This is a genomic window from Achromobacter sp., from assembly GCF_032102605.1.
GTDB lineage: Bacteria > Pseudomonadota > Gammaproteobacteria > Burkholderiales > Burkholderiaceae_B > Achromobacter.
In genome coordinates this window covers 56994-113404 of record NZ_DAMDGT010000009.1, presented here as the reverse complement: position 1 = coordinate 113404, position 56411 = coordinate 56994, and the positions used below count along the sequence as shown (strand labels likewise).

Annotated in this window: 50 protein-coding genes (2 of these 50 cut by a window edge); 32 read left to right on the top strand and 18 right to left on the bottom strand. The window is 67.1% G+C overall.

Annotation, left to right across the window (positions count from 1 at the left end):
* The 4 genes from RT614_RS20130 to RT614_RS20115 all read left to right on the top strand — a co-directional run.
* Nucleotides 1–642, top strand: partial view of an MBL fold metallo-hydrolase gene (locus tag RT614_RS20130; RefSeq protein ID WP_313623892.1) — the 3' portion only. Its footprint begins 369 nt before the window's first position; 642 of the gene's 1011 nt are visible here — the last part of the coding sequence; its start codon lies beyond the left edge, outside the window; its stop codon occupies nt 640–642.
* 249 nt (nt 643–891) lie between these two features.
* Nucleotides 892–2247 (top strand): acyclic terpene utilization AtuA family protein, encoded by a 1356-nt coding sequence (locus tag RT614_RS20125; RefSeq protein ID WP_313623891.1) that lies wholly within the window; start codon nt 892–894, stop codon nt 2245–2247.
* A gap of 4 nt (nt 2248–2251) precedes the next feature.
* Nucleotides 2252–2572 (top strand): DUF4387 domain-containing protein, encoded by a 321-nt coding sequence (locus RT614_RS20120; RefSeq protein ID WP_313623890.1) that lies wholly within the window; start codon nt 2252–2254, stop codon nt 2570–2572.
* A 58-nt stretch (nt 2573–2630) separates the two neighbouring features.
* A complete protein-coding gene (locus tag RT614_RS20115; RefSeq protein WP_313623889.1) occupies nt 2631–3590 on the top strand; it encodes a tripartite tricarboxylate transporter substrate-binding protein in 960 nt (319 codons plus the stop codon).
* Between the two features lie 40 nt (nt 3591–3630).
* On the opposite strand, the gene RT614_RS20110 is transcribed toward RT614_RS20115, so the two are convergent.
* Both RT614_RS20110 and RT614_RS20105 read right to left on the bottom strand, forming a co-directional pair.
* The gene (locus RT614_RS20110; RefSeq protein ID WP_313623888.1) at nt 3631–4593 is read right to left on the bottom strand and encodes a sigma-54 dependent transcriptional regulator; all 963 of its coding nucleotides are present in this window, start codon (nt 4591–4593) and stop codon (nt 3631–3633) included.
* A 14-nt stretch (nt 4594–4607) separates the two neighbouring features.
* Complete coding sequence (locus RT614_RS20105) at nt 4608–5336, bottom strand: GntR family transcriptional regulator (RefSeq protein WP_313623887.1); 729 nt, start codon at nt 5334–5336, stop codon at nt 4608–4610.
* A gap of 183 nt (nt 5337–5519) precedes the next feature.
* On the opposite strand from RT614_RS20105, the gene RT614_RS20100 reads away from it, so the two are divergent.
* From RT614_RS20100 to RT614_RS20080, 5 genes are read left to right on the top strand one after another with little or no spacing between them, the layout of a single operon-like run.
* On the top strand, nt 5520–6491 hold the full coding sequence (locus RT614_RS20100; RefSeq protein WP_313623886.1) for a tripartite tricarboxylate transporter substrate binding protein: 972 nt from the start codon (nt 5520–5522) through the stop codon (nt 6489–6491).
* 22 nt (nt 6492–6513) lie between these two features.
* Complete coding sequence (locus RT614_RS20095; RefSeq protein WP_313623885.1) at nt 6514–7656, top strand: mandelate racemase/muconate lactonizing enzyme family protein; 1143 nt, start codon at nt 6514–6516, stop codon at nt 7654–7656.
* 3 nt (nt 7657–7659) lie between these two features.
* On the top strand, nt 7660–8544 hold the full coding sequence (locus RT614_RS20090; RefSeq protein WP_313623884.1) for a fumarylacetoacetate hydrolase family protein: 885 nt from the start codon (nt 7660–7662) through the stop codon (nt 8542–8544).
* A gap of 3 nt (nt 8545–8547) precedes the next feature.
* Entirely contained in the window at nt 8548–9495 is a 948-nt protein-coding gene (locus RT614_RS20085; protein ID WP_313623883.1) for an NAD(P)-dependent oxidoreductase, read from the top strand.
* A 20-nt stretch (nt 9496–9515) separates the two neighbouring features.
* Nucleotides 9516–10658 carry a mandelate racemase/muconate lactonizing enzyme family protein gene (locus tag RT614_RS20080; RefSeq protein WP_313623882.1) on the top strand — a complete coding sequence of 381 codons (1143 nt, stop codon included), beginning with the start codon at nt 9516–9518 and terminating at the stop codon, nt 10656–10658.
* A gap of 57 nt (nt 10659–10715) precedes the next feature.
* Here RT614_RS20080 and RT614_RS20075 read toward each other — a convergent pair whose 3' ends face one another.
* Nucleotides 10716–11504 (bottom strand): hypothetical protein, encoded by a 789-nt coding sequence (locus tag RT614_RS20075; RefSeq protein WP_313623881.1) that lies wholly within the window; start codon nt 11502–11504, stop codon nt 10716–10718.
* A 219-nt stretch (nt 11505–11723) separates the two neighbouring features.
* Here RT614_RS20075 and RT614_RS20070 point away from each other — a divergent pair, with 219 nt between their 5' ends.
* On the top strand, nt 11724–12761 hold the full coding sequence (locus RT614_RS20070) for an alpha/beta hydrolase (protein ID WP_313623880.1): 1038 nt from the start codon (nt 11724–11726) through the stop codon (nt 12759–12761).
* A gap of 18 nt (nt 12762–12779) precedes the next feature.
* Here the strand turns inward: RT614_RS20070 and RT614_RS20065 are convergent, their stop codons facing one another.
* A complete protein-coding gene (locus RT614_RS20065; RefSeq protein WP_313623879.1) occupies nt 12780–13568 on the bottom strand; it encodes an alpha/beta fold hydrolase in 789 nt (262 codons plus the stop codon).
* A gap of 291 nt (nt 13569–13859) precedes the next feature.
* Here RT614_RS20065 and RT614_RS20060 point away from each other — a divergent pair, with 291 nt between their 5' ends.
* The 8 genes from RT614_RS20060 to RT614_RS20025 all read left to right on the top strand — a co-directional run bounded on the left by RT614_RS20060 (nt 13860) and on the right by RT614_RS20025 (nt 20422).
* The gene (locus RT614_RS20060) at nt 13860–14321 is read left to right on the top strand and encodes a DUF2501 domain-containing protein (protein ID WP_313623878.1); all 462 of its coding nucleotides are present in this window, start codon (nt 13860–13862) and stop codon (nt 14319–14321) included.
* Nucleotides 14322–14583: 262 nt separating this feature from the next.
* On the top strand, nt 14584–15525 hold the full coding sequence (locus tag RT614_RS20055) for a TauD/TfdA family dioxygenase (protein ID WP_313623877.1): 942 nt from the start codon (nt 14584–14586) through the stop codon (nt 15523–15525).
* A gap of 18 nt (nt 15526–15543) precedes the next feature.
* Nucleotides 15544–16251 (top strand): 4-carboxy-4-hydroxy-2-oxoadipate aldolase/oxaloacetate decarboxylase, encoded by a 708-nt coding sequence (locus tag RT614_RS20050; protein WP_313623876.1) that lies wholly within the window; start codon nt 15544–15546, stop codon nt 16249–16251.
* 26 nt (nt 16252–16277) lie between these two features.
* Entirely contained in the window at nt 16278–17279 is a 1002-nt protein-coding gene (locus tag RT614_RS20045; RefSeq protein ID WP_313623875.1) for a tripartite tricarboxylate transporter substrate binding protein, read from the top strand.
* A gap of 116 nt (nt 17280–17395) precedes the next feature.
* Entirely contained in the window at nt 17396–17785 is a 390-nt protein-coding gene (locus RT614_RS20040; RefSeq protein WP_313623874.1) for a carboxymuconolactone decarboxylase family protein, read from the top strand.
* Between the two features lie 16 nt (nt 17786–17801).
* Nucleotides 17802–18572, top strand: a complete 771-nt coding sequence (locus RT614_RS20035) for a class II aldolase/adducin family protein (protein ID WP_313623873.1) — start codon at nt 17802–17804, stop codon at nt 18570–18572.
* Nucleotides 18573–18605: 33 nt separating this feature from the next.
* A complete protein-coding gene (locus tag RT614_RS20030; protein WP_313623872.1) occupies nt 18606–19526 on the top strand; it encodes an NAD(P)-dependent oxidoreductase in 921 nt (306 codons plus the stop codon).
* 20 nt (nt 19527–19546) lie between these two features.
* Complete coding sequence (locus RT614_RS20025) at nt 19547–20422, top strand: alpha/beta hydrolase (protein ID WP_313623871.1); 876 nt, start codon at nt 19547–19549, stop codon at nt 20420–20422.
* Here RT614_RS20025 and RT614_RS20020 read toward each other — a convergent pair.
* Nucleotides 20400–21626 carry an alpha-hydroxy acid oxidase gene (locus tag RT614_RS20020; RefSeq protein ID WP_313623870.1) on the bottom strand — a complete coding sequence of 409 codons (1227 nt, stop codon included), beginning with the start codon at nt 21624–21626 and terminating at the stop codon, nt 20400–20402. The genes RT614_RS20025 and RT614_RS20020 overlap by 23 nt on opposite strands.
* Nucleotides 21627–21891: 265 nt before the next feature.
* Between RT614_RS20020 and RT614_RS20015 the strand changes: the two genes are divergently transcribed.
* The 3 genes from RT614_RS20015 to RT614_RS20005 all read left to right on the top strand — a co-directional run bounded on the left by RT614_RS20015 (nt 21892) and on the right by RT614_RS20005 (nt 25192).
* Entirely contained in the window at nt 21892–22809 is a 918-nt protein-coding gene (locus RT614_RS20015; protein ID WP_313623869.1) for an SMP-30/gluconolactonase/LRE family protein, read from the top strand.
* 99 nt (nt 22810–22908) lie between these two features.
* Nucleotides 22909–24246: an MFS transporter gene (locus RT614_RS20010; protein ID WP_313623868.1), complete on the top strand. Its 1338-nt coding sequence runs from the start codon at nt 22909–22911 to the stop codon at nt 24244–24246.
* 124 nt (nt 24247–24370) lie between these two features.
* The gene (locus RT614_RS20005) at nt 24371–25192 is read left to right on the top strand and encodes an IclR family transcriptional regulator (RefSeq protein WP_313623867.1); all 822 of its coding nucleotides are present in this window, start codon (nt 24371–24373) and stop codon (nt 25190–25192) included.
* Between the two features lie 94 nt (nt 25193–25286).
* On the opposite strand, the gene nhaR is transcribed toward RT614_RS20005, so the two are convergent.
* On the bottom strand, nt 25287–26198 hold the full coding sequence (gene nhaR / locus RT614_RS20000; RefSeq protein ID WP_313623866.1) for a transcriptional activator NhaR: 912 nt from the start codon (nt 26196–26198) through the stop codon (nt 25287–25289).
* Between the two features lie 145 nt (nt 26199–26343).
* On the opposite strand from nhaR, the gene RT614_RS19995 reads away from it, so the two are divergent.
* From RT614_RS19995 to RT614_RS19985, 3 genes are all read left to right on the top strand, one after another.
* Nucleotides 26344–27354, top strand: a complete 1011-nt coding sequence (locus RT614_RS19995) for a TerC family protein (RefSeq protein WP_313623865.1) — start codon at nt 26344–26346, stop codon at nt 27352–27354.
* Entirely contained in the window at nt 27351–27770 is a 420-nt protein-coding gene (locus RT614_RS19990) for a universal stress protein (protein WP_313623864.1), read from the top strand. Before RT614_RS19995 ends, RT614_RS19990 begins: the two co-directional genes overlap by 4 nt.
* 81 nt (nt 27771–27851) lie before the next feature.
* Nucleotides 27852–28628 carry a fused MFS/spermidine synthase gene (locus RT614_RS19985; RefSeq protein ID WP_313623863.1) on the top strand — a complete coding sequence of 259 codons (777 nt, stop codon included), beginning with the start codon at nt 27852–27854 and terminating at the stop codon, nt 28626–28628.
* A gap of 12 nt (nt 28629–28640) precedes the next feature.
* Here the strand turns inward: RT614_RS19985 and RT614_RS19980 are convergent, their stop codons facing one another.
* The 7 genes from RT614_RS19980 to RT614_RS19950 form a co-directional block, all read right to left on the bottom strand.
* Complete coding sequence (locus tag RT614_RS19980; RefSeq protein ID WP_313623862.1) at nt 28641–30056, bottom strand: hypothetical protein; 1416 nt, start codon at nt 30054–30056, stop codon at nt 28641–28643.
* Nucleotides 30057–30114: 58 nt separating this feature from the next.
* On the bottom strand, nt 30115–31779 hold the full coding sequence (locus RT614_RS19975; protein ID WP_313623861.1) for a CHAT domain-containing protein: 1665 nt from the start codon (nt 31777–31779) through the stop codon (nt 30115–30117).
* 35 nt (nt 31780–31814) lie between these two features.
* The gene (locus tag RT614_RS19970; protein WP_313623860.1) at nt 31815–34757 is read right to left on the bottom strand and encodes a PAS domain-containing protein; all 2943 of its coding nucleotides are present in this window, start codon (nt 34755–34757) and stop codon (nt 31815–31817) included.
* Between the two features lie 21 nt (nt 34758–34778).
* The gene (locus RT614_RS19965; RefSeq protein WP_313623859.1) at nt 34779–36815 is read right to left on the bottom strand and encodes a C1 family peptidase; all 2037 of its coding nucleotides are present in this window, start codon (nt 36813–36815) and stop codon (nt 34779–34781) included.
* A gap of 26 nt (nt 36816–36841) precedes the next feature.
* Nucleotides 36842–38302 (bottom strand): N-acetylmuramoyl-L-alanine amidase, encoded by a 1461-nt coding sequence (locus RT614_RS19960; RefSeq protein ID WP_313623858.1) that lies wholly within the window; start codon nt 38300–38302, stop codon nt 36842–36844.
* 201 nt (nt 38303–38503) lie between these two features.
* The gene (locus tag RT614_RS19955) at nt 38504–40771 is read right to left on the bottom strand and encodes an FdhF/YdeP family oxidoreductase (protein WP_313623857.1); all 2268 of its coding nucleotides are present in this window, start codon (nt 40769–40771) and stop codon (nt 38504–38506) included.
* 15 nt (nt 40772–40786) lie between these two features.
* On the bottom strand, nt 40787–42091 hold the full coding sequence (locus RT614_RS19950) for a chloride channel protein (RefSeq protein WP_313623856.1): 1305 nt from the start codon (nt 42089–42091) through the stop codon (nt 40787–40789).
* 279 nt (nt 42092–42370) lie between these two features.
* On the opposite strand from RT614_RS19950, the gene RT614_RS19945 reads away from it, so the two are divergent.
* Genes RT614_RS19945 through RT614_RS19935 form a run of 3 tightly spaced genes read left to right on the top strand, consistent with a single transcriptional unit; the run spans nt 42371 to nt 44315 of the window.
* On the top strand, nt 42371–43048 hold the full coding sequence (locus RT614_RS19945) for a CsgG/HfaB family protein (protein ID WP_313624060.1): 678 nt from the start codon (nt 42371–42373) through the stop codon (nt 43046–43048).
* A gap of 11 nt (nt 43049–43059) precedes the next feature.
* Nucleotides 43060–43659 carry a DUF4810 domain-containing protein gene (locus tag RT614_RS19940; protein WP_313623855.1) on the top strand — a complete coding sequence of 200 codons (600 nt, stop codon included), beginning with the start codon at nt 43060–43062 and terminating at the stop codon, nt 43657–43659.
* Nucleotides 43659–44315, top strand: a complete 657-nt coding sequence (locus RT614_RS19935) for a DUF799 domain-containing protein (RefSeq protein ID WP_313623854.1) — start codon at nt 43659–43661, stop codon at nt 44313–44315. Before RT614_RS19940 ends, RT614_RS19935 begins: the two co-directional genes overlap by 1 nt.
* Before the next feature lie 111 nt (nt 44316–44426).
* Here RT614_RS19935 and RT614_RS19930 read toward each other — a convergent pair whose 3' ends face one another.
* Together RT614_RS19930 and RT614_RS19925 are read right to left on the bottom strand one after the other, a co-directional pair.
* Nucleotides 44427–45644, bottom strand: a complete 1218-nt coding sequence (locus RT614_RS19930) for an amidase (protein WP_313623853.1) — start codon at nt 45642–45644, stop codon at nt 44427–44429.
* On the bottom strand, nt 45641–46633 hold the full coding sequence (locus tag RT614_RS19925; protein WP_313623852.1) for a tripartite tricarboxylate transporter substrate binding protein: 993 nt from the start codon (nt 46631–46633) through the stop codon (nt 45641–45643). The genes RT614_RS19930 and RT614_RS19925 overlap by 4 nt, the downstream gene beginning before the upstream one ends.
* Before the next feature lie 120 nt (nt 46634–46753).
* On the opposite strand from RT614_RS19925, the gene RT614_RS19920 reads away from it, so the two are divergent.
* The gene (locus tag RT614_RS19920) at nt 46754–47650 is read left to right on the top strand and encodes a LysR family transcriptional regulator (protein WP_313623851.1); all 897 of its coding nucleotides are present in this window, start codon (nt 46754–46756) and stop codon (nt 47648–47650) included.
* 12 nt (nt 47651–47662) lie between these two features.
* Here RT614_RS19920 and RT614_RS19915 read toward each other — a convergent pair whose 3' ends face one another.
* Nucleotides 47663–48784 carry an alkene reductase gene (locus RT614_RS19915; RefSeq protein ID WP_313623850.1) on the bottom strand — a complete coding sequence of 374 codons (1122 nt, stop codon included), beginning with the start codon at nt 48782–48784 and terminating at the stop codon, nt 47663–47665.
* A gap of 4 nt (nt 48785–48788) precedes the next feature.
* Nucleotides 48789–49592, bottom strand: coding sequence for a 2,5-didehydrogluconate reductase DkgB (gene dkgB, locus RT614_RS19910; protein WP_313623849.1), 804 nt, complete (start codon nt 49590–49592; stop codon nt 48789–48791).
* Nucleotides 49593–49715: 123 nt separating this feature from the next.
* Here dkgB and RT614_RS19905 point away from each other — a divergent pair, with 123 nt between their 5' ends.
* Together RT614_RS19905 and RT614_RS19900 are read left to right on the top strand one after the other, a co-directional pair.
* Entirely contained in the window at nt 49716–50618 is a 903-nt protein-coding gene (locus RT614_RS19905; RefSeq protein ID WP_313623848.1) for a LysR substrate-binding domain-containing protein, read from the top strand.
* Nucleotides 50619–50711: 93 nt separating this feature from the next.
* Nucleotides 50712–51605 carry a DUF4261 domain-containing protein gene (locus tag RT614_RS19900; protein WP_313623847.1) on the top strand — a complete coding sequence of 298 codons (894 nt, stop codon included), beginning with the start codon at nt 50712–50714 and terminating at the stop codon, nt 51603–51605.
* Between the two features lie 16 nt (nt 51606–51621).
* Here the strand turns inward: RT614_RS19900 and RT614_RS19895 are convergent, their stop codons facing one another.
* The gene (locus RT614_RS19895) at nt 51622–54318 is read right to left on the bottom strand and encodes a LuxR C-terminal-related transcriptional regulator (protein WP_313623846.1); all 2697 of its coding nucleotides are present in this window, start codon (nt 54316–54318) and stop codon (nt 51622–51624) included.
* A gap of 175 nt (nt 54319–54493) precedes the next feature.
* Between RT614_RS19895 and RT614_RS19890 the strand changes: the two genes are divergently transcribed.
* Together RT614_RS19890 and RT614_RS19885 are read left to right on the top strand one after the other, a co-directional pair.
* A complete protein-coding gene (locus RT614_RS19890; protein WP_313623845.1) occupies nt 54494–55720 on the top strand; it encodes an ABC transporter substrate-binding protein in 1227 nt (408 codons plus the stop codon).
* On the top strand, nt 55717–56411 hold the 5' portion of the coding sequence (locus tag RT614_RS19885) for an alcohol dehydrogenase (RefSeq protein ID WP_313623844.1). Its footprint extends 394 nt past the window's final position; only the first 695 of its 1089 coding nucleotides appear in the window; the start codon lies at nt 55717–55719; the stop codon falls past the right edge of the window. The genes RT614_RS19890 and RT614_RS19885 overlap by 4 nt, the downstream gene beginning before the upstream one ends.

The window sequence follows — 56411 nt, the reverse complement described above, 5'->3', positions numbered from 1 at the left end:
CCGGAGCTGGGCAAGCTCGAGGCCAGCCTTCGCGCCGCGGGTTACCAGCCCGAGCAGGTGGACGAGATTCTGCTGACCCATGCGCATCCTGATCACGTCGGCGGGTTGACGGCGGGAGGCAAGAGGGTGTTTGCCAACGCCATTATTCGCATTGAGCAGGACGAGGCGAGCTACTGGATGTCGCCGGAGCGGATGGGCAAGGCGCAGGAAATGGCGCGCGGTTTCTTCGAGGGTGCCATCGCGTCGCTGACGCCGTATGCGGACGCGGGCAGGATCGCACCGTTTCGCGCGGGAGCCCAGCTATTGCCTGGAATCAGCGCGATCACGGCGCATGGCCATACCGTGGGCCATACCGTCTACGCGGTGGAAAGCCAGGGCCAACGCATGCTGGTGATCGGGGACCTTATCCACGTCGGCGCCGTTCAGCTCCAGAATCCGCAGGTAACGATCGCGTTCGACATGGACGAGAAGGCGGCGGCGGCAACCCGCCTGAAGTTCTTCAGCGATGCGGCTCGCAGCGGTGAGCTGATCGCGGCGTCGCACCTGTCGTTCCCCGGAATCGGCCGCTTGATCAAGACCGGGGAGTCGTTCCGTTGGGAGCCCGTCAGCTACACCACCCAGTTCACGTCCGCCACGCCGTGATCGGCATCCAAGCCGGAGGGGCGACTAATGCTTGATAGCGTCCGAACCTTGAGAGCGTCCGAATTGCGCGTGAAATACACGCATCTTGCGTGAAATGCACGCAAATTCGATCGGCCATGATCCGGAAAGAGGCTGCAACGTCTTGATTTGCATGCGTTTTCCGGCAGCGTGAAAACTGGCACGGTGTTTGCATTGATCTCAGGGCCACGGACCGCGTGGCCTTGTATCACCTTCACCAGAGTCAGACAGATGCGCTCCTTGAGAATTATTTGTCCGAATGGACACCTGGGCTTCGCGCCCCTGCGTACCGAAAGTTTCCAGATCGGCGTGCGTGCGCAGCCCGACTACATCGCCGCCGATTCTGGCAGCGACGACGTGGGGCCCGTGCCGCTGGGCTCCGACACTTCCACCAGCCCTGAAGCCTGGCAGCGTCACGACCTGGAGCAGATGCTGCTGGCCGCGCGCGCCCAGGGTGTGCCGATGATCATCGGGTCGGCGGGCGATACCGGATCGAACAGCCGGGTCGACCTGTATGTCCGCATCATCAAGGAGCTGGCCAGGCAGCATGGCCTTGCGCCTTTCAAGATCGGCTACTTCTATTCCGAAGTGGATCGCGAGGTCGTGCGCGGCCGTATTCGCGCGGGTTCGGCCATCGCAGGCCTGGATGGGTATGCCGACCTGGTGGAATCCGAGCTGGACGCCACGGACCGCATCGTGGCGGTGGCCGGGGTGCAGCCTTACCTGAAACTGCTGGAAGCGGGCGCGGACGTCATCATCGGCGGGCGCAGTTCCGACGCGGCGGTCTTCGCGGCGCCGGCATTGCACCATGGTTTCAAGGCGGACCAGGCGTATTACCTGGGCAAGGTGCTGGAGTGCGCGTCGTTCTGCGCCGAGCCTTACGGCGGCAAGGAGACCGTGCTGGGCGAGATCAGCCACGAGGATGTGCAGGTGACGGCCATGCATCCCGAGCAACGCTGCACGATCGCATCCGTGGCGGGGCATGCGATGTACGAGCGCTCCAACCCCTACGACGAGTTCTTCGCGGGCGGCCGGCTCGACATGCGCGAGTGCCACTACGAGCAGATCAGCGAGAAGACCACGCGCATCACGGGATCGCGCTTCGTGCCCGCCGACAAGATCACCGTGAAACTCGAGGGCTCGGGCAAGGTCGGCGAACGCTACATCGGCCTGTGCGGCATTCGCGATCCCTACACGATCGCGAACGTGGACCGGGTGATCGCCTGGGCGCGCGAGAAGGTGCGTGAGCGCTTCGGCGACGACGGCTACGAGCTGCACTACAAGGTCTATGGGCGCGATGGCGTGATGGGCGATCTTGAGCCCTTGCGCAACCAGCCGGGACACGAACTGTGCGTGATGGTGCAGGGCGTGGCCCCGACGGCCGAGATGGCCGAGGAACTGACGTTGATCGGCCTGCGCCAGATGTTCTATGCGCGCCTGCCCGACGTGAAGGGCACGGCGGGATCGGTGGCGTTTCCGTTGGACGAGGTGGTGCGCGCCAGCGCCGCCTATCGCTGGACGCTGAACCACACGATCGCCGTGGACGATGTGTTCGAGCTGTTCCAAACCCACATGACCGAGGCCTGAGATCATGAGCACCCGCAAACTGAGCGAACTCGCCAAGACCATCCGCAGCAAGAACGCCGGCGTGAACAAGATCACGTTCGACATCATTTTTCGCGACCGCGACACCTATGACGCGGTACGGCGGTCGCGCGCCCTGACTCGCCGCGCCATGGCCGATCTTTACGCCATCGGCGAGGAGCGCATTTCGGATTTTGTGGAATACGATCCGGGCCTGGCGATCAAGTTCACGATCTACCGCCTTCGGCCCAGCGGGTCGGCGGGCGACGGCGACATCTTCGGCGCGCAGCAGTATGCGCCGCTGCTGGATCTGCCCGTGACCGTGTGAACCGATCCACCGGCCGCTACCCGGTAAGCGGCCGGTCCATGAGACAAGGGGAATACACATGAAAACACTGATACGCGGGGCGGCGCTGCTGGCGTGCGTCCTGGCGGGCGCCGCGTCCGCGCAGACGGCGGTGCCCAAGCAGATCAAGATCGTGGTGCCGTTTTCCGCGGGCGCCAGCAACGACGCGATTGCGCGCGCCATTGCGCCGCAGCTGGCAGAGCGGTTGAAGACGATCGTCATCGTCGAAAACCGCGTGGGCGCGGCCGGCGTGATCGGGTCGGAATACGTGGCCAAATCCGCGAAGGATGGCGCAACGCTGCTTCTGACGTCGTCGACCTTCCTGACGTCCGCGGCCACGCAGCCGCGCATGCCCTACGATCCGGTGAAGAGCTTTGCGCCGGTTGCGATGGTGGGCCAGGGTCCGCTGGTGCTGGCGGTGTCGGGCGCCAAGCCCTATGCAGACTTGCCCGGGGTGCTGGAGGCCGCGCGCGCCAGGCCGGACGCGCTGAACTATGGCACGGCGGGCATCGGATCGCTGGCGCATCTGGCCACGGTGATGATGAACGAATCCGCGAAGGTGGCGATGACGCATGTGCCCTACAAGGGCGCGGCCAACGCGGCGTCCGACCTGGCTGGCGGCCAGATCGACGTGATGCTGGCCAACTACAGTTCGTTGGCGCCGCTGGTGCAGGGCGGCAAGGTGAAGCTGGTGGCCACGACGGCGCCGGGGGCGCACGCCGCTTTTCCGGCGCTGCCGCCGGCGGCGAGCGTGCTGCCGGGCTATGCCGTCGAAATCTGGGTAGGCGTGTTCGCGCCCGCCGGCACGCCGCAAGACCTGGTCGCGCTCTACAACGACGCCATCAACCGCATCGCCACATCCAAGGAAACCACGGCGCTGCTGGACATGGACGGCACGGTGCCTGAGGCGCTGAGCAGCGCGGATTTCGGGCGTCGGGTGGCGGACGACCTGGCGCAGTGGCGCAAGGTCGCGCAAAGCCATCACATCAGCGTGGAATAGGCGGGAGCGCTGCGGGGGCGCACTATGCCGCCCGGCGCTCTCAACCCTGATCGGCGCTTTCCAGCAGTCCCAGCTTGGCCATCTGGTGCCGCAGCGCATGGCGCGACAGGCCCAGCGATTCGGCGGCGCGGCCGGCATTTCCGCCGGCGGCCACCAACGCGGTCTCGATCATGCTGCGCTGGAAGCGGCTGGTGCGTTCCGCATATCCGCCCAGCTGCGCGTCGGGCGTGCCCCTCACGATGCGCGCCGGCAGGTGTTCCAGGCCGATCGTGTCTCCCGATTCCAGGATGCAGATGCGCTCGAGCAGATTGCCGAGTTCTCGCACGTTGCCCGGCCAGGCATAGCGCCTGAAGGCTTGTTCGACCGCGGGGTCGATGCGTGTGAAGCCGCTGGCGTGAGTGCGGTTGAAGCGCGCCAGGAAGCGTTTGGCCAGCACGAAGACGTCATCGCCGCGTTCGCGCAACGGCGGCAGGTTGATCGATACGACTTGCAGCCTGTAGTAGAGGTCGTCGCGGAAACGGCCGGCGTTGACTTCCCCCAGCAGGATCTTGTTGGTGGCGGCGATGAAGCGCACGTCGGTGGAGAGCTCGCGTACCGCCCCGATGCGGCGAAAGCGCCGGCTGTCCAGCAGCGTGAGGATCTTGGCCTGCATCATGGGTTCGAGTTCACGCACCTCGTCCAGGAACACGCTGCCGCCATGCGCGATTTCCAGCAAACCTTCCTTGCGTGAGACCGCGCCCGTAAAGGCGCCGCGCTCGTGGCCGAACAGTTCCGACTCCAGCAGGTTGCCGGGAATTGCCGCGCAGTTGATCTCGGTGAAGCCTTTGTCGGCGCGGCTGGAATGATCATGCAGCGCGCGCGCCACCAGGCCCTTGCCGGTGCCGGTTTCACCATAGATCAGCACGGAACTGGCGCGGCTGCGCGCGACGCGCAGCACGAGGTCGCGCAAGGCGACGATGGAGGCGTGGTCGCCTGCGATGGTCTCGGCAAGAGGGGATGTCATCGGTTTCGGGGGAATCAGTGCGTTCCCTTGTCTTGCAGCAGCAGGCCGTGGATGTACTTGCCCGCTTCGGAGATGTCGTCGCGGATCGCCCGCGCAACGCCCGGCGCATCGCGCGCGGCCAGCGCCTCGACCGCGGCGGCGTGATGGTCCGTCGCCTTCAGGTGCGGCACGTATTCGCGCAACACCATGTTCAGCACCGGGCCGCAGCGCAGCCACAGGGTCTCGATGCTGTCCTGGATGACGTCCAGCCCGCTCAGGGCGTACAGGTGGAAATGAAAGCGGCGATGCACGTCCAGGTAGCCCTGGCGCGGCTCGGCGTCGATCAGCTGCGCCATGCCCGCATGCAGCGCGCGCAGCGTCTGCACATCCGCGTCGGTGGCATGCGCCACTGCTTCAAATGCGGCGCGCGATTCGATCTCGGCGCGCATGATCACCAACTGCTGGAAGACGTTCGCGTCCAGATGCGGCACGGTGGCGCCGCCGCCCTGGCCGCCGGTGCCGCGTTCAAGCACGCGCTCCGCGATCAGGCGGTTCACGGCGTCGCGCACGGGCGTAAGGCTGATGCCCAATTCAGCGGCGACCTCGCGCAGCACGATGCGGTGTCCGGGCGCATAGCGGCCGTTCAGCAGCGCTTCCCGCAGCGCAGCATAGGCGCGGTCCCAGAGCGTTTCGCGCTCCAGCGGGCGCAGGACGGCCGGGCGGGCGTCGGCGGAAGCGCCGGGCGAACCGGAAAAATCAGGCACAAAAACATCCTTTAAAGGCAGGTCGGCTGACCCCGCATTCTCGCATTTGCGAGCGGCGGCGTAGGGCAAAATAGGCATTGTTATTCGTTATAACGAATGATAGAGTACCGCAAAATTACTCAAAACGGCCCTGAGAGGCGGTTTTCGAAGCGTCCTCAAGGCGACTTTCGGAGGAGACCGAAAATGTCCGTTCTGTCCAAGCTCATCCTGGGCGCCGCCGCCCTGGCCTGCAGCATCCCGCTGGCGCAAGCCGCGGACAAGACGTACCCCATTCGCGAGATCCGCTTCGTCGTGCCGTGGAACGCAGGGGGCTCCAACGACATCGCCGCGCGCATGCTGCAGCAGCTGATCAGCGAGCAGGGCGTGAACGTGGTGGTGGAAAACGCGCCGGGCGCCACGGGCGCCATCGGGATGACCAAGGTGGCCAACGCGGAGCGCGACGGCTACGTGGTCGGCATGGGGACGAGTTCCACGCTGGCGCAGATTGCGCAGAACCTCACGCCGCTGCGCAATGAGCAGTTCTCGCACATCGCGCGCGTTTCCACCGACCCGCTGATGCTGCTGGTGCCGGCGGATGGTCCGGACACGCTCGATGCGTTTCTGACGAACATGAAGAAGAACCCGGGCAAGGTGTCGATCGGCACGCCCGGCAACAACAACCTCAATCACATCTTCGCGGAGATGACCGCGCGCGCGGCCGGCGCCGAGTACGTGAACGTGCCCTACCCCGGCGGCTCGCGAGTCATTGCCGACCTGTCCGGCAAGCAGATCAGCGCCGGGGTGCTGAAGCCTTCGGAGAGCAAGGCGCAGATCGATGCGAAGTACGTCAAGCCCATCGCCGTCTTCGCCAACGAGCGCCTGCCGCTGTATCCCGACGTGCCGACGTTCAAGGAAAAGGGTTACGACGTCTTCCCGTACGGTCCCCTGGTGCAGATGGCCTACGTGGTGGCGCCGGCCGGCATTCCGGACGACGTGCGCAAGCGCCTGATCCAGATCTTCGAAAAGGCCATCGGCAGCGACAAGTTCAAGGCCTTTGCCGAGCAGAACGGCTTCCTGGTTGACGACCTGACCGGCCAGGCGCTGGACAAGGAAGTCGCGAACGTCCAGACCACGTTGAACGACGTCGCGAAGAAAGTCTTCGTGAGCGCCAAGTAATCCGACTTCAAGGAGCAATACGTTGAGCCAGATAAAGAAAATCACCTGCCACGTGGTCAGCGCGCCGGTCGAGCGGCCATTCACGTCATCGCGCGGCTGGCTGTACAAGCAGCGCGGCTCGTGCATCGTCGAGATCGAGACCGCCGATGGCATCGTCGGGTGGGGTGAATGCTACGGCCCGTCGCAGGTGGCGCGCGCCTACATCGAATCGCAATACGCCCCGCGCATCATCGGCCGCGACCCGTTCGACGTAGAGGTCATCTGGGAAGACCTCTACAACCGGATCAAGGACTACGGCAACAAGGGCATGGCGATCTCGGCCCTGAGCGGCATCGACATCGCGTTGTGGGACATCATCGGCAAGACCTGCGGCAAGCCGGTGCACAAGCTCATCGGCGGCGCGTATCGCACCGAGGTGCAGTCGTACGCCACGGGCCTGTACTTCATCGACATGGACCGGTTGATCGAAGAGGCGGTGGAAGAGGCCCAGGGTTATGTGGCCGAAGGCTTCACCGCCGTGAAGATGAAGATCGGCCTGGGCTCGCCGAAGCTGGACCTGGAGCGGGTGCGGGCGGTGCGCGAGGCCGTGGGCGGCGATGTCCGCCTGATGGTGGACGCGAACCACTGCTTCACCGTGCCGGCGGCCATCCGCCTGGGGCGCGAGCTGGAAAAGCTGGATGTGGAATGGTTTGAAGAGCCCATCTCGCCCGAAGACCTGGATGGCTATGTCGAAGTGACGCGCGCGCTGGACATGGCCGTGGCCGGCGGCGAGAACGAATTCACGCGGTGGGGCTTTCGCGACATCGTGGCGCGCAAGGCCATGGACATCGTCCAGCCGGACGTGTGCGCCGCGGGCGGCATCAGCGAATGCCGCAAGATCGCGGCGCTGGCCGCCGCCCATGGTGTGGAATGCGTGCCGCACGCCTGGGGCTCGGCCATCGGGCTGGCGGCCACCCTGCACTTCCTGGCCGCCCTGCCCGACCAGCCGCCCAGCTTCCGCCCGATGCCGCCCTTGCTGGAATTCGAGCAGTGCGAGAACCCGTTCCGTGATCTGCTGACGGTCGAACCCATCGTGCAGCGGCGCGGCGTGGTGCAGATTCCCACAGGCGCGGGGCTGGGCATCGAGGTCAAGCGCGACGTGCTTGACCGCTACCGGGTCGCCTGAGCCATGCGCTTCGTCACGTTCGAAACCGCTGACGGTCAATTGCGCCCGGGGTTCCTGTCGGCGGATGGCGGCGACGTTGTCGACGTTCGCCATGCCGATGCGCCGGAATGGGCGCGGGGCCTGCCGGCTACCTTGCTCGAATGGACCGGCATGGGCCTGTCCGATATCGCGGACCGGCTGGCGCGCAGCGACTATCCGCCGTCGACGCGCCGGCCGGTCGGGTCGGTGCGGCTGGCGGCGCCTTTGCCCCGGCCGGGCAAAGTGGTGGGGGCTGCGTTCAATTTCCACGATGCGCTGCGCGAGAGGAACATGGAGCCGCCCGCCGAGCCTGTCCTCTTCATCAAGTCGGGCCGTACCGTCATCGGGCCGGGCGAAGCCGTGCGACTGCATCCGGAGGTCGGCAACGTGACGTACGAGGCCGAGCTGGGCGTGGTCATCGGCCGGACGGCGCTGCGCGTGGCGCCCGAGGATGCAATGGACTACGTGGCCGGCTACGTCATCGTCAACGACGTGAGCGCGACGGACATGGTGCGGGCCGACAAGGGCTTTGTCCGGGGCAAGAACCAGCCTACGTTCTGCCCGGTGGGCCCGTGGCTGGCCACCCCCGACGAGCTGTCCGATCCGCATGCGCTGCCCATCACGCTGCATCTGGACGATGTGTTGCGCCAGCAGGGAACCACCGCCGACCTGGTGTTCGACATCCCCGCGCTGATCGCCCATGCCTCGCGCCAGATGCCGCTGGATCCGGGCGACATCATCGCCACCGGCACCCCGGCCGGCGTGGCCGTGTCGCATGATCCGCCCGCCTGGCTGCGGCCGGGCGCGGTCATGCGCGTCACGCTGCCCGGCCTGGGCACCTTGCACACCCCCGTCATCAAGGATTGCTGAACGATGTCCTCCCTGCCTGTCGTTGCATTGACCTCTTCCATTCATCCGGACGCCCACGCCAGGCTGGCGGCCGCCTGCGAAGTGCGCGTGGCGACGGACGGCAGCGCCGATGCGCTGCGCGCGGTCGTGCGCGACGCGCAGGGCCTGATCGTCCGGAATCATCTGCCCGAGGACATCTTCGAGCATGCGCCAAGCCTGCGCGCCGTGGTGCGCCACGGCGTGGGGCTGGACATGATTCCGGTGGACCGGGCCACGGAACGCGGCATCGCCGTGGCCAACCTGCCGGGCTCCAACACCACTGCCGTGGTCGAGTATTGCCTGGGCGCCATGCTGCACCTGCGCCGCGGGCTGGCCGATATGGACGCCGCCCTGCGCAGGCAAGGATGGGCGCCCGCGCGGGCGATGGCGGATGGCGGCACCGAACTGCGGGGCACGACCTGCGGCATCGTCGGTGTCGGGACGATCGGCGCGCGACTGGCAGGGCTGGCCCAGGCGTTGGGCATGCGCACCGTGGGACTGACGCGCCGTCCTGAAACGCTGCCCGCCGGCGTGCAGGCGGTGGACAAGGATGCGCTGATGCGCGAGTCCGATGTCATCGTCCTGTGCTGCCCGCTGACGCCCCAGACACGCGGCCTGATCGATGCGGACGCGCTTGCGCTGGCCAAGCCCACCGCGATCCTGATCAACGTGGCCCGCGGCCCGGTGGTGGATGCGGCGGCGCTGGCCGATGCGCTGGCGCGCGGTGCGCTAGGCGGCGCCGCGCTGGATGTGCACGACGTCCAGCCCCTGCCCGCCGACGCGGCGATCCGGAATGCGCCGCGCGTGCTGCTGACGCCTCATGTGGCGGGCAGCACCGCCACCAGCATGCGCCGCATGAGCGCGGGCGCGGTGGACGACATGCTGCGCATGCTGGGCGGCCAGCCTCCCTCTCATCCTGTCAACGCAATCTGAATCCTGGTCCTGGAGCTTCCATGAAGATCGTAGATATCAAGGCTGTGCCTATCTCGTTTCCCGTGCCGGAGAACCGGTCCGTGCGCCTGGGCATCGGCCGCAGCGTCAAGCGCGATGCGGTGCTGGTGCGCGTGACCACGGACGAGGGTGTGTCCGGCTGGGGCGAGGCCCATCACGGCCGCTGCCCGGGCGCCATCGCGCGCCTGATCGACACCACGCTGCGCGAACTGGTGGTGGGCATGGATGCGCTGGATAACGTGGGCGTGACGGCCCGCGTGCTGAAGATGCAATTCGCCAGCCACGGCATGGGCGCCGCGGCCGCCCTGGCGTTGAGCGGACTGGATCTGGCGCTGTGGGACATACGCTCGCAGGTGACGCAATGGCCGCTGTATCGCCTGCTGGGCGGCTCCAGCAAGCCCATCAAGGCGTACGCCGGCGGCATCGCGCTGGGCTGGCAGCCGCCGGACCAGCTGGTTGACGAGGCCCGCGGCCTGCTCGAACTGGGTTACCGCGCGCTGAAGCTGCGCGTGGGCGACACGCCGCGCCGGGACATCGAGCGCGTCGAGGCGGTGCGCAAGGCGGCGGGCGATGACATCGACATCCTGGTGGACGCCAATACGGGATACAGCCTGGACGACGTGCGCCGCGTGATGCCGGCCTTCGAGGCGCAGGGCGTGGGCTGGCTGGAAGAGCCGTTTCCCGCCCACGATCACGACGCCTACGCGCGGGCGGCGCGGCTGGGCCGCGTGCCGCTGGCAGCGGGCGAAAACCACTACACGCGCTATGAATTTGGCCCGCTGCTGCAGGCGGGGAATGTGACCTTCATCCAGCCTGATCTGTCCAAGACGGGCGGCGTCACCGAGGCGATGCGGATCGCGGGCATGGCGGCGGCGCTGAAGCTGAGCGTCAATCCGCACACGTCCGCCACCGCCATCAACATGGCGACCAGCATCCACTATCTGTGCGGCGTCGACAACCCGGGCTATTTTGAAGCCGACGTGACGGTGCTGAACCCGTTCCGGGATGAAATGGCCGACCGGCTGCCCTACACGCTGGACGCGGAGGGCTGCGTGCGGCCGCTGGATGGCCCGGGCATCGGCCTTGCGATCGACGAGAAGTTCATCGCGGCGCACCCGCTGATCGAAGGGCCCTGCTACGTGTGACGGGCGGCGCGCCGCGCGCCGGGCTTTTGCAGCCGGACGCGCGGCGCGCCCGCGGCATCAGCCGCCCGCCTCGCGCTTGCGATGCGCGAAGTTCAGCGTGACCATCAAGCCGGCCAACATGGAAAACAGGTGCTTGATCGTGTGGCCGCTGAGCCAGGCGATGTACTGGAACACCTGGTGGTCCAGCAGTTCGGCGGCCTTGGCCAGCACGTAGAACGCGATGGCGGCACCGAAATACAGCCGCTCGCGCACGGGCGTGCCGTTGCGCCATTGCAGCAGCGGAACCAGCAAGAGCGGCATGAACTGCACGAACAGGTAGGGGCGAAGGTCGCCGGTCGAATAATTGTCCGTGTACCACCACCAGCCCACGCTGGCCACCGCCAGCACGGTCCACAGAATGTCGACCCAGCGTCCGTCTCCCACGGTTTCGCGCCAGACGGCGGACAGGATGCCGGCGCACAGCAGGGCGATGGGCAGGCGGTCCCAGATCAATCGGGCGTTGTCGGGCACCAGGTGATACCAGCCCGAACCGAAGGCCGTCAGCACCAGGGCAAAGAAGAACACCGTATAGCCCGGGCGGATGGCGTCCAGCGCGGGGTTCTGGCGCGAGTGCAGCACGAGCGCCAGGCCATACCAGCCGACGACCGCGAAGCCAAGGTTGGACAGGACGTCGCCCGCGTTGGGAATGCCCAGCCACGAACGTTTGTCGGCGAAGTCGTGGTAGTGCTCGAGCTGGGGGATCGGCCCGTACAGCGCGAGGCCCAGCGCCACCACGATCACTATCGTCCACGGAAGCACGCGGCGCGCGTGTGGATTGGCGTTCGATGCTGCGGTCTGAGGGCTCATGCAGTTTCGTCCCCGGGCTGTGGAATAGCCGGCTAGCGTTGATAGTAAAGGCCTCGTCCGGCCACCTCCAGCCTCCCGAACCGGGTTCTTCCGGCTTTTTTATGTCCTTGTGTATCCGGCCGCCCTGCGCGTACACGCCGACACCCAAGGCCGCCCGGCTTGCGCCACAGTGACGTCCAGCAGTCCTGTCCCTTGAACATGACATCTTGGAGAATCACTATGTCCGAACCGGTAAACGTCCAGCGGCGCCGCCTGCTGGGCACGACGACTTCCCTGGCGGGCGCAAGCCTGCTGGGCCTGGCGATGGGCGGCGACGCGTTCGCCCGGTCCGTGGCTTCCGCTGCGAGCGGCTGGGCGCCCGCGTTCGGCAACATCCGGCAGATACGGGCCGGCACGCTCGACGTGGGCTATGTCGATGCCGGTCCAGCCGATGGGCCCGTCGCCCTCCTGCTTCACGGCTGGCCCTACGATATCCACAGCTTCATCGATGTCGTGCCCCGCCTGACCGCGGCCGGCTATCGCGTCATCGTGCCCTATCTGCGCGGCTATGGAACCACGCGGATCGTGTCGCCCGACACGCCGCGCAACGGCGAACAAGCCGTCGTGGCGGTGGACATGATTGCCCTGATGGACGCGTTGAAGATCGGCAAGGCGGTGGTCGCCGGATTCGACTGGGGCGCGCGCACGGCCTGCATCATGGCGGCGCTGTGGCCGCAGCGTTGCGAAGCACTGGTGTCCGTCAGCGGCTATCTGATCGGCAGCCAGGAAGGCAACCGCAAACCCCTGCCGCCGCAGGCCGAGCTGCAATGGTGGTATCAGTTCTACTTCGCCACGGAACGCGGCGCAGCCGGCTATGCGGCCAACGTCGACAGTTTCAACAAACTGATCTGGCAGCTGGCGTCGCCGCAATGGCGCTTTGACGACGCTACGTACCAGCGTTCGGCGCGCGCCTTCGACAATCCGGACCACGTCGACATCGTGGTGCACAACTACCGCTGGCGGTTGGGATTGGCGCGCGGCGAGGCGCAATACGACGAACTCGAGGCGCGGCTGGCGCAATTGCCGAAGATCGGCATTCCGTCCATCACGATGGAAGGCGACGCCAATGGCGCCCCGCATCCGCCTCCTGCCGCGTACGCCGGACAATTCACGAGCAAGTATCAGCACATCGACGTGGGCGTCGGTGTGGGTCACAACCTGCCGCAGGAAGCGCCCAAGGCGTTCGCCGACGCAGTGATCCGCGTCACCCGCCTGTAGGGCGGGAGACCCGGCGCGTCAGGCCAGGCCCGCGAGCCAGCCCGAGACGGTCTCAAGCACCTGCTCGGGCATTTCGCGATGCGGCACGTGGCCGCACTGCGCGTAGATGACCTTGCGCGCGCCGGCCAGGCGGGAAATGCGCTCGGCATGCTCGGTGGATCCGTACTCGTCGCTGTCGCCGTGCAGCGCCAGCGCCGGGCTGGCGACCCTGGCCAGCTCCGCGTCCAGCGTCCAGTCGGCGAATTCCGGCGACAGCCAGGTGTCTATCCAAGCGCTCAGCACCCACGCCGCCTTTTCGCCGTGGTATTTCTTCAGGCGGTCGAGCTGCCCCGGCTGCGCAAAAGAAACGCGCGCCTGCCGGATGCCTTCCAGCGTGCGCGCTTCGGCAAAGACCTGGGCCGATTCGGTGATCAGCGCCTGGCACGCGTTACCGTGAGCCGCCGCGCTGGCGATGGCCATGCCGCCGCCCACGCTGTGGCCGAAGACGGCGTAGCGGTCGATGCCCAGGGCTTCGCGGACGGCGCGAAAGCCCTCGTTCGGCTCGCGGACGACGAAATCCGGGGCGAGCGTGGCGGCGTTCGGATCCGAGCGGCCAAAGCCCAGCCGGTCATAAGCGATGACGGCGCGCCCCGTGGCGGCGGCAATCTGTTGGGGAAAGTCGCGCCACAGTTCCACGCATCCCAGCGAATCATGCATCAGCACGATGGGCGCTTCATTCGCGCCGGGGGCGTCCGGCGTCCAGCGGCGGGCAAAGATCTGGCCGCTTCCGGTGGGAACGAAAACATCTTGGGACTCGACGGACGACATCTTGGGCTCTCACAAAATGAATGGCTCGGGCGCCTGTGCAGCCAGGCTGCCGCCGGGCGGGGACAGCCCGGAATAGTAGCGTAGGCATACGGGGGCTCGACAGTGAAAAACGGGTCCGCAACCCCCGGCTCGTATCAGACCGGTGACGTTACGAATTCAATTGCTACGACGCCCTTGGGACGTGACTTCAGGTGCTCATGATTTGTCGCATTGAGCGCCCCGCGTGCCCGCCGCCCGGCCGCGCCCCGCCGCTACGATGGCCGCAGTCATTCACAGCACCAGGAGCAAGTCATGAAATTCCAAGTCCGCCATATTGCTGGCGTCGCCGCGCTGATTGCCGCGCAGTGTTTCGCCGGGGCCGCGCATGCGCAGTGGATTGACGCCGTGAAGGGCCAGATGGGCGGATCCAGCCAGTCCGGATCGGGCGGCATCATGCAGGGCCTGGGCAACAGCCTGCCGCTTTCGTCGCTGACTCCCGCCACGGCCGGCAATGCGGCCGGCGTACTGGAATTCTGCGCGAAGAACAACTACCTGGCGGGCGGCGATGCAGCGGCCCTGAAGGACAAACTGCTGGGCAAGGTATCGGGCAACCCGACGCAAGCCAAATCCGACTCGGGTTACCTGGCCGGCATACAGGGCATGCTGAATGGCAGCGACGGCAAGTCCGTCGATCTGAGCGGCGGCGGCTTGAAGGAAGAAATTACCCGCAAGGCCTGCGACCAGGTCCTGAAGCACGCCAAATCGTTCCTGTAATCCTGCAGGCCTGCAGGCCTGCAAGCGTGCAGGCCCATACCTGGCGGCTTAGCCGCCTTCTTTCCGCGGCCGGCCAGCCTGTGCTGGCGGCCGCCGGCCTTCCCCCCGGACCTGCGCGTTCGGCGGAAATCGCCCGTCTCGGGCGCCATCCCCCGGCTTCCCCTTTCCAGCAGGAATCCGCCCCGACCCTCGCGGAAATATCAACATGTGAAACGACGCATGGCCGCGACCGGCGCAGAACGCGCGTGCGCGCTTATGGTGAATGGGCCTGCTGCGCGTTGCGCGTGCGCAGCCCTTCGATCCGTTGGAATGGGAGAACGCCATCGTGCCCGCCCTGCCAGTTTCCGCCCTGCATGCGGCTTTTGCCGTGCAGGTGCATGCCGCCATCGCCGACATCGTCGACGATCCGGAAGCGATCCGCCAACTCAAGGACATCTGGACGCAGTATCCGGTCATGATCTTCCGGCGCCAGGCGCTGGACGAGCCGGAGTTGGTGCGGTTCTCGGAGCATTTTGGCGTCTGCGACGCCTCGTTCCGCAAAGACATCCAGTCGCCGTACCACGAGCAAGTCATCTACTTCAGCACCCTGAAATATGCGGACGGACGGCATGTCGGGGGCTTTGCCGGCGGCGAGGACGTGGCCTGGCATTCCGATCAGACCTATCAGCTTCGACCCGCCACCGGGGCCATTCTCTACGGCGTGGAAGTCCCCGTCGAGGGCGGCGACATGTATTGGGCCGACCAGTACGGCGCCTGGGATCGACTGAGCCGCGACGTGCAGGAACGCATTGCCGGGCGCATGGGCACCTACCGTTACGCCAAGCGCTATGCCGCGCTGAACACTCTGGAATTGAAGGACGCGGCCAAGGCGAACGCCATGCTGGCGCTGCCCGATGCCCGTCACCCGCTGGTGCTGACCCATCCCAGGACGGGCCGCAAGGCGCTGTACGCGGATCCGACCACGCTGGTGTCCGTCGAAGGACTGACACCGGACGAGAACGCGCAAGTGCTGCCCCTGCTGTTCGAGACAGGCGGACACGCCAGCGTGACCTACCGCCACCGGGTGCGCAACGGCGACGTGATGCTGTGGGACAACGGCTGCACGATGCACCGCCGCGACCCGATGCGGCTTGATCAGCCGCGCCTGATGAAACGCACCACGTTCCGGCTGTCCGCCGACGACTACTGCGTACCGCAAGCCTGACAAGGAGAGGCAACGCTCATGAACCAATCCAAGGTATTCCTGAAGGTGAATCGCGTGGACGCCGCCGTGGTTGAACAGGCGCAGGGCGTCACGGTGGCCGACGTGCATGAGGCCATGGGCGTCGCCGGCCGTCCGGCGTTGCTGGGGGCCCGCATGCGGCCCATCGCCGAAGGACAACGGCGCATCGCGGGGCCCGCCGTGACCGCGTACTGCTGGCCTGGGGACAACCTGATGATGCATCGCGCGCTGTACCTCGCGCAGCCGGGCGACGTGCTGGTCGTCGTCTGCCAGGCCGAGCTGTCGGGCGCGCAGTGGGGCGACCTGGCCACGCGCTACGCGCTTGAAAAAGGCCTGGCGGGCGTGGTGGTGCAGGGATGCGTGCGCGACGTGGACCAGGTGCGCGCGCTGGGATTGCCCGTGTGGTCCACGCACATCTGGCCGATGCATCCCGACAAGAACGGCCACGGATCCGTCAATGCGCCCGTCGTTTGCGAGGGCGTCGAGATCCGGCCCGGCGACCTCATCGTGGCGGATGGCGACGGCGTGGTCCGCGTGCCGCGCGACGAGGCGCCGCGTATCGTCGACGCCGCCATCGCGAAGATGCAGAAGGAAGAGGACGTGGCGGGGCGCGTGAAGGCGGGCGCGTCCGTATGGGAACTGAGCGGCGCATCAACCGCCTATGCGCGCCTGCAGATAGAAGAAACGAACGCAGCCTTCGACGACTGATCGACGGGCGCAACGAGGAGACGACCATGCAAACGAATCGCCGCAGGATACTGTTGGCGCCGCTGGCCTGTGCGCTGGCCACGGCCCTGCCCGCGCGGGCGTGGGCCCAGGCGGCCCCCGCCGCGAAGGATTATCCGGCGCGCCCGGTCAAGCTCATCGTCGCCGCCGCGGCCGGCAGCAGCCCGGACGCAATGAGCCGGCAGATCGCCAGCGCACTGGGCGCGCGGTGGCATCAGCCCGTGGTCATCGAGAACGCGGTGGGACTGGGCGGCGTCATCGGCACGGAACGCGCCGCCAAACAGGCGCCCGACGGATACACGCTGCTGGTCAGCACCAGCGGCGCGATGTCGGTGGGCGGCAGCCTGATGCGCCTGCCCTACGACCCGGTCAACGACTTCCAGCCGCTGACCATGATGATGTACATGCCGAACCTGCTGGTGGTGCACCCGTCGGTTCCGGCCAAGACGCTGGGCGAGCTGATCGCCTATGGCAAGCGCAATCCGGGAAAGCTGCGCTACGGGCATCCGGGCGTGGGCACGACGCCGCATTTGTCCGCCGAATTGCTGAAGGACATGACCGGCCTGCAGATGGAGGCCATTCCATACAAGTCCAGCGCGCAGATGGCGTCGGACCTGCTGGCGGGGCATTACGAAGTGCTCTTTCACAACAGCTCGGTGATGCTGCCTTATGTGCAGGCCGGCAGCGCGCGCGCCTTGGGCGTCACCAGCGCCCAGCGCCTGCCCGCGCTGCCCGATGTGCCCGCGGTGGGCGAAGCCGAGGGACTCGGCGGCTTCGAGGTGACGGCGTGGTGGGGCATCTACGCGCCGGCCGGCATGTCCGCGGACCTGGCCGCAAGGCTCACCACCGATATCGACGCCGTCTTGAAGCAGGCCGCGCTGGTGGCCTGGATCAAGGACCAGGGCGGCTCGGTGGGCGGAGGATCGCAACGGCAGCTCAGCGACTACCAGGGCGCCGAAACGCGCAAATGGCGCGAGCTGATCGCAAAAGCCAATATCCGGGCCGATTGAGCCGCGGCGTGCGTCGAAGTTTCACAAGCTGAACTTTCGCGGTTCGAAGCCAGCGCGCAATGGCCAGCCGATACCTAGACTGGCCATTCCCGAAACACTCCGAGTAGAAGACCACGATGAACCGAGATGCCGTTGAGGCGGGCCTGCGGACCCGCAGCGAAGTGCTGGGCGCGACGCATGTCGCCACGTCCATGAATGCCGACAACTTCAGCCGGCCGCTGGAGGAGTTCGTCTCCGAATACTGCTGGAACGAGATCTGGAACCGGCCGGGCCTGGACCGCCGCACGCGCAGCGTCATCAACGTGGCCATGCTGACGGCATTGAATCGCCCGCAGCAGTTGAAGCTGCATATCAAGGGGGCGATCAACAACGGCCTGTCGCGCGGCGAGCTGCAGGAGATCCTGTTGCAGGCTGCGGTGTACTGCGGCGTGCCGGCGGGCGTCGATGCATTCAGGACCGCGCGGGAGGCCTTCGCCGAACTGCTAACGACCTCATCACAGCCATAGCCCGGGAGCCACAGCCATGCCCTGCGCATCCACCCTGAAAACCCGGGACGCCGTGTCCGAAGCCGAGTGGAAAACTCGTGTCGACCTGGCCGCGGCCTATCGCCTGATGCCGCTGTTCGGCATGAGCGATCTTGTCTACAACCACATCACCGCCAGCATTCCCGGCGAAAAGGGCAAGCTGCTGATCAACCCCTTCGGGTACATGTACGAAGAGATCACCGCGTCGTCGCTGATCACGATAGACCTTGAGGGCAAGGTGCTGTTCAACCCGAACGAGACCTATGGCGTCAACCAGGCCGGCTATGTGATTCATGGCGCGGTGCATGCGGCGCGCGCCGACGTGCACTGCGTGGTCCACACGCATTCGCGCGCGGGCATGGCGGTGTCGGCCTTGAAGTGCGGCTTGCTGCCGCTGACGCAGACCGCGATGCGCTTTGCCAGCATCGCGTATCACGACTTCGAGGGTCCGGCCATCGACCTGGAGGAACGCCAGCGCCTGGTGCGCGACCTGGGCAAGGGCGATGCCATGGTGCTGCGCAATCATGGCCTGCTGGTCGCCAGCGCCGATATCGCGCAGGCCTTCAACACCATCTATTGGCTGGAAATGGCGTGCCGCGCGCAGGTGGACGCGATGGCTTGCAACACCGAGCTGAACCTGGCCGATCCCGAGGTCGTGAAGCGGACCGAGCACCTGTACCGGCCCGAAGTGCGCCGCCCGCACGGCGTACTTGAATGGCCGGCCATGCGGCGCTATCTGGACCGTCGCGATCCGTCCTACCAGGACTGAACCCCACAAACATCGACACAAGGAGACATCGATATGAGCGAACCCATTGGATTCATCGGCCTGGGCAGCATGGGCGCGCCGCTGGCGATGCGCCTGCTGGATACCGGGCATTCCCTGGTCATCCACGACGTGCGTCCCGAGGCGCTGGCGCAATTCGCCGGCCGTGACGTCAAGGCGGCCGGATCGGTGCGCGAAGTCGCGGACACGGCGCGCATCGTCCTGGTCAGCCTGCCCACGCCGGACATCGTGCGCGCGGTCGTGACGGGGCCGGACGGGCTGATCGGCGGCGAACGCGTCAAGCTGTATGTGGACCTGTCGACCACGGGACCGATCGTGGCGCGGGAAATCGGCGCGGCGCTGGCCGCCAAGGGGATCGGCGTGGTCGACGCGCCGGTGTCGGGCGGCGTGGCGGGAGCCGCCACCGGCAAGCTGGTGCTGATGGCAGCGGGCGCCGCGAACGATGTCGCGCAGGCGCTGCCGATCCTGCAAAACCTGGGCCAGGTCGAAGTGGTGGGCGACGCCCCGGGCATGGGCCAAAGCCTGAAGCTGATCAATAACGTGCTGTCGGCCACGCACATGGCCATCGTGTCCGAAGCGATGGTGCTGGGCGTGAAGGCCGGCCTGGACCCCGAGGTGATGCTCACGGTGCTCAACAAGGGGTCGGGGCGCAATACATCGACGGAAGAACGGTTTCCGAAGTTCGTGTTGCCGCGCACGTTCGACAACGGCTTTTCCAACGCCCTGATGCGCAAGGACCTGAAGCTGTGCATGGAAATGGCGGAGGCGATGCAGGTGCCGATGTGGGTCGGAACCGCGGTGGACCGGCTGTGGATGCAGACCGTCCTGCAGATCGGGCCCAACGAGAACACCACCACCATCGTCAAGACGATCGAGCAATGGGCGGGCGTCGAGGTGCGCGGAAAGTCCGCGCAGCCGCGCGCCGCGGCGGCATGAACGACAAACGAGGAATGAACATGGAAGACGTTGCAAGCGAGATCGCCGGCGTGGCGGTCGAGGATGTGGAATACCTGCGGGTGGACGGATTGCCGTTGATGGCGACGGTGTACCGCCCCGAAGGCGACGGGCCGTTTCCCATGGTGCTGGAGATCCATGGGGGCGCGTGGTGCCGCGGCAGCCGGCAGGACGAACACGCGTTGAATCTGGCGCTGGCGGGCCAAGGCGTGGTGGTGGCCGCCCTGGATTTCCGCATGCCGCCGCAGGGTGCCTATCCGGCGTCGCTGTGCGACATCAATCTGGCGCTGCGGTATTTCAAGGCGAACGCCGGGCGCTGGAATTCGCAGGCAGGGTTGGTCGGCGTCATGGGCGTGTCCAGCGGCGGGCATCAGGCGGTGCTGGCGGCGCTGCGCGCGGATGATCGGCGCTATGGCGTGCATGCGCTGCCGGACGGCGCGGGGCAGGACGCGCGCCCGGCGTTCGTGGTTGCGTGCTGGCCCGTGATCGATCCGATCGGCCGCTATCGATACGCGAAGGCAGCGCGTGATGGCGGCCAGCCCTATCCTGCCGCGCTGGACCGGGTGATCCCCGATCACGAGAAATACTGGCTGAGCGAAGACGCCATGCAGGAAGGCGCGCCCGCCGTGGCGCTGGAACGCGGAGAGGCCATGGCGTTGCCGCCCATCCTGTGCGTGCAGGGCGATGCGGACATCGTCCATCCGCGCGCGCACCTGGAGCGATTCATCGACGCCTACCGCAAGGCCGGTGGCGAGGTGGAGGTGCGGCTGTACCGGGACCAGGCGGAAGGGTTCATCACGAAGCAGCCGGATGCGGCCGCCTCGGCAGAGGCGACCGGCGACATCGCCGCATTCATCAAGCGGTTTGGCGCAATGTGACGGGTGTTGCGCGCAGCGGGGCGGCGGCGTCCATGGCCGCCTGCGCCTGCGCCGGCGGGGCAAACAGGTAGCTGGCATCCAGCGCTTCGTATCGGGCGCAACCAAGCTGCGTCAGGACCATGTTGATTTCCTGCCGCACGATCTGCAGGGCGCGCTCCACGCCCGCCTGCCCCGCCGCCGCAACGCCATACAGCGACGGTCTGCCGAAGATGGCGGAATCGGCGCCCAGGCACCGGCAGATCACCAGGTCCGACCCCCGCCGCACGCCGCTATCCACGATCAGGGTGGCGTCGGGCCCCACGGCCTGGCGCATCAAAGGCAGCATCTCGATGGGCGAAGGCGCGGCGTCCAGCTGGCGCCCGCCGTGGTTGGACACCACGATGCCATCGACGCCCCGCTCCATCGCCAGCCGCCCGTCGTCCGGATGCATCAGGCCCTTGATCATCATCGGTCCCGGCCAGGCCTGGCGTATGCGGTCGACGTGGTCCCAGCTGACCATGGGGGCTGGCGTCAACGTCCCGAACATGTCGGCCACCTGGCCGGCGTCTGCCTGCGCGGGCGCATAGGGCTGCCAGTTGCGCATCATGGGAATGCCGCCCGTGCGCAGGTAGCGCAGCACCCAGGCGGGATGCCCCAGCGCCTCCAGCACCACCGCCGGCGTCATGCGGAACGGCCGAGAGAATCCGTTGCGCCGGTTGCGTTCGCGGTTCGCGTTGACGGGCACGTCCACGGTCAGGACCAGTACGCGGACCTTGGCGCGTATCGCGCGCTGCACCAGGTCGGCGTTGATGCGTTCGTCGCGGGTGCAATACATCTGGAACCAGACGTGGTCGGGCGCAATGGCGATGGCTTCTTCCAGCGATGCGTTGCTGGAACTGGACAGCAGGAACGGCACGTTGGCCTGCCGCGCGGCGGCCGCCTGCATCAGGTCGGCGTCGGGGCGCCACAGGCCGGCCAGGCCGGTTGGAGAGATGCCGATGGGGCTGTCGTAGCGGTGCCCGAACAACGCAACCGACTGGTCCAGTTTGCTGACGTCGCGCAGGTAGCGCGGCACCAGGGCGTGGCGGCCGAAAGCCTCGCGGTTGCGCGCCATGCCGCGCTCGTCGTCCGCGCCGCCATCGATGAAGTCGAAGGCGATGCGTGGCAGTTTCCGGCGCGCCATGCGGCGCAGGTCGTCCAGATTGATGGCGGATTGGATATTCATCGAAAGACTCCAAACAGGGACGCCATACCTTAATGTCCGCCCGCCGGGCGGCGCCGGCGCGGACCTGCGGCAATTTCACATGTTGAATATTCCGGCGCGTCCGCCGGCTGCCCGGCGCAAGGTTCAGCATGTGAAACAACCGCCCGCGCGGCGGCGGATTCGTGCGGGGCTTGGGGATACCATCAGCCGGACTCCCCCTGGGCATGCGAGCGTTGCGCGACGCGAAAGATGCCTTCCCATCACTCCGAAATGAGGTAGCGGCGTCATGAAGGTTCTGGCCAGCGGTTTGAGATTTCCCGAAGGTCCGGTCGCGATGCGCGACGGCTCGGTGTGCGTGGTGGAGATAGCGGCCGGTCGCATCTCCCGGGTCGGGCCGGACGGCCAGGTGTCGGTGCTGGCCGCGACAGGCGGCGGGCCCAACGGCATGGCGGCAGGCCCAGACAGCGCGCTCTACGTCTGCAACAACGGCGGCTTCCTGGTGCGCGAGGTGGACGGCGAGACCCGCGTCATCCACGGCGAGCTGCCGGCGGACTACAAGACAGGCTCTATCCAGCGCGTGGACCCCGCGAACGGCGCCGTGACGACGCTGTACACGCAATGCGGCGACACGCCCCTTTCCGCGCCGAACGACCTGGTGTTCGACGCGCACGGCGGCTTCTATTTCACGGACTTCGGCAAGATCCGCAAGCACAGCCGCGACATCGGGTCGATTTACTACGCGCTGCCGGACGGCAGCCACATCCGCGAGGTCGCGCATCCGCTGGCCAATCCCAACGGCATCGGGTTGTCGCCCGACGGCCGCACGTTGTATGTCGCGGAAACCGAGACGGCGCGGCTGTGGGCCTATGACGTACTGGAACCCGGCAAGGTCAGCCATTGCGGATTCCCCTCGCCCAATGGCGCGCGCCTGGTATGTGGGCTGCCGGGCTACCAGCGCTTTGACAGCCTGGCCGTGCAGGCCGACGGCAGCATCTGCATCGGCACGCTGATCACCGCAAAAATCACCGTGATTGCGCCCGATGGCCGCCTGCTGCGCCAGGTCGACATGCCGGACCGCTATCCCACCAACATCTGCTTCGGCGGACCGGGCATGCGCAAGGCGTACGTGACGCTGTCGCTGACGGGCAAATTGATCGAACTGGACTGGGATGCGCCTGGCCTCGCCTTGAACTACGGCGGCTGACGCGCCTGGCGCCGCGGCTGCGCGCGGCGGGAACGCGATACCAAGAAAAACCGGCAGGCGCGCGCGCCATGCCAGGGACCAACGACCAAAGGAGACATCATGAGCAAAACCACGGAAAAGACCGACCGGCCCGCCTTATGGCGCGTGTGCGTTGCCGCGGTGGTGGGATCGGCGATCGAAGGCTTCGACTTTCTTGCCTATGGCACGGCTTCGGCATTGGTGTTCGGGACGGTGTTCTTCGCGAACCTCGATCCCACCATCGCCACCATCGCATCGTTCGGCACGTTCGCCACGGGCCTGCTGGCGCGGCCGTTCGGGGGCATCCTGTTTGGACACTACGGCGACCGCATCGGGCGCAAGACCATGTTGTCGCTAAGCCTGATCCTGATGGGGCTGGCCACGGTGGGTATTGGCCTGGTGCCCAGCTACGCGGCCATCGGGGCCTGGGCGCCCGTCCTGCTGGTGCTGTTGCGCATGATGCAAGGCGTCGCCTTCGGCGGCGAGTTCGGCGGCGCGATCCTGATGGCGGTCGAACATGCGCCGCCCAAATGGAAAGGCATCCTGGGCGCGCTGCCGTTGGCGGGTGTGCCGATGGGGCTGGTGCTGTCCTCGGCGTCGTTCGCGCTGGTGACGCAGCTGCCCGAGAGCAGCTTCCTGGAATGGGGCTGGCGCCTGCCGTTCCTGGCAAGCGTGCTGCTGGTCGTGGGCGGCTATTACATCCGCTCGTCCATTCCCGAGACGCCGGAATTCCTCGAAGTGCAGCAACGCAAGCAGGCCGTGACCGTGCCGTCGCTGGAGCTGGCGCGCGAGCACACCAAAACGCTGTTGCTGACCATCGGCAACAAGCTCGGTGAAGTGACGCTGTACTACATCGTCACGGTGTTCATGGTGTCGTACGCGATCAAGCTTGGCTTTACCCGCAGCGACACGATACGGGCCTTGATGATCGGCGCGATCTGCCAGGTGATCGGCATGGTGCTGGCCGGCTGGCTGTGCTCGCGAGTCGACGGGCGCAATGTGGCGCGGGTCGGCGGCATCGCGATGGCGATAACGATCTCTACGTTGTTCTCGCTGGTGGAAAGCGGCAGTACATTGAACCTGGACCTTGCGCTCATCGTCGCGCTGGGTTTGGTGCACCCATTGGTGTATGCGCCGCAGGCGGCCTTCTACAGCGCCCAGTTTCCCGCGCATCTGCGGTATTCGGGGCTGTCGATCGGCATACAGTTCGGCGCGGCGATCGGCGGCGGCCTTGCCCCGATCCTGGCGACGGCGCTGGTGTCGCGGTACGGAGACCTGACGTCCGTTGCGTATTACGTGGGCGGGGCTGGCATCCTGGCTTCGATCTGCGCCCACTTCATGCAGCCGACGGCGCCGGCTGCAACGCCTGGACCGGCATTGAGCCCTTCCGCGACCGGCAAGGCGACGACAGGCGGGTAGATGCGGCCGGCCAGGTGCGGCCGGCCAGGCGCGGCCGGCCAGGCAAACCCCAATTGCTGGCGGCCGAAGGGGTGGAGTAAGCATATGCTGCGAATGGATAACAACAGCCAGAAGACAGATTGCCATGAACCTTGCCGACCTCCCGATGCCCATGACGTCATGCGCTGCGCCGCCGTCACGGGCGGGAACGCAGAGCCTCTCCCGCGGCATCAAGCTGCTGCGCATGGTGGCGACGCGCCCGCAAGTGGGCTGGCGGCTGTCTGACCTGGCGGTCGCCTGCGGGCAGGACAAGGCGACGGTCCACAGAATGCTGGCCTGCCTGGTCGAGGAACGTCTGCTGGAGCAGCGCAGCAATGACCGGCACTACCTGCCCGGCCCGATGATGTATGAGCTGGGCCTGGCGCTGCCGGCCCATGCGCAGTTTCAACGCTGCGCGGAAGGCATCGTGGACGGCTTCGCGCGCCGCATGGCGGGCATCGCGCTGTTCCAATATCGCAGCGGCAGCGAATTTGTCTGTAGCGTGCGCGCGGGCACGGTCAAGATGACGGGCGCGATGGTCTACCCGGGAACGCGCCGGCCTTTGTTCACGTCGGCGGGCGGCGTGGCGATCCTGCAGACGCTGCCGCCCGACGCCGCGCGCGCCGTGCTGGCGGACAACGTCAACCAGGAAATCAAGCGGCACGGTACGACTCGCCTGGATGCGCTGCAGAAAATGCTGCTGAAGTCCGACGAGCACGGCTTCGGCGTCAATCTGGGATATGTCGTTCCGAACTCGTACGCCTACGGCGTGCCGGTGCGCGCGGCCGCCGGCCACGCCTTTGCGGCGCTCTGTCTGATCGGCACGCCGGAAGCGCACGGGGAATCGCGCCTGGCTGAATTGCACGAGCGGCTGACGGAAACGGCGGGACAGCTCGAGGCCGGCGCCGTGGAATGCGGCATCCATTGAACGGCATTCATTGAACGGCGGCCGACAGGCGGAGACTTTCAAGCGGAACCCGTCTCGGGCTGACCATCAAGCAGTGACCATCAAGTGTTGACCATCAGGCGCGGGCGCGGCCGAAGATATCCTTGCGCGCCGCGCGACTCAGCGCCACCACCGCCGGGTGATGCAAGCGCTGGTCGGTGGTGATGGCGTAGAACTGTTCCTTCACCCCGTCGGCGTGCCCGATGACGCGCACGCGGTACTGCTTGCACAGGTAGGCCGCGGTGGCGGCCGGCGCCACGAACAGGCCGGCGCCGGTCTGGCCGAACGAGTTCATCAACGCGCTGTCGTCGAATTCGCCCACGATGCGCGGGCGGATGTCGTTTTCGTCGAACCACTGCAACAGCCGCGGACGGATCGCGGCGTCCTCGCCGGGCAATAGGAACGGGGCTTGGTCGAGCAGCGCGGGAAACGTGCCCGGCAGGCGTTCCAGCAGCTGCGGAGATCCGAAAAAGGTCAGGCCGCACTCGCCCAGCAGGTGGCTGAAACCTCGAACATTCAGATTGCCTGGCATGGGGCGGTCTGCAATCACCATGTCGAACCGGTGCACGGCCAGGTCCGCCAGCAGGAAGGGAAGCCGCCCTTCGCGGCAGATCAGCCGCACGTCTTCGTCCAGGTTCAGCGCGGGCTCGATCATCCGGTACACCATGGCCTTGGGCATGCCTTCGGCGACGCCCACCTTGAACTCCAGCGCCCGCCGCGCGGGACGGTTGCGCAGGTCGTCCAGCAGTTCGTCGCCCATGGTGAAGATGCGGTCGGCGTAGGCCAGCGCGTGGCGTCCGACGTCCGTCAGTTCCAGCCCGCGCCCGGCGCGCCGGAAGAGCTCGGTGCCCAGCGTGGATTCGAGTTCCTGGAGCTGGCCGCTGATGGACTGCGGCGTGCGTTGCAGCTGCTGCGCCGCGCGGGCGATGCTGCCGGCCTTGGCCACCATCCAGAAATAGCGCAGATGCTTGTAGTTGAGAGTGACCATGGCTGATCAATCCAAAAAATCTGACTATCGGTTCATCATATGCGAATTGTTGGAGGAATCGACCCGCACTAGACTGGCCTCATGCAGTTTCCGCGCGCCACCGGCGATCGCTTAGCCGACGTGGCGCGATGCAAGGAGTCACTGGATGAACCGGGTCGAGACCTTTGCCACGCTGCCGATGTGGATAGGGTTCGTGGGATTCGTGCTGGTCGTGCTGGCGTTGGACCTGTTTGCGCTCGGCGGGCGCCGGGCCCACCGCGTGTCTTCCCGGGAAGCGCTGTGCTGGGTGTTTGCGTGGATGTCGCTGGCCACGCTGTTCGGCGGCCTGATGTGGTGGTATCTGGACGCCACGCTCGGTCGGCCCGTGGCTCACCAGAAGGTGTTGGAGTTCTACACGGGTTACCTCATCGAACTGTCCCTGTCCGTGGACAACATGTTCGTGTTTTCGCTGATCTTCACCTATTTCGCGGTGCCGCTGGAATTGCAGCGCCGGGTATTGCTCTACGGCGTGCTGGGCGCCATCGTCATGCGGGTGAGCATGATCCTGGCCGGCGTGTGGCTGCTGTCCAAATTCGCGTGGATGTTCTACGTGCTGGGTGCGTTCCTGGTTTTCACCGGCTTGAAGATGCTGTTCACCGCCGGACGCCAGCCGGATATCGCGCGCAATCCGCTGGTGCGTTTCCTGCGGTCCACGATGCGGATCACGAAGGATTATCACGGGCAGTCGTTCTTCGTGCGGATCGACGGCCTGCGCCATGCGACGCCGATGTTCGTCGTGCTGCTGGTGATCGAGGCCTCGGACGTCGTATTCGCCGTGGACAGCATCCCCGCTATCTTTGCTGTCACGAAGGATCCGTTTATCGTCTTTACGTCCAACATTTTTGCCATCATGGGCCTGCGGGCGCTGTATTTCCTGCTGGCGGACATGGTGGCGCGGTTCCACTACCTCAAGTATGGCCTTGCATCGATTCTGGTCATCATCGGCGGCAAGATGCTTGCCGAGCAGTGGGTGCACGTGCCGGTGCACTGGTCGCTTGGGGTGGTGGGCCTGATCCTGCTGGCGTCGGTTGGCGCAAGCTGGGTCCTGCCCGGCCGGGGAGCGGCAAAGTCCGCGCTTCCCGAGGCCAAGAAGTCACAAACCGGAGGTCTGCCATGAACACGATCATCCTCGCCACCGACGGGTCCCAATACAGCGACGCGGCCGCCCGCTTCCTGGTGGCAAGCCCCTTGCTGAACCGGGACTTCGTCGTCCACGTGGTGCATTGCGAGCCTGACGTGGGCGGCGACGTGAGGTCCTTTATCGACAAGGAAGAAATTGCGGCCTGGCATAACGAGGAAAGCGGCAAGGCGATGCGGTCGGTGGTGGACATCCTTACCGCGGGCAACGTCGGACACGAATGCCATGGCTTCGTCGGGTTCACGCCGGACAAGATCGTCGACTATGCCAAGAAGATCAATGCGGGCGCGATCGTCATCGGCTCGCATCATCACAGCCCGCTGCTGAACGCCATCCGCGGGTCGGTCAGCGGACGCATTCTTGCGCATTCGCCTTGTCCGGTGATGCTGGTCTAGCGGACCACGCAGGGCGCGCCCCTGCTGACGGGCGTCGGGATGGTATCTTCTGTCGGATTCTTCCATCCTGCATGCCCGCCCATGTCCGACGTCCCCATTTCCGCCGATAACCCGCTTCCGGAGCCGCCGCCGAGCCTGCACAGGCCTTTCGTCCAGAATTCCGGCACGCGTCGCACGCTGCATTTCACGCAGCAGGAGATCCAGAGCAGCATGTCCGTGCTCAATCCGGATGCCCTGGAGATCGAGTACACGCGGATGATGATGGGTTTCGTGCTGTTCAAGCCCGAGCCGGCGCACATCCTGATGGTGGGGCTGGGCGGCGGATCGCTGCCCAAGTTCTGCCATCGCTATCTGGCGGCCGCGCGGATCTCGGTGGTCGAAATCGACCCGGCCGTCATCGCGCTGCGCGACGCCTTCATGGTGCCGCCCGACAGCGACCGCTTCCAGGTCATCCACGCCGATGCGGCCGAACACCTGCGCGGGGTGTCCGATCAGGCGGACGTGATCTTCCTGGACGGCTTCGTGGCGGGCGGAATTCCCGACGCCTTGTGCTCGGCCGAGTTCTACGCGGATTGCCACCGCGCCTTGCGCGACGACGGCATCCTGGTGATCAATTTCCACGTCAATCACCCCAACCACCACGACTACCTGGACCGTGTGCGCGCGGCATTCGGATCGTCGATGTTCGAAGTGGTGGACGAAGACATGACCAACAGCATCGTGTTCGCCTGCAAAGGCAACCTGCTGGACGACCCGGCCGCGGCGCAACTGACGCGCCCGGCATCGATCCCGAAAGACGCGTGGCGCCAGTTGATGCCGACGCTGCGTGTGATCGGGGCGACGTTGGAGCTTAGATAACTTAAGCGGCCGCTACGGAACGTCGCTCAGCATGATGGCGAGCAGTTCGCGCGTGGCGCGGGACAAGGCCTGTGGCGCCGCGGCGGGCGCCGTAACGCCGTCTTTCGCGCCCAGCGCCTCCACCACGTTCGACACCGCCTGCGCGACCGCCGTGTCTTCCAGCGCCGCCTGCGCCTCCCTGGCCTGCCCGGCGGCCGCGGGTGGCGGGGTGATCTGCTTCCTGGCCGCCTTGAGCAGTTCCGACACGGGATCCGCCTTGCCGCGCGCGTTCACGCGGTCCGTCATGGCGGTCGCCAGGCTTTTGCCTGCGCCGCGGGTGCGCAGGCCGGTCTGCGCGCTGGCGGCCTCCCAGGCGCCGCGCTGCGCCGCGTAGGCTGTCAGCAGCGCGAAGCGGTCGGAGTCGATGAGCTGCGGCGATTCCGCGACCGCGATCAGCAGGGACTGGTAGGCGGCGGTGGCGGCGGCGGGATTGTTGCCGATCAAGGCGGTGGATACGTCTTTCCAGAGGTGATGGAACGGCAGCGCCGTCGCCGCCGCGAACATGTCCGCGCCCAGGGTGCTGCGCTGTTCGAAGGCCAGCACCAGATAGTCCACGTCGTTCACGGGTTCCGGCTTGCCCGCGCCCTGCTGGCGGTGCAGCACGCCGTCGATGAGCTGAAGGCCGGCCAGCCTGTCCTGGGAGTCCGCGCCCGCCAGGACGCGATACCCGCTGCGGCGCAGCGCATCGCCGTCGAATACGCCGAAGCGCACGCTGACGCCGTCGGTGCCGAACAACTTGGCCAGCGGCGTCAGCAGGCTTTCGCCCGTCTTGACGATGGCGCCGCCCGCCGGGCCGCCCAGCACCGTCACGGCGGTCGACACGAAGTCCAGGATGCCGCGGCACAGGCTGCTGTCGGCAAACCGGCATAGCGCGGCATACATCTCCAGCCCATCGCTGGCGTACGGCACGTTGCGGGCGACGTAGACGTCGCGAAAGGCCACGCGGCGGGCGCCCGCCTCGGGCGCCGCGGCGCCCAGCGCCTGCTGGATGAGGTCGTAGCCGACGATGTAGGGGATTTCGCGTTTGGCGCCGGCCGCGCCATAGCGCAGGAAGAACGTGCATAGCGGCAGGAACTGGCTGAGGTAGTTGCCGGCCTCGCAAAGGCGCATTTCCACCAGCCGGACGCTGAAGTAGCACTGGCCGGGCACGAAGGCGGACCCGTCCAGGTGGGCAGGCGCAGCGCCGCGAGCCGGAGCGCCCGCCGACGCAGCTCCGGACGCCGCAGCGCCGGCTGCCGCAGCATCGGCTGCCGCAGCATCGGCTGGCGGCGGTTCGATCTCCGCGTAGAAGTTGCGCCCTGCGGGTACGGTGGGCAGCAGTGCGCCCGCGCCGTCGCCGCCTGCCGCCTTGCCGCCGATGCCGCGCAACATGCCGATGAGAGAGTCCATGAAAGCTCCTTGTGATTGTCGGCGGCGTCCGGGAAGGGATGCGTGCAAGCCGGCGCGCTCAGTCGCGCACGATGGCCATCGCCGACGCCCACGTCGGCAGGTCGCCCGCGTCGCCCTGGGCGGCCTTGCAGGCATAGCGATAGGCTTCGGCCAGTCCCTTGGGTTGGGCGGCGTCCAGGTAGACGTCATAAAACCGCTGGATATAGCGCGCGCAGGATTCTTCCTCGACCTGCCAGCGGAAGGCGAGAACGCCGGCCGCGCCGGCCCGCATGACTTCCAGCGCGGTCCGCACCGATGCGCCGCTGCATGACGACAGCACCAGCAGCTTGCATTTGCCCGCTTCCATCCACTGGCCGATCAGCCGGATGGACAGTTGCCACGCTTCGCCGTCTTCGCCCGGCAGCACCAGCATCGTGCTTTCATTGGCCGATACGGAATGCCCGGCAAAGTGGAAGATGTCGTAGTTGCCGGTCTTCAGCCGTTCCTCGATGCGTCGCTGCAGGTCAGCGCCCACAAGCCCGGTCTCGTCCGCTTCCCGAACGTTGTCGATGAGCAGGTTGCCCGGCGTGCGCGCCGCCAGTTCGGCAAGATGCTCGCGTTCGCGCGCCACCGATTGCAGCGGGCCGAACTCCATGGCGGGCAGCGCCGCCCCGCCATCTTCGCGCCGGAACGTGACGGCGCCGAACACCGAACTGGCGTCCATGAACAACAGGCGCACGGGTTGGCCGGGCGCGCGCGAGTCCGATTCCCATCGAGGCGCGGGCGCCGTGCCGTCCACGTGCAGGCGCCGGGCCATGGGCAGCTCAAGGCACAGGTACCGCCCGCTGTCGGCGCCGAACTCCCGGCCCATCTCGAAGGGCAGGTTGAACAGACGCGACACCTCCTGGCTGGCCAGGTTGAACTCGAACCGCAGGTCCAGCCCCGCGAACGCCCCGACCCCGGGCGACACTTCTTCGTCGCGGGCACGCTGGATGAGCTTGGCGATGGGCGCGCCCAGGCTATGGGTGACCATCGCGCTGAAGACGTCCTCGCCCACGCCGCTCAGGTCTTTCAGCCATTGCGGCGCCTTGGTTTCGCCCAGGTAGGGGCTGAAGGTCTCGATGCGCCCCACCAATGCAGATATCCGGTCGCGTTCTTTGTAGGGCATGTCCTGGGACGAATACTCGTGCCGGCCCATCTGCATGCGGTAGGTGATCGAGTGTTCGCCCACGCGGATGATGAGCCTGCGCCGGCGCTTGGGCGCAAGCGGCGTCAGGCAGGTCAGCACGGTGGCGACTTCCGCGCCGCTGTTGACGGCGCCCTTCGCGTCGCTCGTCCACATGAACACTTCCGGCCGCTCCAGCACGTAGCGCTGCACGAGTTCCGGCGGGTCGACCGCCAGCACCAGCAGGGGAACGGACGAGCGCTTGGCGATCCACTCCAGCAGTTCGACGGCGGCGGCGCCGGGCTTGCCGCGCTTGTTCGCGGAAGACCCCAGCCTGGCGTCGATGATCGCCAGCCGGGGCTCGATACGCGGCGTGGCGTCCTCCCAGCTCGTCATCTGGGCCTTGGCGCTTTCGAGCGTGGTGCGGCGGCGCAGCTCCGCGCCCACGAACGGCGCGATGGCGGGATACTGCTGCACGTGGCGATGCAATTGGTCGATGTTGTTGGCCCAGTCGTCCTCATGCTCGTCGTTCATGCTGGCCAGCAGGATGTAGTTGGGTCCGGCGGCGGGTTGTTCCATGATGGCTGTCCCATGATTGGGCGAGTGCGCGGCCCTTAGCCGATCCGCAAGGGAAGGATCAGCGCGAACGAGCGCCACGGCGGCGTGACGGATTCGTAGGCCTGCGTCGGCTCCATCGGCTCGCCCGTCAGCGGCGGGTCCGTAACCAGCGCGCCGCCGTGATCGATCATCGTTTCCTGGATCTGCGTGATGGCGATGCTGGCGCCGTCATGCGCCGCGCGCTCCGCGTTGAGCAAGGCGTCGTCGGGCACGGCGTGGACGGGCTGGTCGGTGTCCCACACCTGTTCATCGCTCAGGCCGAAGCGCACCGTGCAGCCGTCAGGGCCCGCGTCCAGATCGATGGTGACGCGGGCGTCGTCGGCGTTGCGGCAACGCAATAGATAGTCGACCATGGACCTGAACGCCGCGCCCAGCGATTGCGCGTCGCCCGACACCGTGGGGCCGTCGCGCGAGGCGGTGTGGTTGCTCAGCACGATCCGGCGCTGGTCGCGGGCCGGCAGGGCGGCGATCATGTCGTTCAGGCGCGCGCCCAGTTCGACGTCGCTGTGCAGGGCCCGGGCGCGCCGCCGCGATTCGCTGGCGCCCGCCAGACGCTCGAACGTAATGTCGGCCTTGCCGATCTCGGCCACGATGCGCTGGCCAAGGTCCTGCGCCTGCGCTGCGACCACCTCGGCGGGCGTTCCCTGCCGCGCGTCGTCATGCAGCAGCACCGTCTGCGACGTGAGATTGCACGCCAGCGACAGGGAGGTGCGGGTCTGCCTGGCGACTTCGGCCACCGTTTCTCGCAGGTAGCGCAGGTCGCGCGCCCAGTCCAGGTCCGCGATGTCGGTGAAGAACCAGATCGACATGTCCAGGCTGGGGTCCAGGTCGGTTCGGGTGGCCAGCACGGAGCGAGGCTTGCCGCCGCCGTCCAGCAGTTCGATGCGTTCGCGCTTCACGGTGAAGCCGGACGTGAGCACGCCCAGCGTGGCCTCGTCGTCCGGGAACGCGTAGTCCGTGATGGACGGGGAGCCGGCGCGGTTGCGCGCGGGCCGGGGCTCCGGACCCAGCATGTCGGTCGCCACGCGGTTCATTTCGATGATCCCGCCTTCGCGGCCGACGAACACCACGGCCTGCTCGGTTTCGGCCATCAGGCTCTGCTTTGTCTGGCTGAGCAGGTGCTGCGCCAAACCCTCCTCCAGCGAGGCGATGATCTGCCGCAGATCGTCGAGATCCGGTCCTTTGAAGGCATGCGACACCGAAGACTCCACGTCGAGCAGCCAGCGGATCCGGCCGTTCAGGTGGATCGGGACGGTCATCGCGGAACGCAACGGTCGTTTCGGGCCGCCGTAGCCATGCTGCGCGTAGGCGGGATTGCCGATGTCGTCGACCGCCAGCAGGCATCCATTCGCCAGCGTGGCGCCCAGCATGCCGTTCGCGGTGGGCTGCTGATAGCCGGCCGGCAAGGCGTACGCCGGCGCCAGGCTGTGCTGCGTGACGACCTCGAAGCGGTCGTCCTGCCGGTTCACGCGGTACAGCGCCACGTGGTCCCAGGAAAAATGCTGGGCAAGCTGGACGATGATGTCGTCGGCCGCTTCGCGCAACGATGCCGCCGCCATCACCTCGCGCCGCAGCGAGTCCGCGAACTCGGCCCGCTCATCGTCGCGTTCCTTTTCGAAGCGCATCAGCACCGGTTCCAGGTCCAGCGCGCGCAGGATCTCCAGGTGGCGCTCTCCGTACGAGCCGGGCGTGCGCGAACACAGGCTCAGCGCGGAGCTGTAGCCGCCCGCGCGCGTGACGGGCAGGGTGACCGACGCCTGGATGCCCAGGTCCTGATAGCAGCGCACGACCTCGTTGCCGGGCTCGGGCATGTTTTCCTTGACGAAGGCGTTGGTCTCTTCGACCCACGTGCGGCCGGAATCCAGGAAGGCCCGGATCGTGGGCGGCAGGTCCATCCACCGCGCGGGCCACAGTTCCACGCCCTCGGGCCGCACCGCGATCGCGCGAAACAACGACACGTCGCCGCCATAGATGCCGAAGACCGCGTGCTCGAAGGGCACCAGGCGCCGGATCTGCTCGAGGATGCGATCCAGCTTCAATCGCCACCCGCTGATTGCGGGATCCAGCGCGATGCGCCGGATCTCGTCGCGTGCGGACTCCAGCGTGCGGGACTGGATGATGGCGATGACACCCAGCAACCGGCCATTGGGGGCCGGGTCGGGAGTCATGACCAGTTCGCACTGCCGGTCGCCTTCGGGCGAGGGGATGGCGATGGTCACCGCCACCATGGCGTCGCCTTCGGTGTCCTGCACGCAGCGCAGGATGGCGCGCTGCACCGGCCCGGCGTCGGCGGGCCGGAAGTGCGAGGTGATGCGGGTGCCGCACAGGGCCTCGCGCGTCAGCCCCAGCGTGCGCGCCGCCTCGGGATTGGCAAAGTGGATGACGCCTTGCATGTCCAGCCGGAACACGGCGTAGGGCGTGCGTTCGAAGCGATGCGATTCGGCCTGGCGGAAGGGAGCGCCGTCGTTGACCAGCACGATGAGCTCGCCGCTGTCCAGCGTGCACATCGGGATGAGCTGGGCAGGCACGCCCGCGCCCTCGGCGTCGCGATAGACGACGTCGATCGGCCCGTCGCCCATGCGCGGCGTCTTGCGCAGCCCGTAGACCTCCGTGACGTGCAGGCCCGCGATGTCGTGCTGGTTCGGCGGCAGTGCGGTGCTGGCCGCCACGATCTCACCGGATTCGGCCAGCAGCAGGCATGGCACGCCGACCTGCGACAGGACGCGAGACACCTCGTCGGGTTCGCCGTAGAAGGAAAACTCGTGCGCGGGACTCGGCGCCGGGCTGGGCGGCCTGGGCAGCGAAGGCTCGGCCGGCGCGGCGGCGCGCGCCCCTTCCTCGGGCGCCCGCGCGGCGGGGACGGGAACCTCCGCGCGCGCGGCCGGTTTCTTTGGAAGCTCTGGAGCCTCGCGATAGGGTTCTGCCTGTCTCTCTGTCATGTCGAGGCCCTCCGCAGGGCATCAGCGCTTGATGAACGCGATGACCTGCTGCTGCGTGCCCTTGTCGTTATCGAATCCGCCGTGCGTGCTGGAGGCCACCGGCGGCGTCCGGGAGGCGGATTGGCTGCCTTCCGGCGAAACGTGGACGGCGTCGCAAGGAATGCCGGCGTCCCGGAAGTACCGTTCCATGCCGAGCAGCGGCGTGGTGGTGCCGCCCTCGAACGATTCGCTGACCAGATACAGCAGCGAGCGCCGATACGGGCCGCAGGTGGGATCGTCTTCTTCCGCGCGGTCAGAGAGGTGGAACTGCTGGTAGCGCTTCACCCGGGTCTTCAGCACCGGGACGACAAGCTGCTGGAAGGTCTTCATGGTGACGGCGGGGGCCATCAGGCTCAGCGATTCCAGTTCGCCGCCATCCGCCGCCAGGCGCTGCACGAAATGGCTGGCCACGATGGCTCCCGCGGAATGGCCCACGATGTGCAGACGCACGCGGCCCCGGGCGACGTGCGACCTGAAATGCCTGTAGAGCATGATCATGGCGGCCTTGTCTTCGCCATTTTTTGCCGGCGCGCTCATGGCCTCGGCGTTCTGCTTCATCTCGCCCCAGATCACCGTGCCGGGGCGGGCCAGCCAGCGTTCCAGGCGCTGGTTCCACCACCGCTCCAGCCGATCGCCGATGCCGCCGGTCGTGCGCGGCACGTCGTTCGAGGCGTCCTGGATGATGTTCTTCACCGTGGTGATGAAATCGGTCTCCCACATCAGGAAGACGGGGAAAATCTGGCTTTCGTAAAGCAGCGGTATCCATTCGGCGGCGGCCTCCGCGGCGGCTGCTTCGCCCACCAGGCCGCCGTGCGCGTAGACGCAGACGTCCATCGGCTTGTCCTTCAGGCCCCAGCGCTCGCGCGCCGCGGCCATGTGCACGTCGACGATGGCGCGCAGGTCGTCCGGCGTGGTCCGGAAGGCGCCGCTGTTGCTGAGCTCGCCATTGTTGCCGACGTTGACGATGAAGGGCGTCAGCTCGCGGTCACGCAGCACCTTGCCCGCGGCCAGCGTGACGGACCTGCCTTCGGTTCGCAGGCTGATGCTGTTGGAGATCCTTTCGTGCTCTTGCGTGACGACGCCAAGCTGCACCACCCAGCAGTCCATCGCGTTGCGCAGCCAATCGTCGTAGGTCAGCACGGCCATGCCGTGCGTGCCCCATTCGTCGCCCCAAGAGTTCTGTATCAGGAAGCCGTCCTGGGTGTATCCCACGATGACGAAGGCGTGTCCCATGATGGCCGTGTCCTGGCCGGTGGTCGGGATGACCCAGAAGGGCTCGGTGATGGGCGTGGCCGCGGCCTCGTGGGCCGTCATACCATGGCCTGCATCCCAGCCGTCGTGGCATCCGGCGCTGGCGTAAAGAATGCCCACCTCGTTCAGGGCCGCATGCATTTCGACGATGCTGCGCGTATCGATGCGGTAGTAGGCGCCTAGCGGCCGTTTTACGGCGTCCAGCCACCAGTCGTCTTCGGTCCGCTTTGCTGCGGGCGGCATTTCCATGGTCGGGAACAGCGCCTGGACGCACGCGCCGTGCTTGAACCAGCCTTTCAGGGCGCCGCGCAGGCTGGACCCGCTGTCCGTCGTGGACCCGGGAAACTCGTCGTACCGCCTGGCCATGGAATACAGCATGAACGGGGAGATCGCGGGGCGCGCATCGCGTTCGGACTTGCGCAGCAGGTACTCCACCACGGTGGACAACGCGAAGCCCGTGCAGGCCGAGGTCTCGCCCTGGTGCTTCACCGTCAGCCCGATCACGGGGATCATTTCGGCCTTGGGCGTGACGGAGATGTTGGCGCGGAACAGCATGTCGCGCGCGTCGAAGGCATCGGGCTTGGCGGACCGCTCGAAAGGGCGCGCGGGCGCGCTCTCGTCCTGGTTGCGGCGCTTGCGCGTCTTGGGCCGCGGGTCTTCCGGCGCGGCTGGCGCGGTAGCAGAAGCGCCCGCCTTCGCGGCTCGCTTGCCCTTTTTCTTGGGCGCGGATTTGCTTGCCGTGCGCACTGCCGCTTTTCGGGTCGCCATAGGGTTCTCCCACTTTGGACGAGCTGCTAGGACGCCAGTTTGAGGTTGGCGATATAGCGCGACGCGTCGGCGGACAGCTTCGCCTGGACGCCGTCACGCACCTGCCCGTACAGGGCGGAGTTCAGGGTCAGGCGTTGCGCGCAGGCCCAGAAGTTCACCTGCCGGGAACCCCATTGGGCAAACAGGAAACGCTTGCGGCTGTCGAGCGCGCGGAAGTAATAGGCGCCCAGCGCCATCGTCAGGACGCCGTTGCGTTCGCGCTGCACCGCGCCCAGCTGGAAATTGCCGCCCGACTGGGATGAGGAATGGAAGTCGAAGAGCTGCACCGTGGCGTCGTCCTCGGCCAGCGTGCCCAGCGCGGTGACGGCCTGCTGCAGCACGGCAAGCTGGTCGCGCCGCGCGACGGCCAGCAGCAGATCCACGGCGACCTCGTCCATGCGGAACTCGCTCTCGTCCTCGTCGTAATGCGTGAACGTCATCTGGCTGCTGGTCCAGCCCAGGTTGTCCAGCACCTCCACGTACGACTGGTACCAGGACTGCGTGTTGGTATAGCGGTCGTGGGCGGCGCTGGCGGCGCGCTGCGCCAACTGCAGGGAATAGAGGACGTCGCCTCTTTCTTCGTCGTTCAGCCCGGCCGCGAACGACATCAGGCTGCCGGCATTGACGCTGGCCTGCGGCGCGGCCGCCTGCCTGCCGGATCTGGCCGGCTTGCCCGCGCGCAGCACGGCGCCCGCGCTCTTGGCCGGTGCGCGGCGGCGGGCTACCGGCATCCCCGGCGGTTCCAGCGTCTGCAATGGCAGTTCGCCCAGATAGGCATGGATACCGACCGCGTTGACGCCGTGGTCAGGCATGGTGGACAGGGTTGCGCCAGGCTTGGACGCGCGCTTCCCGACAGGCCTGGCAGGCGGGGCCGGCGACAGCAGTTCGCCTTCGTCGGTAAATGTGGCCGCCAGGATGAATTCAGACTCCGCGGCCGAGTAGGCGGGATCCCAATGCGTGTTCTCCGGCACGTGGCAGTGGCCGAAGTGCCCACTGCTTGAGTCCCACGTCGCTGCGTCGCGGTTGTGTCCGCCGGGATCCTTGCCGTTCTTGGCCGGCAACGGACGGCCGGAAGGCCATTGCCGCGGAACGCCGTGCTGCTGTTCGATCCACCGGCACAGTCGCGCCAGGTTCGTGAGCGCGCGGCTGTCTTTCGGCAGATGCGCAAAGCCGACCAGTTCGATCTGCACGGCGGAGTCGCGGTTGGTCTGCGCGCCTCCGGGATCGTTGCGCAGCGCCCGCGCGCCCTCCGCGGTATCGATGTGCTGGAAGATCGTGCTGGCGTCGACGGTGAAGTGAGGGTCGGATCGGTTCCGTCGGAAAGCATCCATCGCGCCCTGCGCGGTGCTGCCTTCCGTGGTGTGATGGACGATCTTGAAGGGGCCGCCCAGATGAGGTCCGGACGAGCCGGAGATGGGTCGCCAAGTCGCAAACGGGCATCGTGCCATCGATGGTCTCCTTGGAACGGGCGCGGTGTTCTTGGCAGACGACATGACGACGATGATGCTGCGCCCATTGAAGGGATATATATGCGGACCTCATCCGACTTGCTAGTAGCCGAAAGTATTAATCCTTGAATTTGCAATGGTGCTTGCGCATTACCCGGCCCCGTTTGGCGTCATCCAGAGGGATGAGGAGCCGGTTCGTTGCTAAAGAGCCTTTTGTATCCGGACCGGGATCGACTTATAGCTGGGTGTGCCGCTGGCCCGGTCCTGATAGTCCAGCGGGCATAGGTTGTTGGCCTCGGGGTAGTAGGCGCCGACGGAGCCCGCCGCGATGTCGTGGGCGATGGCCGTCAGGCGCAGCCGGCGGTGCGTCTGGCCGGGCAGGCTGGTCCAGACGTCGACCGTGTCGCCGTGGGCTAGGCCGTGGCGTTCCAGGTCGGACGTGTTCATGAACAGCACGTCGCGGCGTCCGAACACGCCGCGGTACCGGTCGTCCAGGCCGTAGATGGTGGTGTTGTATTGGTCATGGCTGCGCAGCGTGGTGAGTCTCAAGACGTTGCCTTCGGCGATGTCCGGATCCTCTTCCAGGCCCGCGAACGCGATGAATTCCGCCTTGCCCGACCGCGTCTTCCAGATGCGTTCGGTGGGCGGCAGCGGCAGGCGAAAGCCGCCGGGATTGCGGATGCGCGCGTTGTAGTCGTGAAAGTCGGGATAGATCTTTTCGATCAGGTCGCGGATGCGGTCGTAATCTCCGATCAGGCGCCGCCAGTCGACGCGGCTGCGCGGCAGCGTCGCCAGCGCCATGCCCGCGATGATGGCGGGTTCTGACCGCAGTTGCGGCGAAGCCGGCAGCAGCTTGCCGCGCGACGCATGCACCATCGACATGGAGTCCTCGACGGTGATGGACTGCGCGCCGGCCGCCTGCACATCGCTTTCCGTTCGGCCCAGCACCGGAAGCAGGATCGACTGCTTGCCGATCAGCAGGTGCGACCTGTTCAGCTTCGTGTTCAGGTGCACGGCCAGGTCCAGATTGCGCATGCCACGTTCGCATTGTTCGACGTCGGGCAGCGCGATCGCAAAGTTTCCGCCCAGGCAGATCAATGCCTTGGCGTCGCCGGCGACCATCGCCTTCATCGCATCCACCGCGTCGTGGCCGGGACGGTCGGGCGGGCGAAAGCCGAAGGTCCGCTCGACGTGATCGAACATGGTGTTGTCGATTTTCTCGGTGATGCCGACGCTGCGGTTGCCTTGCACGTTGGAATGCCCGCGCAGCGGGCAGATGCCTGCACCCGGTTTGCCGAAATTGCCTCGCATCAGCACCAGCGCGGCGATCTGCTGCACGTTGCTGGTGCCTTTCTCGTGCTGGGTGATGCCCATGCCGTAGGTCACGATGGTGGCGCGGGATCTTGCATAGGCTTTGGCCACCTGCTCCAGGTCGGCGCGGGCAAGTCCGCTGGCCTGTTCGATGTGGGGCCAGCCGGTGCGGTCCAGGTCCTGCACGAAGGCCTCGAACCCATGCGTGTGTCGTTCGATGAAGTCGTGATCCAGGGCGCCTTGCTCGTTTCGGTCCGCCGCCACCAGGGCCTTCATGATGCCCTTGAGCGCGGCGGCGTCGCCGCCGACCTTTACCTGGAAGTAGGTGGACGCGATCGGCGTGGCGCCCAGCGTAGCCATTTCGACGGGATTCTGCGGATCGGCGAAACGCTCGAGGGCGCGTTCCCGCAGAGGGTTGAACACGATGATGGGCACGCCGCGCCGCGCGCACTCGTGCAGCGTGCCCATCATGCGCGGGTGGTTCGTGCCCGGGTTGTGGCCCATCGAAATGATGAGGTCGCACGCATCGAAGTCGTCCAGCGACACCGTGCCCTTGCCGATGCCGATGGCCTGGGGCAGGCCCACGCTGGTGGCCTCGTGGCACATGTTGGAGCAGTCGGGAAAATTGTTGGTGCCATATTCCCGCGCGTACAGGCTGAAAAGGAACGCCGCCTCGTTGGACGCCCGCCCCGACGTGTAGAACTCGGCCATGTCGGGGTTGGACAGGCTGGCGAGCGTCTGGCCGATGCGCGTGAAGGCGTCGTCCCAGTCGATCGGCTGGTAGGTGTCGCTGGCGGCGTCGTACGCCATCGGGTGCGTCAGGCGGCCCGCGTTTTCCAGGTCATGGTCGCTCCAGTCCAGCAGTTCCGTGACGGTGTGCGCTGCAAAGAACGCCGGGGTCACGCGCTTGCGCGTGGCTTCCCACGTGACCGCCTTCGCGCCGTTTTCGCAGAACTGGAACGTGGACGTATGCGCCTTGTCGGGCCATGCGCAGCCGGGGCAGTCGAACCCGTCGGGCTTATTCGTGCGCAACAGCAATGCGGGCGCTTCGGCGATGCGCATCTGGTCGGCCACCGCCTGTGCGGTCGCTTTCAGCGCGCCCCACCCGCCCGCGGGCGCGTCATAGCGGCGAATGCCGGTGGGCTTGCTTTGAGTCATCGGGGTCTCCGGAATTCAGGACGCGTTGCGTGCGGCGTCGTCGGGGGCGGCCGCGAGCCGGGCCGCGCGGGCCGCGCAATAGCGGCTTGCCCCCACGGAACCGGCCACGGCCAGGATGATGGGAACAAGAAACGCCTGGTCGACGCGCATAAATTCGACGATGAGCACGATGGCGGTCAGCGGCATGCGCATGGACGAGGCCAGGAAGGCCGCCGCGCCCACCACGGCGAAGGCGCCGGGCGGCGATGCGGGCCAGGCCAGGCTCCACATGCCGCCCAGGACGACCGCCAGCGCGGCGCCGATGGCGATGGCGGGTGTAAGCAGGCCGCCCTCGGCGCCCGCGCGCAGGGTCGTGGCGACGACGGCCATTTTCAGCACCGCCAGCGCGGCCGCCATGGCAATGGTCAGTTCGTTGTCGAAAGCAAGCTGGGCCGGCCCCTTGCCGTTGCCCAGCAATGCGGGCAGGTAAATCGCCAGGACGCCGATCAGCAAGAAGTTCAGGAGGCATGCCACGGGCAGGCGCCAGCCCCGCGCCGCATTGCGCCGCGCGGCCGCGGTCAGCCGGCGGAAACCGTGAGCGGCGCTGCCGAATATCGGCCCGGCAAGGATGGCCCAGGCAACCAGGCCCGTGCTGATGTCCATGGCGGGAACGGCGTACTGGATGTCATTGCCCAGTCCTGCCCACGCCACGACCGCGCCGATGCAGCAGGTCGCCAGCGCGATGGCGGCGGCGGGCCAGGCGAACGACCCCAGAAGCACCTCCAGCACGAACACCGCCGCGCCGAGCGGCACGTTGTATACGGCGGCCAGGCCAGCGCCTGCGCCGCAGGCCACGATCAGCCGGTGCTGTTGCGCCGGCAGGCGCAGCAGCATCGACAGGCGTCCGGCCGCCAGCGCGCCCACTTGCCGCGGCGCGGCTTCACGACCCAGCGGCGAGCCAAGCGCGACGGTGACGATCTGCAGGATGGCGTGCGCCAGCGTCGTGGCAGGCGGCATGCGGCGGTCGGGATCGTCCGCTGACTGATCGACGGTCACGAGGGGGCGGCCATATCGATAGATCAGCCACCAGCCGACGCCCGCCGCCAATCCGCATATCGCCAGCGCAACCACGCGGCGCGATCCGCTGGCCGCCGTGACGCCTTGCAGGAAGGACTCGTGGCCGATACCGGCCGCGCCGTAGCCATAGGCCAGGTGCTGGACGGCGTGGAGCAGCATGCCCAGCAGCATGCCGCCCAGGCCCGCGACGAGACCGGTCAGGATCGTGGCGGCCAGCAGCCTGGGGCTGAGCCACGATGGATCATCGGGCGAAACATCTTTCATGCCGGATCGGCTCCCGTCCAAGGCGCGCCCGGACATGTCGGAAGCGCTGCGTCAGGCAGTGTATGTCCCGCAACATCGCGTCCGCAGGCCGACAGGCCGGAATCCATACCTATGGGTTAGCCGGTAATCCCGATTTTCCTTGTGAACAGTCAAAAAGGCCGGCGATCCGGCGTCTATTTCAAATAGTATCCAAGTAAGTCAGTCTATATAATCGCCCGCTCAATCCAATGACGACAGATGCCGGGATGCGCATTGGCGACGTGCCGGCTGGAGAAAATGATGTTGAACAAGGTGGTGAAGATCGGGGCGTTGGCGATGCTGTCGACGATTATTGCGGGCTGCGCAACCGAGCGCTCGCAAGCTTTGGCGGTGCCGGCGGTTGCGGCGGCAAGCAAGCCGTACGCAGGCGTGCGCAGCCCGATTTCCGTCGGCAAATTCGACAACCGCACGAACTATCTGCGCGGCGTGTTCTCCGACGGCGTGGACCGTCTGGGCGGCCAGGCCAAGACCATCCTGATGAGTCATTTGCAACGCAGCGGCCGCTTCCAGGTGATGGACCGCGACAACCTGTCCGAAATCGCCCAGGAAGCCGCCTTCAACAAGAAAGCCGCCCAGATCAAGGGCGCGCGCTACGTCGTCACGGGCGACGTGACCGCCTTCGGCCGCAAGGTGACTGGCGACCAGCAGCTGTTCGGCATCCTGGGCCGCGGCAAGGAACAGGTGGCCTACGCCAAGGTTGACCTGAACGTCGTGGACGCCACGACGTCGGAAGTCGTCTATTCCGCCTCGGGCGCGGGCGAATACAGCCTGTCCAACCGCGAAGTGGTCGGCTTCGGCGGCACCGCGGGGTACGACTCCACACTCAACGGCAAGGTGCTGGATCTGGCGATCCGTGAAGCGGTGGATCGTCTGGTCGACGGCATCGAGCAGGGCGCCTGGCAGCCCGCCCGGAACTGAAGGGGGCTTTCATGACGACTCAATCCAACACGCGCCGCAAGGCGGCGCTTGCGCGCATGGGCCGCGGACTGGCGATCGCGGCGCTGGCCGGCCTGTTGTCGGCCTGCGTGCAGCAACCCAAGTCCATGTATAGCTGGCAGTCCTACCAGGGTTCGGTCTATGCCTACCTGAAGGACGACGGCGCCGATTACGCGACGCAGAGCCTGGCGATGGAAAAGAACATCGAGACCGCCCGCGCAGCCAACGCCGAGCTGCCGCCCGGCTTCCGCGCCCACCTGGGCATGCTGTACATGAAGATGGGCGACGGCGACAAGGGCGTCGAACAGATGCAGGGCGAGAAGGCCGCGTTCCCTGAATCGGCCCCGTTCATGGACTTCCTGCTGCGCAACGCCGGCAAGCCGCAGGCGCAGCTTGCTGCGGCCGGCGTTCCGGCGGCCGGCGTTCCGGCGGCTGGTGCTTCTGCGGCCGACGCCGGGACGCCTGTTGCTGGATCGGCTGCCGCAGCATCGGCTGCCGCAGGTACGCCTGCCGCAGGATCGCCTGCCGCATCCTCTCCCGCCGCGGAGCAGGCCGCTCCCGCGAAAGCCGGCACATCGAAGAAAGGATCGTGATGATGAACAGACTCATGCGCGCGGGCCTGCTGGCCGTGGTCGCGTTGCTGGCGGGCTGCGTGGCGCCGCCGCAAAAGAACGTGGACTACACGGCCTTCCGCGAAAGCAAGCCGGCGTCCATCCTGGTCCTGCCGCCCCTGAACACCTCGGTGGACGTCGCCGCGTCGGCGGCGGTGCTGGCGCAAGCCACTCAGCCGCTGGCGGAATCCGGCTATTACGTGATTCCGGTGGGCGTCATGGACGAGACCTTCAAGCAGAACGGCCTCACCACGCCCGACGACATCCATCAGCTTCCCGCCGCGAAGCTGCGCGAGATCTTCGGCGCGGACGCCGCGCTGTACATGACGGTCAAGCAGTACGGGTCCAGCTATGCCGTCATCTCCAGCACCGTGACGGTTTCGATCGAAGCGGAACTGCTGGACCTGCGCAATGGCGCCACGCTGTGGACCGGCAGCAAGCAGGTGGTGCACGCCAATAACAACAACAGCGGCGGGCTGCTGGGCATGCTGGTGCAAGCCATGGTCGACCAGATCGTCAACAACCTGACGGACCGCAGCTACAGCGTGGCCGGCATGACGAACAACATGTTGCTCAGTGCGGGCACGCCGGGCGGCATCCTGTACGGGCCCCGTTCGCCGCGCTACGAAGCGCAGTAAGCGAGTCGCCGCAATCGGGCCATCCGCCCGCGAGCCTGCAAAGGTTCGCGGGCGATTTTCATTGTGTGGCCACAGTCCAGTCTGCCGCTGCGCTGGTGCGCCGCCTGGGTGTCACACGATGGCCGGCCGCCGGATTTCCGGGTGCAGCCGTTGCGCCCACGCCAGCAGGGCGTGGTCCTGATCCGGGCGCGCTACCCATTGCACGCCTACCGGCAGTCCGTTGCCTGCGCAGCCAGTGGGCAGATGCAGCGCCGGCCAGCCCAGCAGCGACCACACGCGGTTAAACAGCGACGATCCCGTGGACTGCACGCCTTCGGGCGCCTCTCCGGGCGCGCTGGGCGTGACGATGAAGTCGACGTCGCCAAATCGTTCGCGCCAGGCACGCGACAGGCTTTCGCGCGCGTGCTGCGAGGAAACGTATTCCGTGTATGAAATGCCCAGGCCGCGGTCGATGGCGCCGCGCGTGGCCGGGGACAGCAAGCCGGCCTGCGGGCTTTGCAGCACGGGCAGCAGGCCCCGCGCCAGCTCCGCATGCATGGTTTGCGCATGGATGTGCAGCAGCGTCCGCAAGTCAGCATCCACGTCGGGAAGGACGATGTGGGCGCCGTGTTCGCGCAGGCTTTGCACACAGTGGTCAAGCGCAAGGCGGGCAGCGGGGCTCACGTCGCCGATCGCGTCGCAAGGCAGCAGCGCCACGCGCGGCGCGCGACCGGCAACCTGCCCGGCGGATGCCTCCAGGTCGGGCAGAAGAACGGACGCGGCCCGCCGGGACTGTTCCACAGTGCTGGTGAACCAGCCAATGGTGTCCAGCGAATCGCACAGCACATGCATGCCCTGACGGTGCACGCGGCCGAAGGTGGGCTTGAAGCCGACCACGCCGCAAAACGCAGCGGGGCGGATCATCGATCCGCCCGTCTGAGTGCCCAGCGCCAGGTCCACCATGCCCGCGGCGACCGCCGCCGCCGACCCGCTCGACGAGCCGCCGGGCGTGTGCGCCGGATTGCGCGGATTGCGGGTCGGGCCGGGCGTCACGTAGGCGTATTCGGCGGTGACGGTCTTGCCGATGGGAACCGCGCCGGCCGCGCGCAGCTGCGCGACGCAACTGGCGTCGCGCGCCGCGGGGGCTTGCGGTTCGGCGGCCGAGCCCGACCGCGTGGGCAGGCCCGCCACGTCGATGACATCCTTGACGCCAAACGCAGCGCCGGCCAGCGCACCCTGCTCCGCCGGCGCCGGCGCCAGCCCGGCCTCGTCGGCCAGGCAAACCCACGCCTGCACCTGCGTATCCCCGGCCCTGCTGCGGCCCAGGGCCTCGTGCACATTCAGCATCATTGGACCTTGATCTGCTTCTGGCGGATCAGCTGGGTCCAGCGCTCGCTTTCGCTGGCGATGAAGGTCTGGAACTGTTCGGGCGTGCCGCCAGCGACCTCGCCGCCCTGCGAGTCCACCACCTGGCGGTACTGCTTGTCCTGCAGCGCGCGGTTGATGTGCTCGTTCAGCGTCTTGATGACGTCCGGCGGCGTGCCGGCGGGCGCAATCACACCAAACCAGTTGGACACGACCATGTCGGGCATGCCCAGTTCCTTGAAGGTGGGCACGCCGGGCAGGCCAGGCACACGCTTGTCGGACGCGACGGCCAGCATTTTGATGCGGGCGTCAGGACCCGAGGCATGCGGCAGGAACAGGCTGGGCAGTTCGATGTAGAAGTCGACGTTCCCGGCGATGAGGTCATTCACGGCAGGCGCGCCGCCGCGGTAGGGCACGTGCGTGGCGTTGGCGCCGGCCTGCTCCTTGAACAGCTCTGTGCTCAGGTGCGATGCGCTGCCCGCACCCGTGGAGGCGTAGTTGAGCTTTTCGGGATTGGCCTGGGCGTCGCGGATCAGCGCGGCGGGGTCGGCATAAGGAGACTTGCTGCTTACGCCCAGCGCCATCGGACCCAGTTCGATCAAGGCGACGGGCGCGATGTCCTTGGCCGGGTCGAAGGGCATCGTGTAAAGCGCCTTGTTGACCGCCATCGGGGCAAAGTTGCCCAGGCCGATGGTGTAGCCGTCAGGCTTGGCCGTGGCGATCTGGCCGGTGCCGATGTTGCCGCTGGCCCCCGGCTTGTTGTCCACCACGACCGGAACGCCCAGCGAGTCGCTGAGCTTTTGCGCAAGCTGGCGCGAGCGCGTGTCCGAACTGCCGCCCGCCGCGTACGGCACGATGAACTTGATGGCCTGGGCCGGGTAGGCGGCTTGCGCCCAGGCGCCGGGCGCAGCCAGACACAGCGAGGCGGCGAAGGCGCCGGCCAGGAACTTGATGGTGGACGATGCAGCAGGCATGGCATTTCCCTTTTGGTGGAGGGGCCCACGCCCCGCCGTTGATTGTGAGCGCATAGTAGGAAGCCAGCATTAGGATGTCTAATACCTAATTCTCCCGCTATTGATTCGTCAGGAAAATAAATGCTGATCGACAGCCGTTTGCTGCAGGTGTTCGCCGTGGTGGCCGAGGAATTGCACTTCGGCCGCGCCGCGCAGCGCCTGCACCTGAGCCAGCCGCCCCTGAGCCAAAGCGTGCGCAGGCTGGAGGAAGCGCTGGGCGTGCAGCTGCTGGAGCGCACGACGCGCACCGTCAGGCTGACGATGGCGGGGGCGGAACTGCAGCGGCGCATTCAAAGAATGGCGACCGAGCACGAGGCGACGATCCGGCACGTGCGACAGGCGGCCAGCGGCCAGGCCGGTCAGCTCACGATCGGGCTGACACCCAGCGCCGCTTATTCAAACGTGCCGCAGGCGCTGTTCGTGTTCCGCCAGCGTTATCCGGGCGTGACGCGGGACCTGCAGGAAATGAATTCCAGCGAGATGCCGGAGGCGCTGCACCAGCGGCGGCTGGACCTGGCGCTGCTGCGTCCGCCCTTCGCCGATGCGGACCTGTCTCCCGTTCCGCTGTATTCCGAGCCCATGGTGCTGGCCGTTCGCCGCGACCATCCGCTTGCCGGCAAACGCTGGGTCACGATGGCGCAGGTGCTGGACCTGCCGCTGGTGGGCTACGCGCGCGACCGGTCGCGTTACTTCAGCCAGGTGCTGCGGCAGATGGTGGAAGCGGCGGGCAAGCCCGCGCACATCGTGCAGGAAAGCATGATTCCCACCATCCTGACGCTGGTCGAAGCGGGGTTCGGCGCGGCCGTGGTGCCGGCTTCGCTGGCGCGGATGCGCATGGACATCCTGGCCTATGTGGGCATTCGTGGACGCGGCGCGTTCCGCGCGGAACTGGCCGCCGCCCGCCATCCCGACAACCCGAATCCCGCGGTGGACGCCTTTGTGGCGATCATGCGGGAGAACCGGCAGGCGGGCGGCTGAGCGGCGCGTCGATCAACGAGGTTCCTGGCGCGGCGCGTGCACGGGATAGTCCGTCAGCCCGCGCGCGTCGCCGCCGAAGAGCGTGGCGCGGTCATGCTCGGCCAGCGGCTCATCGTTGCGCAGCCGTTCTGGCAGATCCGGGTTGGCCACGAACGGCCGGCCAAAGGCGATCAAGTCCGCCCAGCCTGCTTGCAACGCATCGCGCGCGCGCTCGGCGGTGTACTTGCCGGCGTAGATCAGCACGCCCGGGTAGACGCGGCGCAGGGCCTGTTTGAACGCCAGGGGCATGTCCGGCGCGTCGTCCCAGTCGGCCTCGGCGATGTGGACGTAGCCCACGCCGATTTCGCCAAGACGCTTGGCCGCGGCCGTGTAGGTGGCCACGGGGTCCGCGTCCACGCAGCCATTCAGCGTGGTCAGCGGGGCCAGGCGGATGCCAACGCGGGAGGCATCGCCCATCGTCTCGACCAGCGCGCGGGCCACTTCGTCCAGGAAGCGCAGGCGGTTTTCCAGCGAGCCGCCGTATTCGTCTGTACGGGCGTTGGCTTCAGAGTCCAGGAACTGGTTCACCAGATAGCCGTTGGCCGCGTGCAGCTCCACGCCGTCAAAACCCGCCGCGATCGCGTTGCGCGCGGCCTGGCGGTATTGCTCCACGATGGCGTGGATCTCGACGACGGAAAGCGCGCGCGGGGCCGACGCCTGCACGAAGTTGGGGCTGCCGTCTTCGCTCTGCACGAAGACGTTGACGCCTTCGGCCTGGACGGCGGACGAGGACACCGGGGCCTGGCCGTTCAAGAGGCTGGTGTGGCTGAGCCGGCCCACATGCCAGAGTTGCGCGTAGATGCGGCCGCCGGCGGCATGGACGGCGTCCGTGACGCCGCGCCAGCCCGCCACCTGCGCGGGTGTGCAGAGGCCAGGCGTGCCGGCATAGCCCTTGCCCATGGGCGAGATGTAGGTGCCTTCGCTGACGATCAGGCCGGCGCCGGCGCGCTGCGCGTAATAGCGCGCCATCAGCGCGTTCGCGGTGTCGCCGGGCTGCGTGGCGCGCGAACGCGTCATCGGCGGCATGACGACGCGGTTGGGCAGCGTCAGGCTGCCAAGGGCCAGGGGTTCGAAGAGGGGATCGGTGTGCGTCATGGCGTCAATCCCACGCGGCGGCCAGACCCTGCGGGCTGACTTCGCGGCCGTTGCGTTCCAGCGCGGTGATCTGCGCCATGTCTTCGTCATCCAGGCGCAATTGCTGGGCGAGCTGGTTGCTGGCCAGGTTCTCGCGCTTGGTCGACGACGGAATCACGGCATAGCCCAGCTGCAACGCCCAGGCCAGCGTGACTTGCGCCGGCGTGGCGTTGTGGCGCCGGGCGATCTGGCCGATGACCGGGTCCTTCAGCACCTTGCCGTAGGCCAGCGTCATGTAGGACGTGACGGGGATGCCCTGTTCCTTCAAGAAGGCGGTGAGCTGGCGGTTCTGCAGGTAGGGGCTGAGCTCGATCTGGTTGGTGGCGATCTCTTCGCGGCCCACGGCGGCGATGGCGGCACGGGTTTCCGCGATCGGGAAGTTGGAGATGCCGATCTGGCGGGTCAGGCCCTGCTGCTTCGCGTCGGCCAGCGCCGTCATGAATTCGTCCACGGAAACGCCGTTGTCCGGGGCGGGCCAGTGGATCAGGGTCAGGTCGACAAAGCTCGTGCGCAGCTTGGCCAGGCTTTCCTTCAGGCTGGGGACGAGCTTGTCCTTGGCATAGTTGGGCACCCAGATCTTGGTGGTGATGAACAGGTCATCGCGCGCCACGCCCGATTCGGCGATGGCCTGGCCGACGTCGGCCTCGTTTTCGTAGATCTGCGCGGTGTCGATCGCGCGGTAGCCGACGTCCAGCGCGTTGCGCACCGAATCGATGGCGACCTGGCCCTGCAGGCGGAAGGTGCCGACGCCAAAGGCGGGGATGCTCATGTAAAACTCCTTGGGGATGTGCGGGTCCAGACGGTCGATGTCTGGGGATGGACGTAGTGTGCCTGCCGGATACTTGCGGAAAAAGCCGCGTATGGGCGAAATACTTTTGATATAACGTCAAGTATGAAAACCACCCTCGACGAAATGCAGGTCTTCATCGCCATCGTGGACAGCGGATCGATCACCGCCGCTGCCGACGTGCTGGGACAGACCATCTCCGCCACCAGCCGCAGCATGAGCCGGCTGGAAGAAAAGCTGCAGACCACGCTGATGCGCCGCACGACCCGGCGCCTGGAACTGACCGAAGAGGGCAAGGCCTACCTGGAGCAGGCGCGGCGGATCATCGCGTCGGTCGAGGAAGCCGAAGAACTCATGAACCTGCGCCGCAACCAGCCCGCCGGGCTGCTGCGCGTGGATGCGGCCTCGCCGTTCATGCTGCACGTGATCGCGCCGCTGGTGCCGGGCTACCGCAAGCGCTATCCGCAGGTAGAGCTGGAACTGAACAGCAACGAAGGCAACATCGACCTCCTGGAACGGCGCACGGACCTGGCCATCCGCATCGGGCGGCTGAAGGATTCTTCGCTGCATGCCGTGCCGCTGGGCAGCAGCCGCGTGCGTGTGCTGGCCAGCCCGGGATACCTGGCGGCGCACGGCACGCCGCGGCGGGTGGCCGACCTGGCTTCGCATGTGCTGCTGGGCTTCAGCCAGTTGGAAGCGTTGAACGAATGGCCGCTGCTGGATGCCGATGGCCAACCGGTGCACGTCAAGCCGCAGGTGCGGTCATACAGCGGCGAGACGCTGCGGCAGCTTGCGCTCAATGATGGCGGCATCGTCTGCCTGTCGGATTTCATGACGCGCGGCGATCGCAAGACCGGCGCGCTGCAGCAGTTGTTTTCCAGGCAGACGCTGGACGTGCGGCAACCCATCAACGCCGTGTACTACCGCAACACGGCGATCTCCTCGCGCATCAAGTCCTTCATCGATTACGTGGTCGACGCGGTGGGGCCCGACGGCTTTGCCGAATAGTCAGTCCGCGTGTGTATCCAAAGACGACGGGAGCGATCCGCGTCGCGGCGCGATCTTATACTGTCCCCGTTTTAATCCACCCATCGGACACGCATGAGCATTTTTTCCCGTTTCTTCGGCCGCAAGGAAGAACCCTCCGACACGCAGGCGCTATCGGCCAATCCAGACACCGAGAACGCGCTGAGCCTTCAGGTGCTGTTTGCCGCGCCGCTGGCGATCGACGAAGCGGCGCTGACCGCCGCGCTGCGCGACTACCATCCGTCGATGGCCGAAGCGCGCGCCGAGATCGCGCCCGACCTGCCCGAATTCCTGGGACTGGCCGGCTGGGACAAGCACGTGGTAAGCATGGTGGGTTTCGATGCGCCCTATCCGCAGGATGCGCTGGAAGTCTGCGTCGCGCCGGCGCACTATCCCGCGACGCTGAAGGACGAAATCCGCGGCCATGCCAGCCACATCATCCTGTATTACGCGGGCACGGAAACGGATCCGCTCGAGCAGTACGTGGCGCTGGCCGCGGTTGCCGGCGCACTGACGGGCTTCCAGGCGATGGCCGTGCTGAACGAGCATGCGCACACCTCGCTGCCGGCCGGCGTGTTCGCGGCGGACTCGCTGGGCGAAGAAAGCATGGACCTGCTGCGCACGCTGCCGCTGAACATGCTGTATTGCGGCTTCGTGAAGTACGAAGTCGAAGGCGTGCAGGGCGTGTGGATGCGCACCTACGGCGCGGATGCTTTCGGGCTGCCCGATTTTGCCGCGTTGGCAAGCGGCCATGACCAGGGCGAGTATTACTCGACCATGTTCAACAACATCATGAGCTACATGCTGCAAAGCGGCGCGGAGCTGGCCGCAGGGCACACCATGCAGATTGGCGAAGACGCCTACATGAAGCTGCGCGAGCCGGCCAAGGAAGAGTATTACCTGGACGGGCCGGGCCAGGTGCTGGTGGCCGAGATCATCACCGCGGATCAGATCAACGCGCCGCAGTAAGCAGGAGGGGCCGCCTTTACAGCAGCCCCGCGCTGCGAGCTCGCGCCACGGCCTGCGTCCGGCTGTCGGCGCTGAGCTTGACGTTCAGATGCCGCAAGTGCGTGCGCACCGTGCTTTCGGAAACGAAGAGCTGCCTGGCGATGGCGCTGTTGGAGTGGCCTTCTGCCAGCAGCCGCAGCACGCGCAACTCCTTGGGCGTCAGCCCTTCCGGGCAGATGGCGTCGCCCGCGGCCGCGGCTTGCGGCGGCGCGGTCCCGAGGCGGGCCTGCTCCGTGTACCGCTGCCACCAGTCGCGCGCGCCTTCGTTGTCCAGCCAGGCGCTGCCGGCCGGTTCGCCCGCGTAACGTTGCAACAGGGTGGCAAGGGCCGCGCCCTCGTCGACCAGCACGCGGCACAGGCCTTCGGATTGCGCCGTTTCCAGCAGCGGCGCCAGTTGCGCGAAAGCGCCGGCTTCGTCTTTCATGCGCGCCAGCGCGACGGCGCGAAAGAGCTGCAACTTGTACGCGCGCCGCACGCGCCGAGCCGCAAGCGCCTGGGCGATGTCATGGTCCAGGTCGCGCAGGGCGGCGGCGGGGTCGCCGTCGTAGGCCTGGCAGCGCAACCGTCCCAGCCGCGGATACAGCAGGTCGTTGGCCGGCAGGCGCAAGGCTTCCACGCGGCGCCAGAGATCGGCGTCGTCGGCGCGCATCAGTTCGTCGCGCGCGGCCTGGGGATGGCCCTGCATCAGCAGCACGCGGGCGCGCTCCACGCGGGCACTGGCGGCAATGCGCGGCAGGCGCCGCTGATGGCCCAGGTATTCCAGTTCGCCCAACAGGTAAAAGGTCTGCTCGGGGTCGCCTTCGTAGAAAGCGACGCGCGCCAGCATCAGATAACCCAGGATCAGGTGGTCGGGCAGCGCGACGTCGCGGCCCAGCGGCACGTACACCTGGAGCAGGCGCGCGGCCTGTGGCAGGTCGCCGGTTTCGTACACCCACGCGGCATACAGCACGCCGGCCCAGGCGTTGCCATTGGCCTGTCCGTAGGCGCCGTTGCGCGTCGAGCGCACCGCCATGCGAAAGCGCGCGCCGGCCTGGCGCATGCGCCCTTCCTGCAGGTCGATGATGCCCTCGACCGCTTCGGAATACATCAGGTTGAAGCTGCTGGCGCTGCGGCTTTGCGCGCGCCGGGCGGTGTCCAGCAGCGCGCGCGCCTCGTGGTAGCGGCCCAGCACGGCGCTGATGTTGGCCATGGCGTTGGCCAGCGCGGTATCGGTGAATGACAGCGCATCGTCCAGCGCCGCCACGCTGGGCATGCCGGTGGCATAGGCTTCTTCCTGTCTGTCCATCATCGACAGCAGCAAGGGTTGCAGCGCGCGCACATGGGCGAGCACCGCGGGATCGGCGCTGCCCGCCAGCTTCAGGTCGGCCATCAGCAAAGAGGCTTCGCTGGGGCCGCGCGTGAAACAGGTGGCCCACACCTGCATTGCCTGCAACAGAGGCCGGGCGGCCAGCACCGCGGGGGGAAGCTGCCCCAGCCAGCGCGACAGCAGGCGCATGCGCCCTTCGGCCAGCAGCGATTCCGCGTGGGCTTCCAGCAGCGACAGCGCGCGGTCAAAATCCCCGCCGTCGATGGCATGGTCGATGGCGGGCACGGGCCGGCCTTGCGCTTCGTACCATCGCGAGGCGGCCAGGTGCAGGCGCGCGACGTCGCCCGGCGCCTGCGCGCGAAGCTGCGACTGCAGGTAGCTGGCGAACAGGCTGTGATAGCGGTATTGGCGTTCGTCGGCCGCCGTGCGCGTCAGCAGCACGTGCCCGTTTTCCAGCTGGTTCAGCAGGTCGGCGCAGTCCGTGTCGGGCAGCAGGGCCTGGCAGAGCGGCGCGCTCAGTTGCTTCAGGATGCTGGTGCGCAGCAGGAACCGGCGCAGCGCCGGCGTCTGGCTGGCCAGCACGTCCTGCGCCAGATAGTCGGCGACGGACTGGTCGCTGCCGGAAAAGCGTTCGATGAAGGCGGCGGCCGACGGCTGCCGCGCCAGCGACGCGGACGCCAGGCACAGCGCGGCCGCCCAGCCTTCGGTCTTGCGATGCAGCAGCTCGATCTCGGCGGGCGTCAGGCCCGGCCGCCGGCGCGCGAAGAATTGGCTGGCTTCGTCGATCGAGAAGCACAGTTGCGCGGCGTCGATCTCCAGAAGCTGGTTCGCCGCGCGCAGCCGCCCCAGCGCCAGGCCCGGGGAATGCCGCGAGCCGATCAGCAGCCGGCCTTGCGCGGGCAGGCGGCCGATCAGGTCCTGCACCAGGTCCAGCACGGCAGGCGCGGTGATGGCTTCGAACTCGTCGAGCACCAGCGCGAACGGCCCCCGGTGGGTGGCCACGGCCTCGACCAGCGCGAGCGCCAGGGTGTCTTCGGAATCGTGGCCGCCGGGTGGCAGGCCCGCGGCGCCGGCCAGCGAACCCAGCGCCGCGGTCAGGCACCGCAGGAAGCGGGAAAGATCGTTGTCGGCGCGATCCAGCGTCAGCCAGGCGGTGCGCATGGGAAGCGCCTGGAAGCGCGCCTGGCATTGCGCCAGCAGCGTGGTCTTGCCGTAGCCGGCGGGCCCGCGCGCCACCACCACCTTGGGCCCGTCGGGGCGGCAGATCTGCTCGCACAGCGCCAGCCGGGCGATGTGATCGCCATGCGCGGCCGGTGCGTTGAGCTTGCCGCTGGCCAGCGCTTGTTCCATCGAGAACGAATGACGCATGAGTGCCTGTGTGGAGTTGCGGTTCTGCGCGGGCCGCGGGAAAACCCGCGCGGCGCTGGAAAATCGTCGCTTTGGACGACGGCGAATTCGCGTGCCTACGATACAAAAGGACGCTCCCCGGAGCAATACGCTCACCGCCGCAAAGACGGCGTAAATCCATAACGGAGACAAGTCCATGGCAATCCAGAAACTGACGCTCGCGCTGGCGGGCGCGGTCCTGGCCGCAAGCGGGGCGCAAGCCCAGAACGCGGCAGGCCCCGTGAAGATAGGCATCATGGCCGACATGAGTTCGGCGTACTCCGACATCGGCGGCAAGGGCCTGGTCGAGGCCGCGCGCATGGCCGTGCAGGACTTTGGCGGCTCGGTGCTGGGCAAGCCGGTCGAACTCGTCTTCACGGATGGACAGAACAAGGTGGACGTCGCCAGCGCGGCCGCGCGCCGGTGGTTCGACCAGGACGGCGTGGACATGATCACCGACCTGCCCACGTCCGCGCTGGCGCTGGCCATCAGCGAGCTGGGCCGCGAAAAGAAAAAGGTCGTCATGGTGACCAGCGCCTCGACGTCGGAGCTGACCGGCAAGGCGTGTTCGCCCTATACCGTTCACTGGACCTACGACACCTATGCCCTGGCCAACGGCACCGGTGCGGCGGTCACGGAACAGGGCGGCAAGAACTGGTTCTTCATGACCGCGGACTATTCCTTCGGCTATGCGCTGCAGGGCGACGCGTCGGCGGTCATCGAGCGCAACGGCGGCAAGGTGCTGGGCGCGGTGCGCTCGCCGCTGAACACGCCGGATTTCAGTTCCTACCTGCTGCAGGCGCAAAGCTCCAAGGCCGGCATCATCGGCCTGGCGCTGGGCGGCAACGACGTCATCAGCGCCATCAAGCAGGCGGCGGACTTCGGCATCGGACGTCCCGGCAGTTCGCAACGGCTGGTGGCGCTATTGGCCTTCCTGTCGGACGTGAAGTCCATCGGCCTGCCGCTGGGCCAGGGGCTGCTGCTGACCGAGGCTTTCTACTGGGACCAGAACGACGCCACGCGGGCGTGGTCGCAGCGCTTCCAGGACAAAGTGGGCCGTAAGCCCACCATGACGCAGGCCGGCACCTACGGCGCCGTCACGCACTACCTGAACGCGGTAAAGGCCGCGGGGACCAAGGACGCCGACGCCGTCATGGCGAAGATGCGCGAAATGCCCATCAATGACTTCATGACGAAGGACGGCAAGCTGCGCGTGGACGGGCGCGTGGTGCGCGACATGTACCTGTTCGAAGTGAAGAAGCCGTCGGACTCCAAGGGCGAGTGGGACCTGTACAAGCAGGTGGCGGTGATCCCCGGCAAGGTGGCGTTCCGTCCGCTGGACCAGGGCGGCTGCGCGCTGGCGAAGTCCGGGGGCGCCGAATGATCAGTTACCAGGTCAAGGCATTTGGCGAACCGCTGTCGCGCACGGACCATCCCACGCCGGCGCCGCAGGGTTCGCAGCTGCTGTTGCGCGTGCTGGCGGCGGGCGTGTGCCATACCGACATCCACACCTGGGAGGGTTCCTACGACCTGGGCGGAGACAAGCGGCTGAGCATGCAGCAGCGCGGCGTCACGCTGCCGCTGACGCTGGGCCACGAGACCGTGGGCGAAGTGGTTGCCGTCGGTCCCGACGCGCCGGCGGACGTGCGCGAGGGGCAGCGCTACCTGGTGTATCCGTGGATCGGCTGCGGCGAATGCAAGGTGTGCCGCCGCGGACGCGAGAACCTGTGCGCATCCCCACGCTTTCTGGGCATATTCCGACCGGGCGGCTACAGCGACCACATCGTGGCGCCCGACGCGCGCTATCTGGTCGGCATCGGCGACCTGACGCCCGCACAGGCCGCGCCGTACGCGTGTTCCGGCCTGACCACCTTCAGCGCCATCCGGAAGATTCCGGCTGACGTGCTGGCCGAGGAATCCGTGGTGGTGATCGGCGCGGGCGGCCTGGGGCTGATGTGCGTGACGCTGCTGCGCGCGATGGGCTGCCCGCGCGTCGTCGTGCTGGAACCGGATGGGGCGCGCCGCGGCGCGGCGCTGGCCGCGGGCGCGCATGCCGCCGTGGACTCCGCCGGCGC

Excerpts from the sequence above, each read along its gene's own strand:
- RT614_RS19905 (WP_313623848.1), top strand. The coding sequence starts at position 49,716 with ATGAAAACCACCCTCGACGAAATGCAGGTCTTCATCGCCATCGTGGAC.
- RT614_RS20050 (WP_313623876.1), top strand. The coding sequence starts at position 15,544 with ATGAACCAATCCAAGGTATTCCTGAAGGTGAATCGCGTGGACGCCGCC.
- RT614_RS20035 (WP_313623873.1), top strand. The coding sequence starts at position 17,802 with ATGCCCTGCGCATCCACCCTGAAAACCCGGGACGCCGTGTCCGAAGCC.
- RT614_RS19930 (WP_313623853.1), bottom strand. The coding sequence starts at position 45,644 with ATGATGCTGAATGTGCACGAGGCCCTGGGCCGCAGCAGGGCCGGGGAT.
- RT614_RS20100 (WP_313623886.1), top strand. The coding sequence starts at position 5,520 with ATGTCCGTTCTGTCCAAGCTCATCCTGGGCGCCGCCGCCCTGGCCTGC.
- RT614_RS19995 (WP_313623865.1), top strand. The coding sequence starts at position 26,344 with ATGAACCGGGTCGAGACCTTTGCCACGCTGCCGATGTGGATAGGGTTC.
- RT614_RS20020 (WP_313623870.1), bottom strand. The coding sequence starts at position 21,626 with ATGAATATCCAATCCGCCATCAATCTGGACGACCTGCGCCGCATGGCG.
- RT614_RS20045 (WP_313623875.1), top strand. The coding sequence starts at position 16,278 with ATGCAAACGAATCGCCGCAGGATACTGTTGGCGCCGCTGGCCTGTGCG.
- RT614_RS20015 (WP_313623869.1), top strand. The coding sequence starts at position 21,892 with ATGAAGGTTCTGGCCAGCGGTTTGAGATTTCCCGAAGGTCCGGTCGCG.
- RT614_RS20110 (WP_313623888.1), bottom strand. The coding sequence starts at position 4,593 with ATGACATCCCCTCTTGCCGAGACCATCGCAGGCGACCACGCCTCCATC.
- RT614_RS20075 (WP_313623881.1), bottom strand. The coding sequence starts at position 11,504 with ATGAGCCCTCAGACCGCAGCATCGAACGCCAATCCACACGCGCGCCGC.
- RT614_RS20060 (WP_313623878.1), top strand. The coding sequence starts at position 13,860 with ATGAAATTCCAAGTCCGCCATATTGCTGGCGTCGCCGCGCTGATTGCC.
- RT614_RS19990 (WP_313623864.1), top strand. The coding sequence starts at position 27,351 with ATGAACACGATCATCCTCGCCACCGACGGGTCCCAATACAGCGACGCG.
- RT614_RS20115 (WP_313623889.1), top strand. The coding sequence starts at position 2,631 with ATGAAAACACTGATACGCGGGGCGGCGCTGCTGGCGTGCGTCCTGGCG.
- RT614_RS20005 (WP_313623867.1), top strand. The coding sequence starts at position 24,371 with ATGAACCTTGCCGACCTCCCGATGCCCATGACGTCATGCGCTGCGCCG.
- RT614_RS20025 (WP_313623871.1), top strand. The coding sequence starts at position 19,547 with ATGGAAGACGTTGCAAGCGAGATCGCCGGCGTGGCGGTCGAGGATGTG.
- RT614_RS19950 (WP_313623856.1), bottom strand. The coding sequence starts at position 42,091 with ATGAAAGATGTTTCGCCCGATGATCCATCGTGGCTCAGCCCCAGGCTG.
- RT614_RS19960 (WP_313623858.1), bottom strand. The coding sequence starts at position 38,302 with ATGGCACGATGCCCGTTTGCGACTTGGCGACCCATCTCCGGCTCGTCC.
- RT614_RS19900 (WP_313623847.1), top strand. The coding sequence starts at position 50,712 with ATGAGCATTTTTTCCCGTTTCTTCGGCCGCAAGGAAGAACCCTCCGAC.
- RT614_RS19940 (WP_313623855.1), top strand. The coding sequence starts at position 43,060 with ATGACGACTCAATCCAACACGCGCCGCAAGGCGGCGCTTGCGCGCATG.
- RT614_RS19945 (WP_313624060.1), top strand. The coding sequence starts at position 42,371 with ATGTTGAACAAGGTGGTGAAGATCGGGGCGTTGGCGATGCTGTCGACG.
- RT614_RS20070 (WP_313623880.1), top strand. The coding sequence starts at position 11,724 with ATGTCCGAACCGGTAAACGTCCAGCGGCGCCGCCTGCTGGGCACGACG.
- RT614_RS20040 (WP_313623874.1), top strand. The coding sequence starts at position 17,396 with ATGAACCGAGATGCCGTTGAGGCGGGCCTGCGGACCCGCAGCGAAGTG.
- RT614_RS19970 (WP_313623860.1), bottom strand. The coding sequence starts at position 34,757 with ATGACAGAGAGACAGGCAGAACCCTATCGCGAGGCTCCAGAGCTTCCA.
- RT614_RS19915 (WP_313623850.1), bottom strand. The coding sequence starts at position 48,784 with ATGACGCACACCGATCCCCTCTTCGAACCCCTGGCCCTTGGCAGCCTG.
- RT614_RS20010 (WP_313623868.1), top strand. The coding sequence starts at position 22,909 with ATGAGCAAAACCACGGAAAAGACCGACCGGCCCGCCTTATGGCGCGTG.
- dkgB (WP_313623849.1), bottom strand. The coding sequence starts at position 49,592 with ATGAGCATCCCCGCCTTTGGCGTCGGCACCTTCCGCCTGCAGGGCCAG.
- RT614_RS19985 (WP_313623863.1), top strand. The coding sequence starts at position 27,852 with ATGTCCGACGTCCCCATTTCCGCCGATAACCCGCTTCCGGAGCCGCCG.
- RT614_RS19920 (WP_313623851.1), top strand. The coding sequence starts at position 46,754 with ATGCTGATCGACAGCCGTTTGCTGCAGGTGTTCGCCGTGGTGGCCGAG.
- RT614_RS20090 (WP_313623884.1), top strand. The coding sequence starts at position 7,660 with ATGCGCTTCGTCACGTTCGAAACCGCTGACGGTCAATTGCGCCCGGGG.
- RT614_RS19980 (WP_313623862.1), bottom strand. The coding sequence starts at position 30,056 with ATGGACTCTCTCATCGGCATGTTGCGCGGCATCGGCGGCAAGGCGGCA.
- RT614_RS20065 (WP_313623879.1), bottom strand. The coding sequence starts at position 13,568 with ATGTCGTCCGTCGAGTCCCAAGATGTTTTCGTTCCCACCGGAAGCGGC.
- RT614_RS20080 (WP_313623882.1), top strand. The coding sequence starts at position 9,516 with ATGAAGATCGTAGATATCAAGGCTGTGCCTATCTCGTTTCCCGTGCCG.
- RT614_RS20055 (WP_313623877.1), top strand. The coding sequence starts at position 14,584 with ATGGGCCTGCTGCGCGTTGCGCGTGCGCAGCCCTTCGATCCGTTGGAA.
- nhaR (WP_313623866.1), bottom strand. The coding sequence starts at position 26,198 with ATGGTCACTCTCAACTACAAGCATCTGCGCTATTTCTGGATGGTGGCC.
- RT614_RS20030 (WP_313623872.1), top strand. The coding sequence starts at position 18,606 with ATGAGCGAACCCATTGGATTCATCGGCCTGGGCAGCATGGGCGCGCCG.
- RT614_RS19965 (WP_313623859.1), bottom strand. The coding sequence starts at position 36,815 with ATGGCGACCCGAAAAGCGGCAGTGCGCACGGCAAGCAAATCCGCGCCC.
- RT614_RS20125 (WP_313623891.1), top strand. The coding sequence starts at position 892 with ATGCGCTCCTTGAGAATTATTTGTCCGAATGGACACCTGGGCTTCGCG.
- RT614_RS19935 (WP_313623854.1), top strand. The coding sequence starts at position 43,659 with ATGATGAACAGACTCATGCGCGCGGGCCTGCTGGCCGTGGTCGCGTTG.
- RT614_RS19895 (WP_313623846.1), bottom strand. The coding sequence starts at position 54,318 with ATGCGTCATTCGTTCTCGATGGAACAAGCGCTGGCCAGCGGCAAGCTC.
- RT614_RS20120 (WP_313623890.1), top strand. The coding sequence starts at position 2,252 with ATGAGCACCCGCAAACTGAGCGAACTCGCCAAGACCATCCGCAGCAAG.
- RT614_RS20085 (WP_313623883.1), top strand. The coding sequence starts at position 8,548 with ATGTCCTCCCTGCCTGTCGTTGCATTGACCTCTTCCATTCATCCGGAC.
- RT614_RS19925 (WP_313623852.1), bottom strand. The coding sequence starts at position 46,633 with ATGCCTGCTGCATCGTCCACCATCAAGTTCCTGGCCGGCGCCTTCGCC.
- RT614_RS19975 (WP_313623861.1), bottom strand. The coding sequence starts at position 31,779 with ATGGAACAACCCGCCGCCGGACCCAACTACATCCTGCTGGCCAGCATG.
- RT614_RS19955 (WP_313623857.1), bottom strand. The coding sequence starts at position 40,771 with ATGACTCAAAGCAAGCCCACCGGCATTCGCCGCTATGACGCGCCCGCG.
- RT614_RS19890 (WP_313623845.1), top strand. The coding sequence starts at position 54,494 with ATGGCAATCCAGAAACTGACGCTCGCGCTGGCGGGCGCGGTCCTGGCC.